Here is a 57,671-nt window from a genome sequence, read left to right as displayed (position 1 = left end):
TCACCGGCGACCGGATCGCCGCGATCGGCCCCGCGCTGGACGCCCCGCCGGGAGCCGTCGAGATCGACGCGACGGACGGGATCGTCATGCCGGGCATGATCGACACCCACCGCCACATGTGGCAGACGGCCATGCGCGGCTACGGCGCCGACTGGACGCTCACCCAGTACTTCGTCTGGTACTACCTGGAGTGGGGCAAGGTCTTCCGCCCCGAAGACATCCACGCGGGCAACCTGCTCGGCGCGTGGGAAGCGCTCGAAGCGGGCGTCACGACCACCGTCGACTGGTCCCACGGCCTGCAGACCACCCAGCACGCCGACGCCGCGGCCGACGCGCTCGAATCCGTGCCCGGCCGGTTCGTGCTGGCCTACGGCAACATCCAGGACGCCCCGGCCACCTGGACGGGCACACCGGAGTTCCGCGACTTCGTCACCCGCCGCACCGGCGGCGACCTGGGCTTCCAGCTCGCCTTCGACGTCACCGGCGACCCGGCGTTCCCCGAGAAGGCCGCCTTCGAGGTGGCGCGCGAGCTGGGCGTGCCGGTGACGACCCACGCCGGCGTCTGGGGCGCGACCGGCGACGACGGCATCCGGCTGATGTACGACAACGGCTTCATGACGCCGGAGACGGTCTACGTCCACGGCGCGTCCCTCTCGGCCGACTCCTACCACCGCATCGCGGCCACCGGCGGCTCGGTGTCGGTGTCGACCGAAAGCGAGCAGAGCGCCGGCCAGGGCTACCCGCCCACCTGGGCCTTGCGCGCGTACGGCATCCCGGTGTCGCTGTCGATGGACACGTCGGTCTGGTGGAGCGGCGACCTGTTCTCGGCGATGCGCTCGACCCTCGGCGCGGACCGCTCCCGCGAGCACCTGGAAGCCCACAAGCTGGGCGAAACCGTGACGCACGCGGCGTTGCGCGCCGAGCAGGTCGTGGAATGGGCCACCCGCGGCGGCGCGACGGCGCTGGGGCGCGCAGCCGACCTGGGCAGCCTCGAGGTCGGCAAGAAGGCGGACGTGGTGCTGCTGAAGAACGACGCGTCGCCGGTGTCGTTCCCGCTGCTCAACCCGTACGGCCACGTCGCGTTCCAGGCCCAGCGCGCCGACGTCCACACGGTCCTGGTCGACGGCCGCATCGTGAAACGCGACGGCGCCCTGGTGGGCGTCGACCTGCCGGCGGTCCGCCGCGAAGTGGAGTCCACAGTGGACTACCTGCGCGCGCAACTGGGCGAAGAAGCCTGGCGCCAGGGCATGAACCCGGACGTCCCGCAGACGAAGGTCCTGGACAACCCGTACACGTACACGACCTACCAGAGCGACTCCACCCACGGCGGCTGAGGACTACCTCGACCGCGACGCGTACTCCGTCAAGGCCGTGCGGTTCTGCAGGTTCGACTTCGCCATCAGGCTCGCCACGTGCTTCTCCACCGTGCGTGGCGAGATGTGCAGCCGGCGGGCGATGTCCTTGTTGCCCATGTTGTCCGCCAGCAGCTGCAGCACCTCGTACTCCCGGACCGTCACCCCGGCCGAACGCAGGTCGGCCGGGAGGCGGTCGGTGCCCTCGCGGCGCTGGCCCACCGGGGCGCCGATCTTGCGCAGCAGGCCCCGGCACGCGCTCGCCACCGCCGAGATGCCCGCCTGGTGGAAGTACTCCTCGGCCTCCTTCAGCCACGTCACCGGGTCGCCCCAGCCGTCGGCCGCGGCTGACTCCGCCACCATGCGCAACCCCAGGTGCCGGCTGACCGGGAACAGCGCCGCCGCGTCCACCGCCTTCGCCAGCGCCGCGTCGGCCAGCTCCGCCTCGCCCGCGCGGCCGTGCCGGACCGCCTCGCCCAGCAGGACGAACTGGCGGTTCCAGCGCATCCCGCTCACCGCCGCCCGCGGCTCACCCGGCTCCGTCTCGATCCCGTCGAGGGCTTCGACCAGCAGCCGCAGGCCGTGCTGACCCGCCAGGTGGAACCGGCTCGGCTGCCGCTCCTCCAGCGCCATCACCTGCGCCAGCTCCCGGCGCGCGCGGTCGGCGTCCTCCTCCAGCAGCGAGCAGAACACCTGGGCCAGCCCGACGCTGAGCACCATCTCCTGCGCCGTCCCGCCGCCTTCGGCGCGAAAGTCGTCCAGCGCCAGCTCCATCCGCGCCCGGTCGGCCTGGTGCGCGGCGACCATCGCGCGCGTCATGTGCGTGTACTGCAGCAGCGCGACCAGCCGCAGCCGCCCGAGGACGGCGAGGTTCTCGGCCAGGATCCGGTCCGCGTGCTCGAACTCGCCGCGCATCACCGCGTGCACCGCGCGGCTCGCGTCGACCGCGCAGGTCAGCGTGATCGCGCCGGTCCGCTGGGCCTCCGCGCGGGCCAGGTCGAACGTCCGGACGTCGCCCTCGGCCAGCATCCGGTGCCCGCCGAGGCGGACCAGCACCTGGGTCCGCAGGTGCGTCAGCTGGTGGCGCTCCGCGAGCCGCCGCGCCAGCTGCAGGTAGCGCTCGGCCTCCGCGAGATCGGTCTCCAGCGCCACCATGCCGAGCACCTGCAGCGCCTGGCACGACACGAACGGCACCCCGGCGCGCTCGGCGACCTGCCACGCCTGGTCGGCGAGCTTCCGGGCGCGTTCGGTGTGGGCCGGGCCGGGGACGTCGAGCCACAGCGTCGCCTCGACGGCGTCGACGGCCGCCCGCTGCTCCTCGGCCATCTCGTCGCCCAGCGGGGCGCGAGCCTGCTCGATCTGGTTGAGGCACTCGTCGTGCCGCCCGGCGATGTAGGCCGCCCAGGCCAGCTGGATGTGCAGGTCGACCGCCCGTTCTAGCCGGCCCAGCTCGGCGAAGCGCGCGGAGAACTCGACGGCCCGGTCGAACTGCCCGGTCTGCCCGAGCGCGTGCAGCAACGCCTCCAGCGCGTCGGCCCGGTCCTCGGTCCCCGCCGCGGCCAGCAGCTCGACGGCGCGGGTCAGCATGGTCACCGCCGTGTCGGCGGCCCCGCCGTCACGCGCGCGGCGGCCGGCTTCGGCGAACAGCCGGCCGGCGCCGGGGTGGTCCATCGCGGTCAGCCGCAGCGACGCGGCCAGCGCGCACAGCTCCCCGGGCAGGCCCGGGTGCAGCAGCTCGACGGCGTCGGCGGCCTTGCGCGCCAGGTTCGCCTTCGTCGAGGGCACCAGCCGCGACAGCAGCGCCTCGGCGGTGAGCGGGTGCCGGAAGGCGTACCAGCCGGGGGTGGTCTCGTCGGTGGTGACGAGGTGCGCGGCGACGCTCGCGCTGATGTGGTTGTGCAGCATCCGGTCGTCCATGTCGGTGACCGCCTGCACCACCGACAGCGGGAACCGCCGCCCGAGCACCGCGGCCACCGACAGCAGCGTCTCGCCGTCCGAACCGAGCGCGTCGACCCGGGCGGCGATGCTGCTGATCAGCGCCTCGGGCACCCGGGCCTGCAGCTCGCCGACCACCTGCCAGCCGCCCGATCCGCCGACGAGCAGGCCGTCGCCGAGCATCCCGTGCAGCAGCTCCTCGACGACGAACGGCACGCCTTCACTGTTCTGCCACAGCAGGTTCGCGACGGCGGCCGGGACCGCGTCCGGCTCGGTCTCCAGGCACGCCGCCGCGAACTCGCGCGTGCGGGCGGCGTCCAGCCGGGTCAGCTCGAAGGTGCGGCTCGACGACCGTTGCGACGCCGCCGTCGCCAGCCGCAGCGCCTCGCCGGGCTCGTTGCGCAGGGTGCCGATCAGCATCACCTTGCCCGACGCGAGGTTGTCCACCAGGTACTCGACGATGAACAACGTCTCGGCGTCGGCGTTGTGCAGGTCCTCCAGCACGATCAGGCAGCCCTCGGCGCGCCCGGCGACCGACAGCAGCCGGAAGACGGCCTCGGCCAGCACCATCAGCGAGCCGTTGTCGTGCGGGCGGTCACCGCGGTACCAGTCGGGCACGAGCCGGGCCAGCACCGGCACCAGCGGGTCGAGCTCCGGCGCGGCCGGCGGGTGCCCGCCGCGGAAGTGCGACAGCAGGGCTTCGGCGAGCGGCCGGAACGGCACCATCGGCCCGATCGAGCTGGCCCGCCCGCGCAGCACCGGCATCCCGGTCGCCAGCGCCCGCGCGGCGACGTCCGCGGCGAGGCGGGACTTCCCGATCCCGCCTTCGCCGACAAGGAAGAAGGCCCCACCGTGCTCGGTGCGGGCCTTCTCCAGAGCCTGGGACAGTGCGCCGAGCTCCCTGTCCCGCCCGATGAGGCGCGTCGAACGGATGCCCATGAGCGGGGACTATAGCCGGACGGATCACTTCCGGATGCCCGTCGAAATACCGGCGGGCCGGTGTCTCACTATTCGGTGAAACCCCCGGTGACGACCGTGACGTCGAACGTGGTGAGCGAATTCATCGAAGCCCTCGGGGCCCGCCCCGACAGTGCGTGGTTGCGGGCGCCGGTCCGGGCCGACGACGGGAGGGTCAAGTCGCCGATCGGGTTGTCCATGGCGGCGGTGTCGTGCTCGGTCATGCGGGTGTCTCCACTCTCGGTAGTACTGGCGGTGCGAAAAGGACGGACGGTCAGAGGGCGAAAGTGCCGTTGGTGACGACGGTGGGTTCACCGAGCGTCTCCAATGTGATCCCGGACAACCGGGGCCGCGCCCCGGCCAGCGCCTGGTTGCGCGCACCGGCGCGGTTCGCGCGCGGGAGCACCAGGGCGCCGACGGTGGCTTCGACGGTCTCGGCGGTGATTTCGGGCATCGTGCGTTTCTCCTCGTGCAGGTGGGGCGGGACGGTCAGCGAGTCGGGGGTTGCAGGAGCAGCGCGGACGGGACGCGCGGGCCGAAGCCCAGGCGCAGCAGGCCGTAGCCGATGCCGGCCAGGCCGGTCAGCAGGCCCGGCGACGGCACGGCGTCCGGGGTGCCGCAGCGCGCGCCGTCCTGCTCGACGGCGGTCAGCAGCTGCCCGGTCCGGCGCTCCACGGCGGCCGCGGCGCCGGCGTGGCCGGTTTCGGCCAGGACGCCGAGCACGTCGGTGATGCCGGTTTCGCCGTGGCACAGGCTCAGGTCGCGCAGCGGGTCCTGGGCGGCCAGGCGCCGGACCTGCTCGTCGAGACCACCGAGAACGCCCGGGTCGCCGGCGTAGGCGAGGACCTGCCCGGCCAGGCCGGAGCACCAGCCGTGCCCGGTCGCCGCGGTCGCGGGCGGCAGGGTCGCCGTCTCACGCGGGTGCCCGAGCAGGGCCCAGTCGACGCCGGCCGCGCCGTGCGCGAACCCGGGGTCGGCCAGGTCGGGGTCGATGGACCGGCCGGCGAGCTCGGTGGCGTAGGCGTCGGCCAGCAGGGCCGCGCTCGCGAGCCCGGTCTGGGCGGCGACCGACCGCAGCGCGACCAGGCCACCGGCGAGACCGGTGGTGAACCGCGGTGACGTCGCCGGCGTCGCGCCCGGCATCACGGCGACGGTCCGGGCGGCCAGGTCCAGCAGGTCGGGCCGGGCGAGCAGCCGCGCCAGCCGGGCCAGCGCGTAGGCGACACCGCCGAGCCCGAGCAGGCCGCCGCAGCCGGCCGCCTCCGCGAGCTCCGAGTCGGCTTCCAGCTCCGAGACCAGCCACGGCAGCCCGGCCAGGGCTTTCCCGGCGAGGTCGTGGTAGCGGTCGATGCCGGTCAGCTCCGCGAGCTGGGCCAGGAACAACGCGACGCCGGTGTAGCCCTCGCCGAGCCCGGCGCCCATCGGCAGCACGGCCCAGTACTTCTCGTCGACCAGCTCCAGCCCGACCCAGTTGACCCGGCCGCCCACCGAAGACGCGCGGGCGATGATGGCGTCGGCGATGCCGCACGCGGCCGAAAGCAGGTGCGCGGGCTCGGGGCTCTTGCTCGGCAGGACGCCGTCGGTGACGCCGGTGCCGGCGTGGGTCTCCTCGGCCGGGCGGGTGGCCAGCGCGGCGGAGATCAGCCACTCCTGGTCACGGCGGTCGATCGTGGTCATCCCGGCGATCTTCGCCAGCACCGACGCCAGCGGCGTCGCGCTCAGCATGTCGGGCAGCCGCTTGCCCTCGGCGTCCCACAGGTCGGCCGAACCGGGCTCGCCGGAGAACATCGGGACGTCGCCGGCCCACAGGTCGGTGAGCTCCGCGGCGATCAGGCCGCGGCGGACGTCGTCGGTGCTGTCGTCGTGCAGCAGCGCGAACGCCTCGTCGCGCTCGGCCGCGTCGGCCAGCAGCGACGGGTGCGTCGTCTCGTCGAGCATCCGGGCGTAGAAGCTGGTCGGGCGGACCAGCACGCGGATCTTGTGTGCCGCGCAGCCCTCCAGCAGGGGAGCCAGCTCGGCCGCGCCGTCGGCGATGGTGTCGTAGCCGGCGCGGAACCCGGCCAGCAACGCGGCACCGTGCTCGGCCGGTTCGACGTCGACCCCGCCGAGGGTGGGCCGGTTGACGCCGGCGCCGGGGCCGCCGGGGACGCGGGCCAGCCGCATCCGGTCGGTGCCCGGCTCCAGCCAGTCGACGCGCTCGAGCGCCGGGGTGGTGACGCGGCCGCCGCCGAGGCCGGAGATGTCGACCGCGCCGTGCTCGCCGACGATCATCTGCGGCAGCAGCATCGTGCGGTGCACCGAGCGGGCCAGCAGCGTCGACGCCGGATCGGCGGTGGCGTCGTCCGCGGCCAGCAGGGGCTGGAACAGCGTCTCGATGTCGATCAGCACCGGCTGGTCACCGGCCGCGATGATGTTCTCGAAGTGCACGTCGGTGCCGTCGAGCGCGTGCAGCAGAGCCAGCAGCACGCCCTGGCGGCGGTAGAAGCGGTCGACCTCGGTCAGGTCCGCGCACGGCCGGTGCTCGACGAACCGCAGCCAGCCGTACCCGGGCCGGACCAGGACGTCGACGGTCTCCAGCTCCAGGCCGGGGACACGCGGGTTGAGCCACGCGACGACGTCGGTGAACGCCGCGTGCAGGCCCAGCGGCCGCGGCTTGTAGACGACCCGGTCGCCACCGTCGAAGCGCAGTTCGCGCACCGAGCGGCCGCGCTGGTGCGCGTCACCGGTGCCGCCGGTGATCTCGGCCAGCCGGCCGAGGCCGGCGGTGCCGATGAGCCCGGCCAGCGCGTCGCGGTCGGTGGCGTACCGGCCGAGCAGCTCCGTGGCCGACTCGATCGCGTACAGCCCGGCCTGCGCGGCGAGCCGCGCCAGCACCGGGTAGCGGTGCAGCAGATCCGTGAGCCCGGCGGTGGTGCCGGCCTGGCGGACGAAGTCGGCGAAGCGTTCTTCCCCGGTCTCCCCGGCGAGCCGGCCGGCCCGGCGGGCCCGGCCGAGCTCCAGCACCAGCGTGCGGGCGGCGAGCCCGGCGAGCTGGTGGCCCAGCTGCGCGGCGCAGCCGTCCGCGACCGAGACGACGTCGACGGCGGGCGCAGCCGCTGCGGCGTCGGCGATCGCGGCGCGGACCGCGCCGACGAACGGGTGGAACACGGACGCGAACGCCGTGCGCCAGGTCGGGCCGGACGCCGGCGCGGCCGGTGCCGCCGCCGCGAGCGCGGTCTCGGCGAAGTCCACCCACGCGGGGCGGAGGCCGTCGGACCGCCGCTCACGCGGGGTCAGGCCCGCCGCCCACCAGGTGGGCGGGAGCGTCGTCGTCGCCGGGTTCGGCTGCGGGGGAATCACGAGATCGAGCATGCCAGCGGGTGACCGGGGTTACATGGGGGTGCTGCGCCCGCATTCCGGCGCCAGATGGGGGCGTACTGGGGGCTCATAGGGGCACCGCCGGGAAAACGCCTGGTCGCGGAACCCCCGGTTGGGCCGGACGGACGTGGCGGTTGCGCCGTTCGGCGGGCGGGCCGCACGGGGGCGTGAAGCGGCAACAAGCCCCGAACGGACGCGGTACACCACCCACGTGGGTCACCCCGGCGCACCGGGTTCCGCACTCGCGCGCGCGGCCGCGACGCCCACGCGCGAGGCGGTCATGGGGGCTCGCGGCGCCGCCGGAATGCGGGGACGCGGCACCCATGTGCGCCGGGCCGCCGGCGATGACTATTCGTCTCGAGAAGTTCGTGGCCGCACCCCGCCGCGCCGCGGACGTTCCCCGAACTCAAGGGAGCGAGCGCACGATGACCACCTTCCAGATCGAGCAGCACCCCGACCGGCCCGGCGTGGCCGGGCGGCGACCGCTCAAGTTCGTCCTCTCCAGCGTCCAGTCCGACTCGCACATGTGGAACCTCGTCGCCCTCCAGCTGATCATGGAGGAGATGGGGCACGAGGTGCTCAACCTCGGCGCCTGCGTCCCGGTCGAGCGGCTGCTGGCCGCCTGCCGCGACGAGCGGCCGGACTGCCTGGTGATCAGCACCATCAACGGCCACGGCCACGTCGACGGCGCCCGGGTGATCTCCGCCCTGCGCGCCGACCCCGAGCTGACCGGGCTGCCCGCCGTCATCGGCGGCAAGCTCGGCGTCCGCGGCGACGCCAACAGCGAGCTGCGGGCCGAACTGCTGGCCCTGGGCTACGACGCGGTCTTCCACGTCGGCGCCGGCGACTCCGGCCAGGCGATCGAGTCCTTCCGCGAGTTCGTCGCCGCGAACGTCCGGACGTTGCGGTGAGCGCTGCCCGGTCGGTGTTCAGCAGCTTCGTGGCCGAGCACCGCCGCAGCCGGACGCTGCTCGTCCAGCCGCGGATGGGGTTCTCGGACCCGGCCATGATGCGCCGCGGGCTGCACGCGGTCGCCGGGGCCGGGGTGCCGGCCGTCGGCACCGTGACGCTCGACAGCTACACCCGCACCGGGCAGCACGACCTCGCCGCCATGTCGCTCGAATCCGGCGTCCAGCTCAACGGCTACCCGCTCGTCGCGCTCGGCACCGGCGTCACCGCCGAGCTGCTCGACGGGCTCTTCGGCCCGCGGTTCCCGGTCCAGGTGCGCCACGGTTCGCCGCAGCCGGAGGACATCTTCGCCGCGATGCTCGAAGCCGGCCTGGACGCCTCCGAAGGCGGCCCGGTGTCCTACTGCCTGCCCTACAGCAGCGTGCCGCTGCGCACCGCGACGGCGTCCTGGTCCCGGTCGGCGACGCTGCTCGCGGCCCAGGCCGACCGCGGCGTGCTCTGCCACCTGGAGAGCTTCGGCGGCTGCATGCTCGGGCAGCTGTGCCCGCCCGGGCTGCTCGTGGCGCTCTCGGTGCTGGAGTGCCTGTTCTTCGCCGAACACGGCGTCCGCAGCGTGTCCGCCAGCTACGCCCAGCAGACCAGCCCCGACCAGGACGCCGAAGCGCTGTGGGCGATGCGGCGGCTGTGCGCCGAAGAACTGGCAGGCGTGGACTTCCATATCGTCCTCTACACCTACATGGGCCTGTTCCCGGAAACCCCGGCCGGGGCGCGGGAGCTGCTGGCCGAGAGCGTGCGGCTGGCCGTGCGCACCGGCACCGAGCGGCTGATCGTCAAGACCACCGCCGAAGCCCACCGGATCCCGACCGTCGAGGAGAACGTCGACGCGCTGCGGCTGGCCCACGCCACCGCTCTCGACCAGCCCGCGCCCGGCCGGCCGCCGTCCGGGGACACCGAGGTCTACCTGCAGGCCCGCCTGCTCGTCGACGAGGTGCGCTCGCTGGCCCCGACGATCGCCGAGGCGCTGCCGGCGGCGTTCGAACGCGGCCTGCTCGACGTCCCGTACTGCCTGCACCCCGACAACGGCAACGAAACCCGGTGCGTGCTCGACGACGAAGGCCGCCTGCAGTGGTGGCACACCGGGCGGATGCCGCTGCCCGCCGCGCTCGGCGGCCGCCGCAGCCGCGACCGGGTCAGCGCGACCCGGATGCTCGCCGATCTGTCCTACCACCGGCGGCGGCTCGATCCCGTCCTGCCGGGCCCGAGCACCGAACCCGCCCGCGCCTGACCCACCTCTGCCGACCAGCTGGGAGTGAAATCGCCATGGAGTACACCGATTCCGCCGTGCCGCCGGACCCGCGGACGCACCTGACCTCGGACACGACCAAGCACGTGCTGCGGCTGCAGCACCGGATGCTCACCGAGGCCCGCGCGTTCCTCGGCGGCCGCGGCTTCGTCGAGCTGCTGCCCCCGGTCATCGGGCCGGTCACCGACCCGGGCGGCCGCGGCGCGAAGCAGGTGGACATCGACTACTACGGCCACCGCTACAAGCTGATGACCAGCGCGATCCTCTACAAGCAGGCCTCGCTGCTGGGCTTCGACAAGATCTTCTACGTCGCCCCGAACGTCCGGCTCGAACCGCTGGAGACGGCCAGCACCAGCCGCCACCTCGCCGAATTCCACCAGCTCGACGTCGAGGTCTCCGGCGCGTCCCGCGACGACGTCCTCGACCTGCTGCAGGACCTCGTCGCCCACGTGGTGCGCCGGGTCGTCGACGACGCCGGCGACGTGCTGGAAGCCCTCGGCCGCGACTCGGGCGCGTTCGCCGACCTGCTCGGCGGCGCGTTCGGCCGGCTGTCGCACACGACCGCCGTCGAGACCCTGCGCGAGCTCGGGCACCCGCAGAGCGCGGACGCCGAGATCGACTGGGCGGGCGAGGCGATCCTGTCGGAGAAGCACGCCCGGCCGTTCTTCCTCGTCGACTACCCCAAGGGCTCGCGCGGGTTCTACGACCGCGAATCCACGTCGCAGCCGGGGATCCTGCGCAACTTCGACCTGATCGCGCCGGAGGGCTACGGCGAGCTGTGCAGCGGCAGCGAGCGCGAGCACGAGTACGGCCGGATCGTCACGCGGATGCGCGAGACGGGGGAGAACCCGGCCAAGTACGCCTGGTACCTCGACCTCGTCCGCGAGGGCATCCCGGGCAGTGCCGGGTTCGGCCTCGGGCTGCAGCGGTTCACCCGCTACGTCGCCGGCCTCGACGCGGTGTGGCAGGCCACGGCGTTCCCGAAGCTGCCGGGCGTGGTGTCCCCGTGACCGCGCTGCACGCCGGGGGCTTCCCCGAGGACGACGTCCGGGCGCGCGCCCGGCTGGGTGCCGAGGCGGTGTTCCCGCCCGCGGCCGAGTACGGCACGACGTTGTTCGGCTTCTCCGCGGGTGTTTCGGGTGATTCCTTGGAGTCGGCTCGGCTGGTACCGCCGGTGTTCATGCCGCGGCGGCTGGAGAAGCTGATCGAGCTGGGCCGCGAGCCGCTCTACGGCGACGTCGAGCTGGACACCGTCATCGGCGGGTTCGCCTCGGCACTGCCGCTGTACCTCTCGGCGTTCGGATCGACGCAGGTGGCGGGCGCCGGGCTCGGCGCGGCCGCGAGTGCCCAGGCCGCGCGGCTCGGCATCCCGATGGTGGTCGGCGAGAACGTCGTCCCGGTCCACGGCCACGGCCGCACGGGCGGCGCCGCGGCGGGCACGCTGCTGGAGCGCCTCCGGGCCTACGGCGACGCGGTCCCGGACGGCCTCGGCGGCGTCGTCGTGCAGCAGAGCACCGAAGACGCCGACGCCGAAGTCTGGAACCTCGTGTATTCGGACCCGTCGGCGGCACCGCTGCTGGACTCGGGGCGGCTGGCGTTCGAGCTGAAGGTGGGCCAGGGCGCGAAGCCCGGCCTCGGCGGGATGACCCTGGTCGACCCGGCGGCGGCGGACCGGCTCGCCGAGCAGTACACAGTGGACCTCACACTGGGCGACGGTGTGCTGCGCAGCAGCAGCCCCGGGACGTTCACCCCGGAGATCCTGCGTCAGCAGATCCGCTTGATGCGCAACAACTTCCCGCGCGCCGGCGTGTGGGTGAAGCTGCTCCCGGGCCGCGACGTCGCCTCGGCGGCCACGGTCGCCTGGGCGGCCGGCGCCGACGCGGTCACGGTCGACGGCGCGGAGGGTGGCACGGGCTGGGCGCCGACGGCGTTCCTCGGCGTCGGACTTCCCCTGGCGGAGTGCCTGGCCCGGATCGGCGCGCCGGCCGGTTGCTTGCTGACATCCGGCCGGATGTGGGAAGGCACCCGGGTGGCGAAGGTCCTGGCCCTGGGCGCCCGCGCGGCGGGTCTCGGCCGCGCGGCACTGCTGGCGGTGGACACCGACCCGCGCGAGGGCCTGGTCCGGTTCGTCGAGGCTTTGGCGCTGGAACTGCGGCTCTTGGTGAGTGCGCTGGGCCAGTACCGCGCGGACGCGCTGACCTCCGAGGACGTCTGGATCCCGGGAAGTGCGGGCCAGGTCCGTGAGCAGGTGCTGTCGTGAGCGCCCGGTTTGCGGGTCTGCCACGACCGCGGGCCGGCGCATCCAGGCAGGGGGCGGCGGGGCAGGCCTGCGCGCCGGGCGGGTTCGGTTTCTTCTCGGCCGCGTTGTCCACCTCGGACTCCGCCGGGGGTGTGGCATGACCGCCGAACCTGTGAGCCCGCCGGACCTCGCCGCGGCCGAGCTGGGTGCTGCGGTGAGTGTGCCGCGCGCCGCGGCCGAACCCGGTGGCGGTGCGGGCGTTTCGCGCAGTGCGGCCGAGCTGGGTGTTGCGCAGACCGAGCCGACGGCTGCGGCTGAGCTGAGTGGTGCCGCCGCGTCCGGTTCGCGGTCCGCGCTGCCTGCTCCTTTCCTCGGGCTGGTGCTCGCCATGGGGTTGTCCTCCTTCGGGGACGCCGTCTGGTTGATCGCTCTCTCCGTCACCCTCGTCGGGGCCGCCGGGCCTGCGGTCGCGGGGCTTGTGCTCGCGCTCGGGTCGCTGCCCAAGGTGCTCACCCTGCTCGTCGGGGGCGCCGTCGCGGATCGGACCGGGCCTCGGCGGGTGCTCGTCGCCACCGATCTGATCCGGGCCGCCGCCATGGTCACCGGGGCCGTCTGTGTGCTGTTCGCCGGGCCTTCGCTGCCGCTGCTGACCGGGCTGATCGTCGTCATGGCCGTCGCGAGTGCCTTCTTCATCCCGGCGTCCGACGCGCTGCGGCCCAACCTGCTGCCGCCCGAGCACCTCGTGCGGGGCAACGCCGTCTACCTCGCCGCCGTCCGCGGGGGGCAAGCTGCCGGCGGGGCGCTCGGGTCGTGGCTGGCCGGGCTCGGTGGGCTCGTCACCGTCGCCGTCGTCAACGGGGTCAGCTTCCTCGTCTCCGCCGTCGCCGCCGGCAACACCAAGACTCTCGCCCCGGCGCAGCCCCGCGAACGCGTCCGGGTCAAGCAGCTCCTCAAGGACGTCGGTGAAGGCTGCCGGTACGTCGCCGTCCGGCCCGCGCTGCGCACCGCCATGATCGTCACCGGGCTGCTCGAACTCAGCGGTGCCGGGCCGATCAACCTCGGGCTCGTCCTGCTCGGCGGCAAGAAGGGCGCCGGCTGGCTGCTCACCGCGATGACGCTCGGCGCGTCACTGGCCTTCATCGTCTCCGTCAAGTGGCCGCCCCGCGAACGCGCCGGGCTGCTGGCGACGTGCGGGCTCGGCGCCCAGGTCGGCTGCCTGGCCCTGCTCGCCACCGGCTCCCTGGCCGTCAGCATCGCCGCGTTCTTCGCGCTCGGCCTGGTCGCCGGGCTCACCGCGCTGGTCCTGGTGTCGCTGGCCCAGCGGTGGTCCGCGCCCGAGATGCGCGGCCGGGTCATGTCGATCCTCGCGCTGTTCACCCTGGCCGCCACCCCGATCGGCAACCTCCTGATCGGCCTGCTGGTCGAGACGCTCGGCGTCCCGCTCACCATGTTCGCCCACGCCGCGGTCGCGCTCGTCGCGTTCGCCCTGCTCGTCGCCACCCCGGCACTCGGCCGGGCCGCACTCACAGAGGAGAAGAAGTCATGAGCAACCCCTTCGAAGACGAGAACGGCACCTTCCTGGTCCTGGTCAACGCCGAGAACCAGCACTCGCTGTGGCCGTCCACTGTGGACGTCCCGGCCGGCTGGCGGACCGTGCACGGCGAAGACACCCGCGCCGCCTGCCTCGAGTACGTCGAGACGCACTGGACCGACCTGCGCCCGGCGAGCCTCGTCGCCTCGATGCGCTGACCCCCTCCCCGCCGGCAGATTCGAACTGGAGCTGATCTACGTGAAGCACGACACCCGGCAGCTGCTGGCGGCCTGGAACGACACCACCACCGACGTCCCGGAGGCGGGCCGCACGCTCACCCGGCTGCTCACCGAGCAGGCGGCCCGCACCCCGGACGCGACGGCGCTGGTCTTCGAAGGAGAAACCCTCACCTACCGCGCCCTCCACGAGCGGGCCAACCGCCTCGCCCACCTCCTGATCGGCCGCGGCGTCGGCCCCGGCGTCCTCACCGGCGTCTGCGTCGACCGCTCCTTCAACCTGGTCATCGCCCTGCTCGGGGTGCTCAAGGCCGGCGGCGCCTACGTCCCGCTCGACCCCGACTACCCGGCCGACCGGCTGGCCTTCATGGTCGCCGACAGCGCCGCCCCCGTCGTCCTGACCCAGAGCTTCCTCGACGACGCCGACCTCGCCGCGTTCCCGGCCACCGAGCCGGAAACCACGACGTCCACGCAGGATCTCGCCTACGCCATCTACACCTCCGGCTCGACCGGGCGCCCCAAGGGCGTGCTGGTGCCGCACGAGGGAATCGTCAACCGGCTCGCCTGGACGCAGGCCGAGTACGGCCTCACCGCCGAAGACCGTGTCCTGCAGAAGACGCCGTCCAGCTTCGACGTCTCCGTGTGGGAGTTCTTCTGGCCGCTGCTGACCGGCGCCACGCTCGTCGTCGCGCGCCCCGGCGGCCACCGCGACCCCGCCTACCTGGCCCAGCTGATCCGCGCCGAACGCATCACGACCCTGCACTTCGTCCCGTCGATGCTGCAGGCGTTCCTGCTCGACCCGGCCGCCGCAACGTGCACCGGTCTGCGCCGCGTGCTCTGCAGCGGCGAAGCCCTGCCCGCCGAACTGCAGGCCCGGTTCTTCGACACCCTCCCCGGCGTCGAACTCCACAACCTCTACGGCCCCACCGAAGCCTCGGTCGACGTCACGTCCTGGGCGTGCCGCGCCGACGGCGGCCCGGTCCCGATCGGCCGTCCCGTGTGGAACACGCGGACTTATATCTTGGACGCGCAGCTGCGGCCCGTAGCGCCCGGTGACGCGGGGGAGCTGTACCTCGCGGGGATCCAGCTCGCCCGCGGTTACCACCGCCGGCCCGGCCTGACCGCCGAACGCTTCATCGCGAACCCGTTCGTGCCGGGGGAGCGGATGTACCGCACCGGCGACCTCGCCCGCTGGACCGACGACGGCGCCCTGCTCTACCTCGGCCGCACCGACCACCAGGTCAAGATCCGCGGCCTGCGCGTCGAGCTGGGCGAGATCGAGACCGTGCTCGACCGCCAGCCCGGCGTCGGCGGCTCCTGCGTCCTGGCCCGCGAAGACCGCGAAGGCGACCAGCGCCTCGTCGGGTACGTCGTCCCCGACGGCGTCACCCCGGACGTCGAGGCGCTGCGGACGGCCCTGGCCGCGGACCTGCCCGACTACATGGTGCCCGCCGCGTTCGTCGTGCTGGCCGAACTGCCGCTGACCCCCAGCGGCAAGCTCGACCGCAAAGCGCTGCCCGCGCCCGAGTGGACCGCGGCCGGTCGCGCCCCGCGCACCCCGCGGGAAGCCGCGCTGTGCACCCTGTTCTCCGAAGTCCTCGGCGTCGACGGCGTCGGCATCGACGACGGCTTCCTCGCCCTCGGCGGCCACTCGCTGCTCGCCGCGAAGCTCGTCTCCCGGATCCGCGCGACGCTCGGCGTCGAGGCCGCGATCGGTGACGTCTTCCGTGCGCCGACCCCCGCCGAGCTGGCCGGACTCCTCGAAAACGCCGCGCCGGCCCGCCTGCCGCTGACCGCGCGACACCGGCCCGAGCCGATGCCGCTGTCGTCGGCCCAGCGCCGGTTGTGGTTCCTCGACCAGGCCGACACCTGGAACGCCGGCTACCACGTCCCGCAGGCCGTCCGCCTCGACGGCGCGGTCGACGCCGACGTGCTGCGCCTCGCCGTCGCCGACGTCGTCGCCCGCCACGACGCCCTTCGCACGGTGTTCGTCAGCCACGGTGACGAGCCCGTGCAGCAGATCCTGCCCGCCGGGGACGTGCCGTGGACGTTCGCGGAGTCGACAGAGGACACTCTCGCCGCCGACCTGCGCACCGCCGCCGAAGAAAGCTTCGACCTCGCCAGGGAACTCCCGATCCGCGCCGCGCTGTTCACCCTCCCGGGGAAGACGTCGGTGCTGCTGCTGGTCGTGCACCACATCGCCTGCGACGGCTGGTCGATGGCGCCGCTGCTGCGTCAGGTCGGCGAGGCCTACACCGCCCGCGCCCGTCGCGAAGCCCCGACGTGGGCGCCGCTGCCCGTCCAGTACGCGGACTACACGCTGTGGCAACAGGAACTGCCCGTCGACAGCGACCTCGCGTACTGGCGCGACGCCCTCACCGGCCTGCCCGAGGAACTGCCGCTGCCCGCCGACCGGCCCCGCCCGCCGGTGGCGAGCCACCGCGGCGGCGTCGTCCCGATGGACGTCCCCGCCGAGGTGCGCGCCAAGCTCACCGAGCTGGCCGCCGCGTCCGGCGCGACGCTGTTCATGGTGCTGCAGGCCGCCTTCGCCGCCCTGCTGACCCGCCTCGGCGCCGGCGACGACGTCCCCGTCGGCTCGCCGGTCGCGGGCCGTGGGGACGCCGCCCTCGACGACCTCGTCGGGTTCTTCGTCAACACCGTCGTGCTGCGCACCGAGACCGGCGGCGACCCGACGTTCCGCGAGCTGCTCGGCCGCGCCCGCGAGACCTGCCTGGCCGCGTTCGAACACGCCGAAGTGCCCTTCGAGCGCGTTGTCGAAGAGCTGAACCCGACCCGCTCGCTCGGCCGTCACCCGCTGTTCCAGGTCCTGCTGGTGCTGCAGAACAACCTCGCCGCCGAACTGGACCTGCCCGGCGTGCGGGCGACCGGCGAGCGCGTCGACATCGGTTACGCGAAGTTCGACCTGGCCGCGATCTTCGAGGAACGCGACGGCGAGCTGACCGGCCTCCTCGAATACGCGAGCGACCTGTTCGACCGCGCCACCGCCGCCACCCTGGCCACCCGGCTGCTGCGCGTCCTGGCCGCCGTCGCCGCGACGCCGGACGTCCGGATCGGCGACCTCGACCTGCTCGACGCCACCGAGACCGCCCAGGCCGTCGCGGGCGGCATGACCCAGCCCGCCGCCGCGAGCGTCACCCTGCACGAGGTCGTCGAAGGCCACGCCCGCCGCACCCCGGACCACACCGCGCTGCTGTTCGAGGACCGGATCGTCACCTACGCCGAGCTGGACGCCCGCGCCAACGGCGTCGCCGCGCTCCTGACGGACGTCCCGGCCGGCCGGATCGTCGCGATCTGCCTCGACCGCGGCCCGGACCTGGTCGCCGCGATCCTCGGCGTGCTCAAGGCCGGCTGCGGCTACACGCTGCTGGACCCGTCGTTCCCCGCCGAACGCCGTCAGCTGCTGGCCGAGCAGGTCGACGCACCACTGGTGCTCGACGACCTGTCCACTGTGGACTCCACGGTGACCGCCCCCGGCCTTTCCGTGCCCGTTACCGGACCGGCTTGCGTCATGTTCACCTCGGGCTCCACCGGCACGCCGAAGGGTGTTGTCGCCTCCCATGAGGCCGTCGCCACGACGATCCTCGGGCAGGGCTACGACGGCGCCGTCTGGCTGCAAACCGCGCCCGTCTCTTGGGACGCCTTCGCGTTCGAGCTGTTCGGCGCGCTGCTCACCGGCGCCGCTTGCGTGCTGCAGCCCGGCACGAAGCCCGAGCCCGCGCTCATCGCCGAGCTCGTCGAGCGCCACGGCGTCACCACGATGTTCGCCTCGGCCAGCCTGCTCAACTTCCTGCTCGACGAGTACCCGGCAGTGTTCACGCAGGTCAGCGACGTCTACACCGGCGGCGAGGTCGCCTCGGTCGCGCACATCACCAAGGCGCTGACGACGTTCCCGGACCTCACGGTCACCAACGCCTACGGCCCGGTCGAGAACATGATCTTCGTCAGCTGTCACCGGATCACGGCGGCCGACCTCACCGGGGCGCCGATCCCGATCGGCGTGCCGCTGCACGGCAAGCGCGCCCACGTCCTGGACGAGCGGCTCCGGCCGGTCGCCCCCGGCGTCGTCGGCGAGCTGTACGCCGCGGGCGCCGGTATCGCGGACGGCTACGTCGGCCGTCCGGACCTCAGCGCCGTCCGGTTCATCGCGAGCCCGTTCGCGGCGGGGGAGCGGATGTACCGCACCGGCGACCTCGTGCGCCGCCGCGCCGACGGCGTCCTGGAGTACGTCGGCCGCGCCGACGAGCAGGTCAAGATCCGCGGGTTCCGCGTCGAGCCGGGGGAGATCCGGACCGCGCTCGGCACCCACCCGGCCGTCACCGGATCCGCCGTCGTCGTCCGCGAGGACCGGCCCGGCCAGAAGCTGCTGGTCGCCTACGTCGTCGGCGAGCCGGCCGACTTCCGTGGATACCTCGCCGAGCAGCTGCCTGAGCACCTCGTGCCGTCGGCGTTCGTGCTGCTGTCCGCCCTTCCCTTGACGCCCAACGGAAAGCTCGACCACCGCGCCCTGCCCGCCCCCGAGCACACGAGCACGAGCCGCGCCCCGCGCACCCCGCGTGAAGAAGTCCTCTGCGGCCTCTTCGCCGACGTCCTCGACGTCGAAACCGTCGGCGTCGACGACGGGTTCTTCACCCTCGGCGGCCACTCGCTGCTCGCCGCCCGGCTCGTCGCCCGGATCGGGTCGGTGCTGGGCGCCCGGATCGGCGTCGCGGACGTCTTCCGCGCCCCGACCGTCGCCGCGCTGGCCACCGTGCTCGACACCGCCCGCGCCGCCCGCCCGGCCGTCACCGCCCGGCCGCGGCCGGAGGTGCTGCCGCTGTCCGCGGCGCAGCGCAGCCTGTGGTTCGTCGAGCAGCTCGACGCCGCCGGCGCGGCCTACAACGTGCCGCGCGCCCTGCGCCTGACCGGCCCGCTCGACGTCCCCGCGCTGCGGGCCGCGTTCGCCGACGTCCTGCAGCGCCACGAGTCGCTGCGGACAGTGTTCCCGAACACCGACGGCGTGCCCCGCCAGGAGATCCGCCCACTCACCGAGCTGCCCTGGTTCGAAGACGTGGCGGACGTCGACGAGTTCGCCGCCCGCGAGTTCGACCTGGCCACCGACCTCCCGGTGCGCACCGCACTGCTGCGCCAGGCCGACGACGACCACGTCCTGGTCGTCGTCACCCACCACATCGCGAGCGACGGCTGGTCCCTCGCCCCGCTGCTGCGCGACCTCTCCACCGCCTATGCGGCCCGCATTGAAAACCAGGCGCCGACCTGGGCGCCGCTGCCGGTGCAGTACGCGGACTTCGCGCTGTGGCAGCAGGACCTGACCGACTCCGCCGACTACTGGGCCGAGGCCCTCGCCGGACTGCCCGACGAGATCAACCTGCCCTTCGACCACCCGCGGCCGCCGGTCGCGACCCACCGCGGCGCCACCCTCCCGGTGACCCTGGACGCCGACCTGCACGCCCGCCTCCTCGACGTCGCCCGCGGCGAGCACGCGACGCTGTTCATGGTGCTGCAGGCCGGGTTCGCGGCCCTGCTGTCCCGGCTCGGCGCCGGCGACGACGTCGCGGTCGGCACCCCGTCCGCGGGCCGGCCGGACGCCGCGCTCGACGACCTCGTCGGCTTCTTCGTCAACACCCTCGTGCTGCGCACCGACCTCACCGGCGACCCGACCTTCGCCGCCCTGGTCGGCCGGGTCCGCGAGGCCGCCCTCGAAGCGTTCGACCACGGCGACGTCCCCTTCGAGCGCGTCGTCGAACGCCTCAACCCGGCCCGCTCGACCGCCCGCCACCCGCTGTTCCAGGTGATGCTGGCGCTGCAGAACAACGTCGCGGCCAACCTCGCGCTGCCCGGCACGACCGCGGCCGACGTCCCGGTGGCCACCGCGACCGCGAAGTTCGACCTGACGCTGAACCTGGAGGAGAGCACCGGCCCCGACGGCGCCCCGGCCGGCATCGGCGGCTTCCTGGAGTACGCGACCGACCTGTTCGACGCGGGCACCGCCGCCGACCTCGCCGAGCGGTTCACCCGCCTGCTCGCCGCCGCCGTCGCCGCGCCCGCCGTCCCGGTGTCCGGGTTGGACCTGCTCTCCGACGCCGAGCGCGTGGACCTCCTGCAGGCGCCTGCCGAGACGCCGTTGCCGGACACGTCGGTGATCGAGCTGTTCGAGGCCCAGGCGGACCGCACGCCGGACGCGCCCGCGCTGGAGTTCGGCGCGGTGACGCTGACCTACGGCGAGCTGAACGACCGGGCCAACGGGCTCGCGCACCACCTCGCCGAGCGCGGTGCCGGACCCGAGCGGTACGTCGCCCTGGCCCTGCCGCGCGACGAGAAGCTGATCGTCGCGATGCTCGCCGTCCTCAAGACCGGCGCCGGTTACCTCGCGCTCGACCTCGACTACCCGGCCGACCGGCTCGCCGCGATGCTCGAAGACGCCGACCCGACCCTGGTGCTCGTGAGCGAAGTCGGCGCGGTGCCCGGCGACCCGGCCCGCCACGTCCTGCTGGCCGACGCGGAGATCGGGACGGCGTGCAACCCCGTGCACACCGCGTCCCCGGACAGCCCGGCGTACGTGATCTTCACATCCGGCTCGACCGGCCGCCCCAAGGGCGTCGTCGTGCCGCGACGTCCGCTGCTGAACTTCCTGCTGGACATGGTCGAGCGCTTCGGCATCACGCAAGGCGACCGCCTGCTGGCAGTCACGACCGTCGGGTTCGACATCGCCGGGCTGGAGATCTTCGCGCCGCTGCTGGCCGGGGCGACCGTCGTGCTCGCCGGCCGGGACACCGTCCGCGACACCCGCGCCCTGGCCGCGCTCGCCGAGGACGGCGTCACGCTCCTCCAGGCGACGCCGAGCCTCTTCCACGCACTGCTGGCCGAGCCCGTCGACCTGACCGCCGTGCACGTCCTCGTCGGTGGCGAAGCCCTGCCCGACGACCTCGCCGTCGCGCTGCGGGCGCGGGCCGCGTCGGTCACCAACATGTACGGCCCCACCGAGACCACCATCTGGTCCACCACCGCCCGCGTCGGCGACGGCTCGCCGACCATCGGCACCGCGATCGCCAACACCCAGGTCTACGTCCTGGACCGCGCGCTGCGGCCGGTGCCGCCGGGCGTGCCGGGCGAGCTGTACATCGCCGGCGACGGCGTCGTGCGCGGATACCTCGGCCGCCCCGACCTGACCGCCGACCGCTTCGTCGCCAACCCCTTCGCGACCGGCGAGCGGATGTACCGCACCGGCGACCTGGTCGCCCGCCGCCGCGACGGCGACATCCGGTTCCTCGGCCGCGTCGACCACCAGGTCAAGATCCGCGGCTTCCGCATCGAGCTGGGCGAGATCGAGGCCGTGCTGGCCACCCACCCCGCTGTCGCGCTGCGCGCCGTCGTCGTCCGCGAGGACCGGCCCGGGGACAAGCGGCTGGTCGCCTACGTCGTGGGCACCGCCGACGTCGAGGAGCTGCGACGGCACGTCGCGGCCGCCCTGCCCGGGTACATGGTGCCCTCGGCGTTCGTGCTGCTCGACGAGCTGCCGCGGACCCCGAACGGCAAGCTCGACCGCAAGGCCCTGCCCGCGCCGGCCGTGGAGAGCGTCACCGGCCGGGTGCCGCGCAACGCCCGTGAGCACGCGCTGTGCGAGCTGTTCGCCGAGGTCCTCGGCGTGCCCGAGGTCGGTATCGACGACGGCTTCTTCGACCTGGGCGGGCATTCGCTGCTCGCCACCCGCCTCGCCGGGCGGATCCGGGCGGCGCTCCGCCTCGACGTCACCGTGCGGGCCCTGTTCGCGAACCCGACCGTGGCCGGGCTGAGCGACAGCCTCGGTGACGCCGTCGTGGCGCGCCCGGCGGTGGTCGCCGGGCCCCGGCCGGCGCGGCTGCCGCTGGCCCCTGGCCAGGAACGGCTGTGGTTCCTCACCCGCCTCGACGCCGACGACACGGCGTACCACATGCCGATCGCCCTGCGCCTGCGCGGCGACGTCGACGCTTCCGCACTCGCGGCCGCACTGTCCGATGTGGCCGGTCGCCACGAAGCCCTGCGCACCCTGTACGCCGAGGACGAATCCGGGCCGTACCAGGTGATCCTCGACTCGTTCCGGGTCCCGTTCGAGGTCGGCACCGGCTCGGTCGCCGAGGCCGCGCGCACCCCGTTCGACCTGGCCGCCGCGCCGCCGGTGCGCTCGTGGCTGTTCAGCGAGGGCGACGAGCACGTCCTGCTCGTGCTGACCCACCACATCGCCGGGGACGGCTGGTCGATCCCAGTGCTGCTGCGCGACCTGGCCGAGGCCTACGCGGCTCGGCTCGACGGGCGCGCGCCGGAGTGGGTGCCGCTGCCCGTGCAGTACGCGGACTACACGCTGTGGCAACGAGAACTCGACAGCGACGTCACGTACTGGACGGACGCCCTGGCCGGTCTGCCCGAGGAACTGGCCCTGCCCTACGACCGCGTCCGGCCCGCCACCGCGGACCACGCCGGCGGCTCGGCGGCGATCGAGATCCCGGCCGAGCTGCACGCGCGGCTCCTGGAGCTGGCGGCCGGGCGGCGCGCGACCCTGTTCATGGTCCTGCAGGCCGCTCTCGCCACGCTGCTGGCGCGCTTCGGCGCCGGCGACGACGTCCCGATCGGCACCCCCGTCGCCGGCCGCACCGACCCGGCGCTCGACGACCTCGTCGGGTTCTTCGTCAACACCCTCGTCCTGCGCACCGACGTCAGTGGCGCCCCGGCGTTCACCGAGCTGCTGGACCGCGTCCGGGAAGCCGACCTGAGTGCCTTCGAGCACGACGACGTCCCGTTCGATCGCCTGGTCGAGGAGCTGAACCCGGCCCGGTCGGCGTCGCGGCACCCGCTGTTCCAGGTCATGCTGGTGCTGCAGCAGGACAGCGCCGTCCCGGCACTGTCCGGAGTGGACACCTCGTCGTACGAGGTGGAACGGGCGGTCGTCAAGTTCGACCTCACCGTCGCCCTGGAGGAACACGGCAACGGACTCACCGGCGCCTTCGAGTACGCGACCGCGTTGTTCGACGCCGCCACCGCCGAGCGGCTGGCCGGCGCGTTCGTCTCGCTGCTGGAGCAGATCGCCGACGCGCCCACGACCTCGGTCGCGGCGTTCGACGTGCTCACGGCCGCCGACCGCGACCTCGTGCTGACGTCCGGCCACGCGCTCGACCTGGCTCCGACGCCACAGGACTGCCTGCACACCATCGTCGAACGGCAGGATCCCGACGCCGTCGCGATCCTGTTCGAGAACGAAGCCATGACCTACGGCGAGCTGAACGCCCGCGCCAACCAGGTCGCCCACCACCTCATCGACGACGGCGTCCAGCGCGGCGAGGTCGTCGGTGTCCTGCTCGACCGTGGCTTCGACTTCGCCGTCACGGTGCTCGGCGTCCTCAAGTCCGGCGCCGCCTACACCTTGCTCGACCCGAGCTACCCGGCCGAGCGCCTGGCCGTGGTCACCGAACAGGCCCGCGTCAAGCGCGTCCTGACGACCGCGCCGAGCCACCCCGACAGCACGAACCCGGACGTCGAGCTGACCCCGGCCGACCTGGCCTGCGTCATGTTCACCTCCGGCTCGACCGGCGTGCCCAAGGGCGTCGCGACCTCGCACCGCGGGGTCGTCGCCACGATGGGCCAGGGCTACGCGACCTTCGACGCCGACCAGGTGTGGCTCCAGTGCGCCCCGGTCTCGTGGGACGGCTTCGCGCTGCAGCTGTTCGGCGCGCTGCTCTACGGCGGCAAGACCGTGCTGCAGCCCGGCCAGAATCCCGAGCCCGAGCGGATCGCCGCGCTCGTCGTCGAGCACGGCGTCACCGTGCTGCACGCCTCGGCGAGCCTGTTCAACTACCTCCTCGACCAGGAACCCCAGGTCTTCGGCGTGCTGCGCCGGGCGATGACCGGCGGCGAGCCCGCGTCCGTCGCCCACGTCACCAAGGCGCTGCACGAACACCCGGACGTCGCGCTGATCAACGGCTACGGCCCGGCCGAGAGCATGGGCTACACGACGTTCCACCCGATCACCGCCGCCGACCTCGGCGGCCACACCATCCCGATCGGCCGCCCGGTCGCCAGCAAGCGCGCCTACGTCCTCGACACGCACCTCACCCTGGCCGCCCCCGGCGTCACGGGTGAGCTGTACCTGTCGGGCCACGGTCTCGCCGACGGCTATCACGGCCTGCCCGGCGCGACCGCCGAGCGGTTCGTCGCGAACCCGTTCACGGCGGGGGAGCGGATGTACCGCACCGGTGACCTGGTGCGGTGGAACGCCGACGGCGTGCTGGAGTACGTCGGCCGCGCCGACGACCAGGTGAAGGTCCGCGGCTTCCGCGTCGAGCCCGGCGAGGTGCAGGCCGTGCTGGCCCGCCACGACGGCGTCGAGCAGGCCGCGGTCGTCGTCCGCGACGGCCGGCTCATCGGCTACGTCGTCGGCGCCGCCGAACCCGCCGCGCTGCGGGTCTACCTGGGCGAGCGGCTGCCGGACTACCTGGTCCCGTCGGCGATCGTGCCCCTGACCGAGCTGCCCCGGACGGCCAACGGCAAGCTCGACCGCCGCGCCCTGCCCGCACCGGACTTCACGTCGTCGTCCCGGCGCCCGCGGACCGTCACCGAAAACGTCCTCTGTGGACTGTTCGCCGAGGTGCTCGGGCTGCCCGAGGTCGGCGTCGACGACGGGTTCTTCGACCTCGGCGGCCACTCGCTGCTGGCCGCCCGGCTGATCGGCCGCGTCCGCGCGGTCCTCGGCGTCGAGCTGGGCATCCGGGACCTGTTCCGGACGCCCGCCGTCGCCGGTCTCGCCGAGGTGCTCGGTGACGCCGCCCCGGCGCGGCCGCCGGTGACCCGCCGCGACCGTCCCGCGCGGCTGCCGCTGTCGTTCGCACAGCAGCGGCTGTGGTTCGTCGACCAGGCCGAAGAGGCCAACGCCGGCTACGACGTCCCGCGCGCCCTGCGGCTGCGCGGCTCCCTCGACGTCGTCGCCCTGCAGACAGCTTTGGCTGATGTTGTCGAGCGGCACGAAGCCCTGCGCACGGTCTTCCCCTCGCACGAAGGTGAGCCGTGGCAGGAGATCCTGACCGCGCCCGAGGTGCCGTGGACGCTCACGCAGTCCACTGAGGACGACCTGCCGGATGTGCTCTCGGTGGCCGCGTCGCACGTCTTCGACCTGCGGACCGAGCTGCCGCTGCGGGCCCACCTCGTCGAGATCGCCACCGAAGACCACGTCCTGCTGCTGGTGCTGCACCACATCGCCAGCGACGGCTGGTCCGCCGCGCCGATGCTGCGTGACCTGTCGACGGCCTACGCAGCCCGCCTCACCGGCGAAGCCCCGGGCTGGGCGCCGCTGCCGGTCCAGTACGCGGACTACACGCTCTGGCAGCGCGACGTCCTCGACGAGGCCGAGCTGGCCGGGCAAATCGGGTTCTGGCGCGAGACGCTCGCCGGAGCGCCCGAAGAGGTCGCCCTGCCCGCCGACCGCGTCCGCCCGGCCGTCGCCAGCCACCGCGGCGGTGCCGTGGACTTCGCGCTCGGCGCCGACGTCCACGCGGCGCTGGCCGACCTGGCCCGGGGCAGCGGAGCGACGCTGTTCATGGCCCTGCAGGCCGGGTTCGCCGCGCTGCTGTCGCGGCTCGGTGCCGGGGACGACGTCCCGCTCGGCGCCGTCGTCGCCGGCCGCGGCGACACCGCGCTCGACGACCTGGCCGGGTTCTTCGTCAACACCCTGGTGCTGCGCACCGACGTCTCCGGGCAGCCGACGTTCCGGCAGCTCCTGGCCCGCGTCCGCGACACCGGGCTCGCCGCGCTGGCCCACGCCGACGTCCCGTTCGAGCGGGTCGTCGAAGAGCTGAACCCGGCGCGGTCGGCGTCGCGGCACCCGCTGTTCCAGGTGATGCTGGTGCTGCAGAACAACGTCGCCGGCGAGCTGCGGCTGCCCGGCCTGGCCGCCGAGGCCGTCACGGTCCAGCGGGACGTCGCGAAGTTCGACCTCACCGCGGGTATCGAGGAGAACCGCGCCGCCGACGGCACCCCGGCCGGCCTGACCGGCCAGCTGGAGTACGCGGCCGACCTGTTCGACGCCTCGACGGCTGAGTCGATCGCGGCCCGGTTCGCCCGGTTCCTGACCGCCGCGGTGTCCACTCCGGACGTCCCGGTGACCGCCCTCGACCTGCTCACCACCGACGAACGCGCGGCTCTCCTGACCCAGGGCACGACCGAGACGACGGCTCCCGCGATGCGGCTGCACGAACTGGTCGAGCGGCAGGCCGCGTGGGCGCCGGACGCGACCGCCCTCGTCTTCGAGGGTGCGCGCATGACCTACCGGGACCTCGACACCGAAGCCAACCGGCTGGCCCGGCACCTCATCGCCGAGGGTGTCCGCCGCGGTGACCTGGTCGGTGTCCACATCGGCCGCACCCCGCGGCTGGCCGTCGCGCTGCTCGCCGTCCTCAAGACCGGCGCCGCCTACACCGTGCTGGACACGGACTTCCCGGCCGACCGCCTGGTCGGGGCCCTGCGCCGGACGTCGGCCGCGCTCGTCCTCACCGACGGACGGGAGCTGCCCTGGCGCCGGATCGACGTCGTCGCCGACGCGGCCGCCATCGCCGTCCGTGACGGCAGCGTCCTCGGCCTGCCCGGCAGCCCGGACGACCTCGCCGTCGTGATGTTCACCTCCGGCTCCACCGGCGTCCCCAAGGCCGTCGCGGCCCCGCACCGCGCGGTCGCCGGCACGCTCACCGGCCAGGACTACGCCGGGTTCGGCCCGGACGACGTCTGGCTGCAGTGCGCGCCGGTCTCGTGGGACGCGTTCGGCACCCAGCTGCTCGGCCCGCTCATGGCGGGCGGCCAGGTCGTGCTGCAGCCCGGCCAGCGCCCCGACCCCGCCCTGATCGAGGACCTGGTGCTGGCGCACGACGTCACGGTCCTGGACGTCTCGGCCAGCCTGTTCAACTTCCTGGTCGACGAGCACCCGGCGGTGTTCACGACGGTCCGCCGCGCGATGACCGGCGGCGAAGCGGCGTCACCCGCGCACCTGGCGAAGGTGCTGCGCGACTACCCGCATGTCGCGATCGTCAACGGCTACGGCCCGGCCGAGACCATGGGCTTCAGCACCTTCCACGCCGTCACGGCGGTCGACGGCCCGGTCCCGATCGGGCGGCCGCTCACCGGCAAACACGCCTACGTCCTCGACACGCTTTTGCAGCCAGTGCCCGCCGGCGTGGTCGGCGAGCTGTACCTGGCCGGTGTCGGCACCGCCCACGGCTACCTCGGGCAGCCCGGCGCGACCGCCGAGCGGTTCGTCGCGTCGCCGTTCAGCGCGGGGGAGCGGCTGTACCGCACCGGCGACCTCGCCCGGTGGAACGGCGACGGCGTGCTGGAGTACGCCGGCCGCGCCGACGACCAGGTCAAGATCCGCGGCTTCCGCGTCGAACCCGGCGAGGTCCAGGCCGTGCTGGCCCGGCACGACGGCGTCACGCAGGCCGCCGTGGTGGCCCGCGACGGGCTGCTGGTCGCCTACGTCGTCGGCACCGCCGACCCGGCCGCGGTCGCCGAGTACGCCGCGGCGCAGCTGCCGGACCACCTGGTCCCGTCGGCGATCGTGCCCCTGGAAGCACTGCCCCGGACGGCCAACGGCAAGCTCGACAAGGCCGCCCTGCCCGCGCCGCGGCGGATCAGCGCCGGGCACGTCGCGCCCCGGACGGCCACCGAGAGCACGCTGGCCGCGATCTGGGCCGACGTGCTGGGCATCCCGGTGCCGAGTGTGGAGGACAACTTCTTCGCCCTGGGCGGTCACTCGCTGCTGGCGGCCAAGGTGACCGGCCGGATGCGCACCGAGTTCGGCGTCCGGCTGGGCGTCCGCGCTCTGTTCGAAGCGCCGACGATCGCGTCGCTGGCCCGGCTGGTGCCGGAAGCGTCCACAGTGGACTTCGAGCCGATCCCGGCCCGGGACCGGTCGGCACGCACGCCGCTGTCGCCGGTGCAGCGCGGCCTCTGGTTCGCCGAACGGCTTGCCCCCGGTTCCGCGGAGTACCTGGTGCCGCTCGCGCTGCGGATCGAGGGTGACCTCGACGTCGAGGCCCTCACCGACGCGCTGTCGGCGCAGGTGGCACGGCACGAGGTGCTGCGCAGCCGGTTCGTCGAGCAGGACGGCGAGCCCGCCCAGATCGTCGACCCGGTGCGGCCGATTCCGCTCCCCGTCTCCGACGTGACCGACATCGAGGCGTACGTCCGGTCCCAGGTGGACACGCCGCTCGACATCGAAAACGGTGCAGTTTTCCGGGCCGCGCTCGGCCGGGTTTCGGTTACCGAGCACGTGCTGGTGCTGTGCCTGCACCACATCGTCGCCGACGGGTGGTCCATGGGCGTGCTGGCCGCCGAGCTGCGCGACCACTACGCCGGGAGCCGCCCGGCCGCGCTGCCGGTGCAGTTCGGCGACGTCGCAGCGTGGCAGGCCGCCGCGTCCGACGAAGCCGGGCTCGCCTTCTGGCGGGCGGCCCTCGACGGGATGCCGCACGTCGCGGAACTGCCCGCCGACCGGCCCCGACCGCTCGTGCGGGAGATCGCCGGTGCCAAGACTCCCGTCCACGTGCCCGCGGCGACAGTCAGCAAGCTGGCGACGCTGGGCGCCGGGCACGGCGCGAGCCTGTTCATGACCGTGCTGGCCGCGTTCGAGGTCCTCATCGGCCGCTACACCGCCATGCGGGACTTCGCGATCGGCACCCCGGTATCCGGCCGCAGCCACCCGCAGACCGAAGCCCTGGTCGGGCACTTCGTCAACACCGTGCCGCTGCGCGCGGACCTGACCGGCGACCCGGCGTTCACCGAGCTGCTGACCCGCGTCCGCGCCGGCACCCTGGCCGCGTTCGACCACGACGACGTCCCGTTCGACCGGATCGTCGAACTCCTGCGCCCGCAACGCGACCTCACCCGCACCCCGCTGGTCCAGATCGTGTTCGCGCTGCAGAACAACGACGAAGCCGGGTGGGCGCTGCCGGGCCTGGCCGTCGAGCGGCTGGCCGTCGACACCCGGGTCAGCAAGTTCGACCTCGAACTCGCCCTCGCCCAGGACGCCGACGGCGCCCTGACCGGCATCTTCGAGTACCCGACCGCGCTGTTCGACACCACCACGATCGAACGGCTGGCCGGCCACTTCACGACGCTCCTGGCCCGCATCGCCGACGCGCCGGAAACCCCGGTCGGCGAGCTGGACCTCCTCAGCACGACCGAACGCGAGCACCTGATCAACGGCGTCAACGACACGGTCGTGGCCTACGACGAGGACGTCTGCCTCCACCACCTCATCTCGCAGCAGGCCGCGCGGACGCCGGACGCGGTCGCCGTCGAGTACCTGGACGAGCACATCGGCTACGCCGAGCTGGAACGCCGGGCCGGAGTCCTCGCGGCGCGGCTGAGCGAGCACGGCGTCGGCCCGGACGTCCCGGTCGGCCTGCGGATGGACCGCTCGATCGACCTGATCGTCGGCCTGGTGGCCATCCTGAAGGCGGGCGGCGCGTTCGTCCCGATCGAGACCGACGCGCCCGAACCGCGTGTCCTCGGCATCCTCGGCGACGCCCACTCGCCGGTCTGCCTGGTCAACGCGGGCGCGTCGACGCCCCAGGGCAGCGAAGTCGTCTTCCTCGAAGTGTCCGCTTTGGACGGAGAAGCACCCGAACTGACCGACACCACCCACCCGGACAACCTGGTCTCGATCTACTACACCTCCGGCTCCACCGGGAAGCCCAAGGGCGTCGCCAGCACCCACCGCGGCTGGGTCAACCGGCTGCGCTGGCACCAGGACACCTACCGCCTCCAGCCGGGCGAGGGTGTCCTGCAGAAGACGACCCTGGTGTTCGACGACGCGGCCGTGGAATGCCTGTGGCCGCTCATCGTCGGCGGCCGCGTCGCGCTGATCCCACCGGGCCTGCACCGCGACCCGGCCGCGATCCTCGAAGGCGCCGTCAAGCACCAGGTGTCGAACCTACAGTTCGTGCCCAGCATGCTGACCCTGTTCCTGGAGCAGCTCACCCCGGCCGACCGCGCGGCCCTCAAGCCGCTGCGCAACGTCATCACCAGCGGCGAGGCGCTGCAGCCGGAGCTGCTGAAGCTGTTCTTCGACCGCCTCGGCGAGAACGCGACCCTGCACAACCAGTGGGGCGCCACCGAGGTGTCGATCGACTCGACCATGCGCGAATGCCTCCGGTCCGACCTCGACGGCGCCGGCTCGGTCAGCGTCGGGTCGCCGATCGCGAACAACCAGATCCACGTACTCGACGAGCACTTCCGGCCGGTCCCCGTCGGCGTCCCCGGTGACCTCTTCATCGGCGGCGTCGGCCTGGCCCGCGGTTACCTCGGCAACCCGGGCAAGACGGCGGCGGCGTTCCTGGCCAGCCCGTTCGTCCCCGGCGAGCGGCTCTACCGCACCGGCGACCGCGGCCTGCGCACCCCCGACGGCGCGCTGACCTTCCTCGGCCGCCAGGACTCGCAGGTCAAGATCCGCGGCATCCGCGTCGAGCCCGGCGAGGTCGAGCAGGTGCTGCTCGAACTGCCCGGGGTGCGCGAAGCCGCGGTGACGGTCTGGCAGCCGTCGCCCGGCGACAAGCGCCTCGCCGGGTACGTCACCGCGCAGGCCGGCGTCACCCTCACCGAAGCCGAGATCCGCGAGCAGCTGCGCGAGCGGCTGCCCGTCTACCTCGTTCCGACGGCCCTGAGTGTGCTGCCGGAGTTCCCGACCACCACCAGCGGCAAGATCGACCGCAAGGCGCTCCCCGCGCCCGCCGCGGCCGGCGCCGAGTACCGCGCCCCGGAAGGTCCGGTCGCGGAACTGGTCGCCGAGGTGCTGCAGCACGTGCTCGGCGTCGAACGGGTCGGCGCGGACGACAACTTCTTCGACCTGGGCGGGCACTCCCTGCTGGGCGTGCGGGTGGTCGCCGAGCTGCGCAAGCGGCTCTCGGCGGACATCCCGATCCGGCTGATCTTCGACTCGCCCACGGTCGCGGAACTCGCCGACGCCGTCGCCCGCGCCACCCGCCGCGAGTTCCAGGCCATCCCCAAGCGACCCGACGGCCCCGCGCCCCTCGCGGGTGTCCAGGTCGGCATGTGGCTGGCCGACCGGATGGCCCCGTCGAGCGCGGAATACCTGGTGCCCAACGCGGTCCGCCTGCGCGGCGCCCTCGACGTCGACGCGCTCGCGGCGGCTCTGACCAAGCTGGTCGAGCGGCACGAGATCCTGCGGACCCGGTTCGTGGAGCTGGACGGGGAGCCCAAGCAGGTCGTCGACCCGGCCGGGCCGGTCCCGCTGCCGGTCACCGACATCGACGCGGTCGAGCCGTTCCTGGCGGCGCGGCCCATCGACCTCGCCACCGGACCGGTGTTCTCGGCGGCGCTCGGCCGGCTGGCCGAGCACGACCACGTGCTCGTGTTGTCGGCCCACCACATCGTGCTCGACGGCTGGTCCGAAGGCATCCTCGCCGAGGAACTGCGCGACCTCTACGCGGGCATCGAGCTGGCGCCGCTGCCGGTGCAGTACGCCGACGTCGCGACCTGGTCCCAGCCCACCGAAGCCGATGTCGAATTCTGGCGGACGCAGCTGTCCGGCGTCCCGCAGGTCGTGCAGCTGCCCGCCGACCGGCCTCGGCCGGCGGTGCGCGACCCGCGGGGCGCGCGGTACGAGTTCAGCGTCCCGGCGGAACTGGCCACCCGGCTCGGCGAGCTGGGTGCCGAAGCGCGGGCGAGCCTGTTCATGACGCTGCTGGCCGGGTTCCAGGTGCTCGTCTCCCGGCACACCGGGCTGCGCGAGTTCGCGATCGGCAGCCCGGTCGCCGGCCGCGACCACCCCGACACCGAGCGGCTGATCGGCCAGTTCGTCAACACGCTCGCCCTGCGTGCGGACCTGACGGGCTCACCCGGCTTCACCGAACTGGTGGAACGCGTCCGCGAGACGGCGCTGAACTCCTTCAGCCACCAGGAAGTCCCGTTCGACCGCGTCGTCGCCGAACTCCGGCCCGAACGCGACCCGAGCCGCAACCCTCTGGTGCAGCTGATGTTCGCACTGCAGACCGTCTCCGAAGGCGGCTGGGAACTCGGCGACCTCGACTGCGAGCCTCTCGGCATCGAGACGGGCGCGGCCAAGTTCGACCTCGCCATGGTGCTGCGCGAGCAGCCCACCGGCGCGGTCGACGGCGTTCTCGAATACCCGGTCGCGCTGTTCGAGGAGGAGACGGTCGCCGCGTTCGCCGAGCGGTACGTCCGGCTCCTGACCGGGTTCGCCGCCGAACCGCAACGCCCGGTGGACCGCGTCACGATGCTCGACGCGGCCGAGGTCACCCCGCTCGACGACCACGCCCCCGGCGGGACATTCGCGGGGCTGATCGAAGCCCAGGTGCGACGTTGTCCGGACGCCCCGGCCGTGCTGGCCGGACCGGATTCGCTCACCTACGCCGAACTGGACCGGGCGGCGAACCGCGTGGCTCGCGTGCTGCAGGCTCGCGGTGCCGCGCCGGAGAAGGTGGTCGCGCTGCTGCTGCCGCGTTCGGCCGACCTGGTCGTGGCGCAGCTCGCGGTCGTCAAGACCGGAGCGGCGTTCCTGCCGGTCGACCCGAGCTACCCGGAGGAGCGCATCCGGTACATGCTCGACGACGCCGACCCGGTGCTGACCCTCCGGGAGCTGCCGGAGTCCACAATGGACGACAGTCCGCTGGACGTCGAGGTCGAGCCGGAGAACGCGGCGTACGTGATCTACACGTCGGGCTCCACCGGACGGCCGAAGGGCGTCGTCGTCAGCCACGCCGGCCTCGGCACCCTGGTGGCCAACACCATCGACGCCTACCAGGTCGGGCCGGGGGACCGGGTGCTGCAGTACGTGTCGCCGAGCTTCGACGCCTCGGTGCTGGAACTGTGCGCCTCCCTGATGACCGGCGCCGCCCTCGTCGTCACCCCGCCGGGACCGCTGCTCGGTGACCAGCTGCGCGACGTCCTCGCCGAAGGACGCGTCACGCACGCGCTGATCCCGCCCGCCGCCCTGGCGACCGTCGAGGACCCGGACCTGCCGGACTTCCGTACGGTCGTCGTCGGCGGCGACGTCTGCCCGCCCGAACTGGTCGCGAAGTGGGCACCGGGCCGCCGGATGCTCAACATGTACGGCCCGACCGAAGCCACGGTCGTCTCCACGGTCAGCGAACCCCTGGTGCCGGGACAGCAGGTGACCATCGGCGGTGCGCTCAAGCACACCCAGGCGTACGTGCTGGACGACCGGCTCCAGCCGGTGCCACCAGGCGTCGCGGGTGAGCTGTACGTCGCGAGCCCGGGCCTGGCCCGCGGGTACCTCGGCCGTCCGGGGCTCACCGCGAGCAGGTTCGTCGCCAACCCGGCGGGCGGGCGGATGTACCGCACCGGCGACCTCGTCCGCCGCACCCGCGCCGGGAACCTCGAGTTCCTCGGCCGGACCGACGACCAGGTCAAGATCCGCGGCTTCCGCATCGAACTCGGCGAAGTCGAGTCCGCGCTGCGGGCCCACCCGGCGCTCACCGCTGCGGTCGTCCTCGCCAAGCCGGACCCGGCCGGGCAGAAACGCCTGGTCGCGTACGTGGTCGGCGACGTCACCGCAGCCGATCTGCGCACTGACCTGGCCCAGCGCCTGCCGGACCACCTGGTGCCGTCCGCGTTCGTGGTGCTGGACGCCATGCCGGTCAACGCCAGCGGCAAGCTCGACCGGGCCGCGCTGCCCGAACCGGCCGAGGAGACGGCGGACTACGTCGCCCCCAGCAGTCCCGAGGAGCAGCTGATCGCCGACATCTGGGCCGAGGTGCTCGGCGTGCCCCGCGTCGGGCTCGGCGACGACTTCTTCGCACTGGGCGGGCACTCCGTGCTCGCCGCCAAGGTCCGCATGCGGCTGCAGGCCGCGTTCGGCGTGGACCTCTCCTTGCCCGTGCTCTTCCAGACCACCACGGTCACCGCGCTCGCCGCGGTGGTCCACACCGAGATCGAGGCCGAGCTCGCCGGCATGTCCGAGCAGGAGCTCCTCGACTCCCTCACCGAGGAGGCCAGCGCATGACCACGTTCGACACCCGCCCCGCCGGCGACACTGCCGACGCCGATCGGGCGGCCCGGCTGCGGGCCGCGGTGCTCGCCCGGCGGCTGCGTGGACGCACCACCGCGCCGGTCCGCACCTTCGGCCGCGCCGACCGCGACGTCCCGCTGCCGCTCTCGGCCGGGCAGCAGCGCTTGTGGTTCCTCGACCGCCTCGACCCGGACAGCGCCGAGTACGCCGTGCCGCTCCTGCTCCGCCTGGACGGCGACCTCGACGTCGACGCCCTCCAGCGTGCCCTCGACGCCCTGGTGGCGCGGCACGAGATCCTGCGCACCACCTACATCGCGGAGGACAACAAGCCGCGTCAGGTCATCGGCGCCCCGGCCCCGGTCGAGCTGCCGGTGGTCGACGGCGACGTCGACGCGGTGCTCGCGGAGTACGTCGGCCGCCCGTTCGACCTGGCCAACGGCCCGGTGTTCCGGGCCATGCTGGTCCGCGAGACGCCGCAACGGCACGTGCTGGCGCTCAACGTCCACCACATCGCCTGCGACGGCTGGTCCCTGCCCGTCCTCCTCGACGACCTCCGCAAGCTCTACACCGGCGCCGAACTGCCGCCGATCGCACTGTCCTATGCGGACTTCGCCGTCTGGGAGCAGTCCCGGGTGGACGTCCACGAGGCCGACCTCGCCTACTGGAAGGACCGTCTCGCCGGGCTCGAGACGCTCGAGCTGCCCGCGGACCGGCCGCGCCCGGCCACCCGCGACCACCACGGCGCGTCGGTCCGGTTCACCATCCCCGCACCCGCGGCGGAAGCGGTGCTGAACCAGGGCAAAGCCGTCGGCGCGACGCCGTTCATGACGCTGCTCGCCGCCGCGTACGTCGTGCTGGGCCGCCACACCGGCCGTGAGGACATTGCCGTCGGCACCCCGGTCGCCGGCCGCTCGCGGGCCGAGCTGGAGCACATGGTCGGGTTCTTCGTGAACACCGTCGTCGCCCGCGGCGACCTCTCCGGCGACCCGGACTTCGCGACGCTGGCCGAGCGCGTCAAGGTGGCGCGGCTGGCCGACCAGTCCCACGAGGACCTGCCCTTCGAACGGCTCGTCCAGGAACTCGCCCCGGAACGCGACCTCGCGCACACCCCGGTCGTCCAGGTGATGTTCGCCGTCTACGACGCCTCCGAAGGCGAAGCCGCACTCGGTGACCTCACGGTGTCGTCGGTGGACCAGGAGTCGTCGACGGCGAAGTTCGACCTGATGATCTCCTTCGTCCGCCAGGCCGACGGCTCCGTGGCCGGCGTGCTGGAGTACGCGACGGCGCTGTTCGACCACGTCCGGATGGCGCGGATGGGCGAGCACTTCGTCCGCCTCTGCACCGAGCTGGCCGCCCGCCCCGCCGCCCGGCTGTCCGAAGTGGACGTTCTCGGCGCCGACGAGCGGACCCTGCTCCTGGACACCTGGAACGCCACGGCCGAGCCCTACCTGCGCGGCACCCTGCACGGCCGGATCGCCGAACAGGCCGTGTCCAACCCGGACGCCATCGCCGTCCGCTGCGGCGCGGTCGAGCTGACCTACGCCGAGGTGGAAGCCCGCGCGACCCGGCTGGCCCAGCGGCTGCGCGCCGAGGGCGTCGGCGTCGAAACCCCGGTCGGCGTCCTCTGCGAGCGCGGCCCGCTGCTGCTGCCGGTGCTGCTGGCCGTCCTCAAGACCGGCGGCCACTACATCCCGCTCGACCCGGCCTACCCGCAGGACCGCAAGGAGTACATGCTCCGCCAGGCCGGCGCCCGCGTGCTCGTCACCACCCGCCGGTACGCCGACGAGAACCTCGGCGAGGTCGTCGTCTTCGCGGACGAGGCCGTCGTGGACGACCCGGCGCCGTGGCAGGACCCGGTCGTCGATCCGGAGAACCTCGCCTACGTCATCTACACCTCCGGCTCCACCGGCCGCCCCAAGGGCGTGATGATCAGCCACCGCGGCGTGCTGCACTACCTCGACTGGTGCCGCCAGGCCTACCGTGCCGACGAGGGCGACGGTGCGCCCGTGCACTCCTCGCTCGCCTTCGACCTCACCGTCACCGGGCTGTTCCTGCCGCTGCTGTGCGGCACGACGGTGACGCTGGTGCCGGAGGACGAGCACCCGGTCGCCGGGCTCGCGGACGTGCTGTCCAGCGGCCGGAAGTTCAGCTTCGTCAAGCTCACCCCGGCCCACCTCGAACCGCTGCGCCGCTGTCTGGCGCCCGAGGCGGCGGCCGCGGCCGCGCACCTGGTCGTCGGCGGCGAGCAGCTCACCGCCGAGGCCCTGGAGTTCTGGCGCGAGAACGCCCCCGAAGTCGTGGTGGCCAACGAGTACGGCCACACCGAGACGTCGGTGGCCAACGTGATCAACCTGCTGCCCGCCGCCGAATGCGTCACCACCCCGATCTCGGTCGGCCGGCCGATCTGGAACACCGAGGTCTACCTGCTCGACGAGTACCTGCGCCCGGTCCCGGTCGGCGTCACCGGCGAGCTGTACGCGGGCGGCGCGGGTGTCGCCCGAGGCTTCGCCGGGAGCCCGGGGCTGACGGCGGCCAAGTACGTGCCCAACCCGTTCGGCCCGGGCCGGCTCTACCGCAGCGGTGACCTGGCCCGGTACCTGCCGGACGGGCGGCTGGAGTTCGTCGGCCGCACCGACCACCAGGTCAAGGTCCGCGGTTACCGCATCGAGCTGGGGGAGATCGAGGCCGCGCTGGTCGGCGGCCCCGGTGTCACCGAGGCGGTCGCCGTGGTCCGCGACGGAGCTCTCGCCGGCTACGTCGCGCCGTCCACAGTGGACGTCGACGCGTTGCGCGCCCACCTGTCCGAGCGGCTGCCGGAGTACATGGTGCCGTCGACGCTGACCACCCTGGACACGCTGCCGCTGACGTCGAACGGCAAGATCGACCGCGTCGCGCTGCCCGCACCGGACGCCACGCCGGTCTCGACGTCCGGCGTCCTGCCGCGCGACGAGCTGGAGATGGCGCTCGCGAAACTGTGGGAAGACCTGCTCGGCCGCCGCGTCGGCGTCACCGACGGCTTCTTCGAGGTCGGCGGGCACTCGCTGCTGGCCGTGGTGCTGGTCGACCGGATCAAGGCCGAACTGGGCGCCACCGTCGGGCTGGCCGAGGTGTTCCGCGCGCCGACCGTGCGGGCGCTGGCCGACCACATCCGCGCCGGCGACAGCGGCGGGGGACTGGTCGTGCCGCTCTCGCCCGGCCGCACCGGCGTCGCGCCGCTGTTCCTGCTGCCGCCCACCGCGGGCAGCCCGTTCCCCTACCTGCAGCTGGTCGCCGAGCTGGACCCGGCGCTGCCGGTGTTCGGCCTGCAGGCGCCCGGCTTCGCCCCCGGCGAGGACCCGGTCCACACCATCGAGGAGCTGGCCGCCCGGTTCGTCGCCGACCTCCTGCCGGTCGCCGGGGACCGCCCGATCCGGCTCGCCGGCTGGTCCCAAGGCGGGTCGGTCGCCTTCGAAATGGCCGCGCAGCTGGAAAAAGCGGGCCGCGCGGTCGAGCACCTGTGCGTCATCGACGCGACCGTCCTCGGCGTCGACGACTACGGCAACCCGCTGCCCGACATCGACACCAGCGACCCGCTGGCCTGGTTCGGCGAGGCCATCCTGAAGCTCGAGCCGGGCGCCGACACGCTGGACGAGATGCTCGCCGAGGCCCGAGACCGCGGCATGGTCTCCGAAGTCGCGGGCAACGCCGTCGTCGAGCAGATGGCCCGGGTCTACCTGGCCGGCAAGGACGCGGTCGAGGCCTACCGCTGCCGCGCGGTCGTCGACACCGGCATCCACCTGATCACCTCCACCGGCACCCACCCGGTGAAGGGCCGCCCGGAGGTGCGCCCGGAGAGCTGGCGCGCCCGCACGCGCGGCGAACTCACGGTGACGCCGGTTTCGGGCCACCACTGGGACATGGTCGAACCGCCGCACGTGGCGGAGCTGGCGCGGGCCGTGCTGGCCGGGCTGGCCGTGACCGCCGACGAGTGAAGGAGAACGCCATGACCGAGGACCTCGCGGTCGCCGCACCGGCCCCCGCCACCGTCACCGACCCGCGCGCGGGCAGCTTCCGCGTCGACGCCCACCACGGCGAGATCCTGCAAGGGGTCTTCGTCACCGGCGACCGGCTGCGCCGCGGCCTGGTCACCCTGCCGTGCCCGCTCTACAGCACCCGCGCGACGTTCCTGCCCACCGAGGACGCCGGCACGACCGTGCGGCCCGCGTGGCGCAGCAAGGCCCGCCGTGCCGCCGACCTGACCCTGGCCCGGCTCGGGCACCCGGTTCCGGGCGGGCTGCTCGACATCACCAGCGACATCCCGCTCTGCCGCGGTTTCGGGTCGTCGACGGCGGACGTGACGTCGGCGATCGGCGCGGTGCTCGCCGCGACCGGCCGCCGGCTCACCCCGGCCGAGGTCGGCGCGCTCGCCGTCGAAGCCGAAACCGCGTCCGACTCCCTGATGTACGGCGGCCGCGCGGTGGTCTTCGCACACCGCGAGGGCGAGCCGATCGAAGACCTCGGCGAGCTGATGCCGCTGTCCGTGCTGGGTTTCGGCACCAGTCCGGGCGGGCGCGGCGTCGACACCCTGGAACTCCCGCCCGCGCGCTACACGTCCTGGGAGATCGAGGCGTTCCGCCCGCTGCGCGGCCTGCTGCGCCGGGCCATCAACGACGGCGACGCACGGCTGCTCGGCCGGGTCGCCACCGCCAGCACCCTGCTCAACCAGCGCCACCTGCCCATCCCGGGGCTGGACGACATCCTCGCCGTCGCCCGCGCCGCCGGGGCCGCCGGCGTGCAGGTCGCGCACAGCGGCGACGTCGCCGGCCTGATCTTCGACGCGGCCGACGCCGAAACCCCGGCGCGGCTGGAGTTCGCCGCGACCCGGCTCGACGTGACCGAAACCTGGCAGTTCGAAACCGAAAGGTGAGTCCGATGACCCTTGCCGCTCCCCTCAGCCACGCTGTCAGCCGGTCCGTTGTGGAAGCCACCGAGCTGCCCCGGATCATCCGCATCCGGCCGAACTTCCACGTGGCCGCCTTCGGCCTGATGAAGCTGCTGCCCGCCCGGTTCATGCTCGACCGCGCCGAAGAACGCGGCGAAGTCGGCCCCGGCACCACCGTGCTCGAGACGTCGTCGGGCACCTTCGGCCTCGGCCTCGCGATGGTCTGCCGGCTGCGTGGCTACCCGCTCACGATCGTCGGCGACCCGGCGATCGACGCGCCGTTGAAGCGCCGGCTCGAGCACCTCGGCGCCCGCGTCGAGATCTGCCCGAAGCCCAGCCCGGTCGGCGGGTTCCAGCGCGCCCGGCTCGACCGGCTGGAGGAGCTGCGCGCGGAGTACCCGAACCACTGGGTGCCCGGCCAGTACAGCAATCCCGACAACCCGGCGTCCTACGCGCTGGTCGCCGAGCAGCTCGCCGAGACGATCGGCGTGCCGGACTGCCTGGTCGGCGCGGTCGGCTCCGGCGGGTCGACGTCCGGCACCAGCTCGTTCCTGCGGATGCTCGCCCCCGAGCTGAACCTGATCGGCGTCGACACGCAGCGCAGCGCGATCTTCGGCCAGCCCGACGGCCCGCGGGTGCTGCGCGGGCTCGGCAACAGCCTGGTGCCACCCAACGTCGCGCACGAAAGCTACGACCAGGTGCACTGGATCGGCGCCGCGGAGGCGTTCGCCGCGACCCGCGAGCTGTACGCGCGGCACTGCCTGTTCATGGGCCCGACCAGCGGAGCGTCCTTCAAGGTCGCCGACTGGTGGTCGCGGCAGCACCCGGACGCCACCGTCGTCGCGCTGCTGCCGGACGAGGGCTACCGCTACCAGGACACCGTCTACTCCGACGAGTGGCTGCGGGCCCAGGGGCTGGCCCACCCGGGCGCGGCCGAGCCGTACGAGGTCGTCGCCCCCACCGAGCCCGGCGGCTCGTGGAGCTGGCTGAACTGGGGCCGGCGCCGCCTGGTTCCCGACGTGGCGGCGTGATGCGCACCCTGCTGCTCGTCGAAAGCAACACCACCGGCACCGGACGGCTGTTCGCCCGCCGGGCCCGCGAGCTCGGCTACGAGCCGGTGCTGGCGGCGGCCGACCCGAACCGCTACCCGTACGCGGCCGAGGACGGCGTCCGCGTCGTCCAGTGCGACACGGCCGACGCCTGCGCGGTCCTCGCCGCCGACATCGGCGAACCGGCCGGGGTGACGACCAGCTCGGAGTACTTCATCCCGGTCGCGGCGCGGATCGCGGCGAAGCTGGACCTGCCCGGCCCGGACCCGGACGCCGTCACCGACTGCCGCAACAAGGCCCACCAGCGGGCCGCGCTGGCGGCGATGGCACCGAAGTGCACGGTCGTGACGTCGGTGGCCGCGGCCGTCGCGGCGGCCACCGAGTTCCCCGTGGTGCTCAAGCCGGCCGAGGGCTCGGGCAGCGTCGGGGTGCTGCGGTGCGAGACACCCGAGTCGGTGGCGTCCCAGGCGGCGGCGCTGCTTTCGGTGACCCACAACGAACGCGGCCTGCCGGTGCCGGCGCAGGTGCTGGTGGAGCCGTACGCGAGCGGGCCGGAGTACTCGGTCGAGCTGTTCGGCGACGTCGTCGTGGCGATCGTCCGCAAGCACCTCGGGCCGGCGCCGTTCTTCGTCGAGGTCGGCCACGACGCCCCGGCCGCGCTGCCACCCGCGGACGAGACGGCGCTCGCGGACACGGCCCGGGCCGCGGTGAGCGCGCTCGGCCTCGGGTTCGGGGCCGCGCACGTCGAAATCCGGCTCACCCCGGACGGCCCGCGCCTGATGGAGGTCAACCCCCGCCTGGCGGGCGGGATGATCCCGGAGCTGGTCCGCGCGGCCACCGGCGTCGACCTGGTGGCGGCGCAGGTGGCGGCGGTGCTGGGGGACGACCAGCACCTGCGGCCGGACCGGCGGGTGTGCGCCTCGCTGCGGTTCCTGACGGCGTCGTCGGCGTCGGTGGTCGCGGCGGGGGACGCGGTCGCCGAAGCCGGCGCCGTGCCCGGGGTGGTGGAAGCCCGGCTGTCCCGGCCGGACGGCACCGTCGTCCGGCCGGCGCGGGACTACCGCGACCGGGCCGGGTACGTGCTGGCCGTCGCGGACCGACCTCGTGCCGGTCGCGCGGCCGCGGTGGCGGGGCTGAACCGGTTGCGCGCCGCCCTGATCCCCCGAGGAGAAACCCGATGACGCTGAGGTTCCTGATCGCCACCGTCGCGCAGACCGCCGAAGCCCACGCCGACCGCGCGGGCGACGAACGGGACCCGGACGGTCCCGCACCCCACCCGGAAACCCCGGAAGGAGCACCCCGATGACCATCGCCAAGGGCGATACCGGACGGCTGAGCAGCCCGGTCGCCGCCGCCGCACGGGAGATCCTCTTCGACCGCGACACCGCCCCCGCAGCGGACCCAGTCGCCGCCGAGCTCGGCCTGATCAGCCAGGTCGACCGCGCCCACGTCGTGATGCTCGCCGAACGCGGCATCGTCGACGCCGCCCGCGCCGCCGAGCTCCTCGCCGGCATCGAAAACCTGCGGGCGCACCGGTTCGCGCCGCTGCACGAGGTCCCCGCGCCCCGCGGCCGGTACCTCGCCTACGAGTCCTACCTGATCGACACCCTCGGCCCCGAGATCGGCGGAATCCTCCACAGTGGACGGTCGCGCAACGACCTCAACGCCACCGTCGTGCGGCTGCGGCTGCGGGAGCCGCACGAGCGGCTGCTCGCCGAGTCCGACGCCCTCGGCCGCGCCCTGCTGGACCGCGCGCGGCGCTGGGCCGACGTCACCATGCCCGCCTACACCCACCACCAGCCCGCGGTGCCGATCACCTACGGCCACTACCTGGCCGGGGTGGCGAGCGCACTGGTGCGCGACGTCGAAGGGCTGTGGCAGGCCGGGGCGGAGCTCGACCAGAACCCGCTCGGCGCGGGCGCGGTCGGCGGGACGTCGCTGCCGGTCGACCAGCACCGCACGACGGCGTTGCTCGGCTTCGCCGCGCCGCTGGCGAACTCGCTGCACGCCGTCGCGTCGCGGGACCTGGTGCTGCGGCAGCTGTCCGCGGCCACCGTGCTCGGGGTGCTGCTCTGCCGCGTCTCGCACGACCTGCAGGCCTGGACCAGCGCCGAGGCCGGGCTGCTGCGGCTGGCCGACGACGTCGTCGGGTCCAGCTCGATGATGCCGCAGAAGCGCAACCCGTTCCTGCTGGAGCACGTCCAAGGCCGGGCGCTGGCGCCGCTCGGCGCGTTCACCGCGTCGGCGAGCGCGATGGCCACCGCGCGGTTCACCAACGCCATCGCCGTCGGCACCGAAGCCGTCGCCCCGGCCTGGTCGGCGCTCGAAGCGGCCACCGACGCGGTCGTCCTGCTGCGGCTGGTCGTCGAAGGGGCCGAGCCGGTGCCCGAGCGGATGTACGAACGCGCCGTCGACGGCCAGACCGCCGCCACCCACCTCGCCGAACGGCTCGTCGACGCCGGGATGCCGTTCCGGCAGGCGCACCACGAGGTCGGCGCCATCGCCAAGGAGGCCCTCGACGCCGGGCTGCCGCTGCACGAAGTCGCCCGGACCCGGCTGGCCGGCCAGCCCGAGCACGTCCTCGCGGCGCTCGACCCCGCCGAAGTCGCCCAGCACGCCGCCCACGGTGGCGGCCCGGCGCGGGACTCCGTGCTCGCCGCCGTCACCGAGGCCGAGACGGCGTTCGCCCGCATCCGCGCCGACGTCGAGGAACGCCGCTGGCGCTGGAGCCAGGCCGAGATCGGCCTCGACGACGCCGTCCGCTCGCTCATCGACACCCGGAGCACGTCATGACGTTCACCGTCGTCCGCAACGACGAGGAGCAGTACTCGATCTGGCCCGCCGGCCGCGACCTGCCGCCGGGCTGGCTGAGCGCCGGCGTCACCGGCCCGCGTGACCGGTGCCTCGCCCACATCGACGCCGTCTGGACCGACATGCGCCCGCGGAGCCTCCGCGACCGCATGGCCACCCGCTGACCCCTTAGGAGCCTGTTGTGACGACCTTCGCCGACGACCTCGCGACCCTGCGCCCGGAAACCGTGCCCGCCCAGGGCACGCACGTCGAACTGCGCAGCGACACCTTCACCCTGCCCACCCCGGCGATGCTCGAGGCGGTCGCCCGCGCCCCGCTCGGCGACGACGTCTACGGCGAGGACCCGACCGTGGACCGCCTCGAACAGCTTTCGGCCGAGCTGCTCGGCAAGCAGGCCGGCTGCCTGATGCCGAGCGGCACGATGGCCAACCTGACCGCGCTGCTGGCCCACTGCCCGCGCGGCGGCAAGGCGATCGTCGGCCACGAGTCCGACGTCTACGTCTACGAAGCGGGCGGCGCGTCGCTGTGCGGCGGCATCGTCTACGACCCGCTGCCCAACCTCGCCGACGGCACCATCGACCCGGCGGCGATCGCCGAGGCGCTCGCGGTGGACCGCAGCGACCCGCAGATCGCGCCGCCGGCGGTGCTGAGCCTGGAGACGCCGCAGAACCGCTGCGGCGGGCTGCCGCTGCAGCTGGACTACCTGAGCGAGGTGTCGCGGCTGATCCGCTCCCACGGCGTCGCCCTGCACCTCGACGGCGCCCGGCTGTTCAACGCCGCGGTGGCGCTGGGCGTCAGCGCGGCGGAGATCGCCAAGCACGCCGACACCGTGCAGATCTGCCTGTCGAAGGGCCTGTGCGCGCCGATCGGCTCGGTGCTGGTCGGCGACCGCGTGACGATCGCGGCGGCCCGCCGGATGCGCAAGATGCTCGGCGGCGGCATGCGCCAGGCCGGGATGATCGCGGCCTGCGGCATCGTCGCGCTCACGGAGATGACCGAGCGCCTGGCCGACGACCACGCCCGCGCGGCCCGTCTGGCGCGTGGCCTCTCGCGCGTCCCGGGCGTCCGCCTGGACCCGGGCCCGCCGCTGACGAACATGGTGTTCTTCAAGGTCCGCGACGACCGCTACACCACCCGCACCCTGATCGAGGCGGCCCGCCGCCGCGGCATCAAGGTGGAGGAGCTGGGCACCGACCGCATCCGCGCGGTCACCCACGCCGGAGTCGACGACGACGCCATCGACCGCGCGATCACGGTGTTCACCGAGCTGCTGGGCCCGACCGCCGGCCTGCGGTGACCCGCCGGATCACTCGTGCCGCCATGAACGAGGCCCGCCTGAACCCCGCTGCGGACGGGGAAAGGCGGGCCTCGGGCCGATGCTCCTTTGTGGACGGACAGCCGTCACCGGGTGGGGGTGACGGTGCCGGTCGTGGCGGATTCCCGGCGCTTGCGCTGGATCGCTTCCTGCTGACGCTGCAACTGGTCGTGCCAAGCTCCTGAGTCGTTCATGATGGTCTCCGGGTGGGCGAGGCGTGCGGCAGTCCGGCGAAAGGCGCCGCGGCCGGTGGGTTTCGCTGTGTCGCAGAAGTACCCAGCGGGATGACGGGTCAATCAGCTTTTACGCCTGCCACCAGGCATTAGTCCGCTCGGACGCAGTCGCCCCGCGGAGTCGGCACGGTCTGTAGCGCGTCGACGGAGGCTCGGTCCCGCCGGCCGAACCGGACTTTTCGGTTCTTCCGCAACGGATACCGGATGTTGTTCCGGCCGGGCCGCAGGTGCTATACCGGCAGCTGCCCGGTGTCGCGATGACGCGATGCCACAAGCGAGCGGGGTGTCTGGTGGCCAACCGTACTTTGCGCTCATCCGTCGTGGTGGCGGCCTTGACCGCACCCGTCCTCCTGATGGGGACCGCGACCGCGGCGGCCGGCGCTCCGCCAGGGCGGCAGCTGACGATCGAGACGGTGTCGAACCCGCGGCCCGCGCTCGTCAGCGGGGGACAGGTGCTGGTCAAGGTCGTCCCGCCGGCGCGAGCGCGGGTCACCGTCAGCGGCAACGGCCACGACGTCACCTCGAGCTTCCACGCCCAGCCGGACGGCAGCCTGCTCGGCCTGGTCACCGGCCTGCGCGACGGAGCCAACGACCTGAGCGCCCGGACGAGCGGGCCCGGTCCGGACCAGCGGGCGAACCTGCGCGTCACCAACCACCCGATCACCGGGCCCGTTTTCTCCGGCTCGCAGCAGCGCCCGTTCTACTGCGAAACCCAGGCGTTCGGCCTGCCCGCGGCGTCCCAGCCGCTGTGCAGCGCGCCGACCCAGGTGAGCTACCAGTACAAGACCACCGCCGGGGCGTTCGCGCCGCTGGCGGACCCGGCGACCCGGCCCGCGGACCTCGCGACGGCCACGGTCGGCGGGCACGCGGTGCCCTACGTCGTCCGCGTCGAACGCGGCACGATCGACCGCGCCGTCTACGAGATGGCGGCGCTCTACGACGGCACGCCGTCACCCGTCGCGCCGGACAAGAGCTGGAACGGGAAGCTGGTCTACACCTTCGGCGGCGGCTGCAACGCGGGCTACCACCAGGGCAACTCGACCGGCGGGGTCGTCAACGACCTGTTCCTGGCCCAGGGTTACGCGGTCACGTCGTCGACCCTGAACGTGCTCGACAACAACTGCAGCCCGATCATCTCCGCCGAAGCGGCGATGATGGTCAAGGAACACTTCATCGAGACCTACGGCCCGGTCGCCCACACCATCGGCTGGGGCGGCTCGGGCGGGGCGATCCAGCAGTACGACATCGCCGAGAACTACCCCGGCATCGTCGACGGCATCATCCCGGGCGTCTCGTTCCCGGATCCGCTCAGCGTGGGCGGCCCGGTGTCGGACTGCCGCCTGCTGGACCGGTACTTCGCCGGGCCGGGCGCGTCGTTCACCGCGGCGCAGAAACAGGCCGTCGCGGGGTTCACCAGCTACGACACCTGCGTCTCCTGGGACCAGACCTTCGCCAGCCGCGCCACCGCGACCGACAGCTGCAACGCGGCCATCCCGGTCTCGGCACGCTGGGATCCGGTCACCAACCCGCGCGGGGTGAAGTGCAACTCGAACGAGCAGCTGGCCAACCAGATCGGCCGGGACCCGAAGACCGGGTTCGTGCGCAGCCCGCTGGACACCACCGGGGTGCAGTACGGCCTGGCCGCGCTGAAGGCCGGGACGATCACCGCGGCGCAGTTCGTGGACCTCAACGCCGCCATCGGCGGCCTCGACTACACCGGAAAGCCCGTGGCGCAGCGGATCGCGGCCGACCCGAAGGCGCTCAGCGCGGTGTACGCCGACGACATCCTGAACTCGGCGTCGCAGGGCTTGCGGGAGACGCCGATCATCGACCAGCGGACCGATCTCGACCTGGCCGGGTTCGGCAACGACATCCACACCACCGAGTGGTCCTACGTGATGCGGCAACGGCTTCTGCGGGCCAACGGCACCGCGGGCAACCAGGTCATCATCGAAAACCACGCCACCGGGCCCGAAGCGGCGGCCGCCAGTGTCTACGAGCTCGACGCGATGGACCGCTGGCTCACCGCGATCGACGCCGACGGTTCACACCGGAGCCACCAGCAGAAGGTGCTGGCGAACCGACCGCGCGATCTCGGCGACGGGTGTTACCTGTCCGCCGCGTCGCGGATCACCGAGAAGCTGACGTACCCGGCGAGCGGCCAGTGCGGCGCGCAGTACCCGGTGGCGGCCAACACCCGGATGGTGGCGGGGGAGAGCCTGGCCCTCGACGTGCTGAAGTGCCGCCTCCAGCCGCTGGACTTCCGCGACTACCCGGTCACCTTCACGACAGCGGAGCGGACCCGGCTGCGGGCGGCGTTCCCCGGTGGCGTGTGCGACTACAGCCGTCCAGGCGTCGGGCAGCGTGCCCCGATCGGCACCTGGCTGAGCTACGGCGACGAACGGACCGGCACCACGCCGCCGACCAAGCTGCGGTGACGGACGGGCTCGGTGGGCGTTCCGATCGGAACGCCCACCGAGTCGTCAGACCTCCTGGAGCGCCGTCTCGGCGGGGGCGCGGCCCCGCAGCGGGATCTGGCGGACGAAGAACGCGATGACGATGCCCGCCGCCGCGACCGAGGCGGCCACGACGAACATCGTGCCCAGGCTGTCGGTGACGGCGACCTTGAACATGTGCTGCGCGGCTTCGGGCAGCTTGTGCAGGATGGCGGGAGTCATCTGGTTGCCGCTCGCGGAGAAGCCGGCGCCCCCGGTCAGGGACGTGCTCAGCGAGCTGGTGTAGATCGCGCCCAGCAGCGCCACCCCGAGCGAGCTGCCCATGTTGCGCAGGAACGTCGCCGCGCCCGTGCCCGCGCCGATGTCACGCAGTTCGATGCTGTTCTGCGCGATCAGCGTGGACGTCTGCATCAGGCAGCCCATCCCGGCGCCGAGCACGACCATGTAGATCGCGGTCGTCGTCTTCGACGTGTCGATGTCCAGGGTCGCGAACAGGGCGAGCGCCGCGGTGAGCAGGATGCCGCCGATGATCGGGAAGATCTTGTAGCGCCCGGTCTTGCTGATGATCGCGCCACTGGCGAGGGAGACGACCATGGCCGCGATCATCATCGGCATCAGCAGCAGCCCGCTGTTGGTCGCCGACGAGCCCTGCACGAACTGCTGGAACTGCGGCAGGAACGTGACCGCCCCGAACATCGCGAAGCCGGAGATGAACGCCAGCCCGCCCGAAAGGGTGAAGTTGACGTTGCCGAACACCCGCAGCGGCATGATCGGCTCGGCCACCCGGCGCTGCACGATCACGAAGGCGATGAACGCGGCCACGGTCACCACGGCGAGGCCGAGGATCTGCGGTGACGCCCAGTCGTACTGCGTGCCGCCCCAGCTGGTGATCAGGACGAGCGTGGTGATCCACACGGTCAGCAGGCCGGCGCCGAGCCAGTCGATCCGCGCCTTGCCGGTGCCGCGGGGGAGCTTGGCGAGGGTCAGCCAGCAGACCACCAGCGCGACCGCGCCGAGCGGCAGGTTGACGTAGAAGGCCCAGCGCCAGGAGAAGTTGTCGGTGATGAAGCCGCCGGCCAGCGGGCCGCCGATCATCGCGACGGGCATGACGGCCATCATCAGGCCCATGTACTTGCTGCGTTCCCGCGGCGGGATCATCTCGCCGATGATCGACAGCACGCCGACCATCAGGCCGCCGGCGCCGAGGCCCTGCACGGCGCGGAAGGCGACCAGCTCGCCCATGTTCTGCGACATCCCGGCCAGCGCCGAGCCCGCGAGGAACACCACGACCGACGAGACGAAGACGATGCGCCGTCCGAAGAGGTCGCCGAGCTTGCCCCAGATCGGGGTGGACGCCGTCGAGGCGAGGATGTAGCCGGTCGTCACCCAGGCGAGGTGGCTCAGGCCGCCGAGGTCGCCGACGATCGTGGGCAGCGCCGGGGCGACGATCATGTTGTCCAGCATCGCCAGGAGCATCGCGATGACCAGGCCGCTCATGGTGACCATGATCTGCCGGTGGGTGAACTGGGCGGGCGCCGTGGCCGCAGTCGCGGCGCCGGGCGGGGCGGCCTCGCCGGTGGTCTCTGTCGTCATGGGGTGGGATCCTTCACGGAGTGGTCAACTTACTTTCCGGCCGGTCAGTAGTGAGAGTACTGACCGGCCGGAAGGTAAGCAACGGGTTATCATGGACCCGCGGATCGATCGAGCAACCAGGAGAGCCACGCCCATGGCGCAGCAACGCAAGGCAGCGGGCGACCGGCGCGCCGAAATCCGGCGGGTCGCGCTGGACCTGTTCACCGTGCACGGCTACGAGGCCACGTCGTTGCGGCAGATCGCCGAGCAGCTCGACATCACCAAGGCCGCGGTGTACTACCACTTCGAAAGCAAGGAAGCGATCGTCCGCAGCCTGTTCGAAGACCGGCTGACCACGCTCGACGCGCTCATCGAATGGGCCGAGGGGCAGCCGCACTCGCCGGAACGCTCGGCCAGGATAGCGGCCGGCTGGTTCGGCCTCATGCTCGACGACGGCCTCGGCTTCGCCCGGTTCGCCATCGCCAACCAGGCCGCGCTGCGCGACCTCAAGCCCGACCACGGCGGCGCGCTGGACCGCCTGCAGAAGATCTCGTCGCTGCTGGCCGAGCCGGGCGCCTCGGAGCTGGACCGGCTCAAGGTCCGGATGGCGATGATGAGCGTCAACCTCGCGGTCATGGGCTCCCACGGGCTCGACCTGACCGACGCCGAGATCCTCGCCGCGGCCACCGAAACGGCGTCCCGCATCTGTCCGGGCTTCCCGGTCGTCGTGCGCTCGTAGGCGTTCCGGACGTTCCCACGCGGGCAAGACTGCGGTTTTCCCGGCCCCGATCAGCCGATCCTTTACCTCGACCTCTGCGATGAGCAGGCGTGCAGGTGAGCAACGGGAGACGCATTGAGCCGGGCTGGTGGCACCGTGTCCGAAACCCTCTCCGGGGATCCCCAGCCGATCGCGGTGGTGGGCCTCGCCTGCCGGCTCCCCGGCGCCGGAAGTCCCGCCCGGTTCTGGGACCTGCTGCGCGACGGTGTCGACGCCGTCGGCGAGGTACCCGCCGGCCGGCACTACCCCGACGGGCCCGGGCTGCCACGCCGGGGCGGCTACCTGCCCGACGTCGACCGGTTCGACGCACGGCTGTTTTCGGTGTCCCCGCGGGAAGCGCGCGAGATGGACCCGCAGCAGCGGCTGATCCTCGAACTCGGCTGGGAGGCCCTCGAAGACGCGCGGGTCGCGCCCGACGCCTTGCGCGGGCACGAGATCGGCGTCTACATCGGCGTCACGTCGGACGACTACTCGATCCTGCACCACCGCGCCGGCGGGCCCGTCGGGCACTACGCGATGACCGGCGCGAACCGCGCCATCATCGCCAACCGCGTCTCGCACCGGTTCGGGTTCACCGGCCCGAGCATGGCCGTCGACACCGGACAGTCGTCGGCGCTCGTCGCCGTCCACCTCGCCTGCGCCGCGATCCGGGCCGGTGACTGCGAATCCGCGCTGGTCGGTGGCGTGCAGCTGAACCTGGCCGCCGAAAGCACCCAGGCCGTCGCCGCGCTCGGCGCGCTGTCGCCGGACGGGCGCTGCTTCGTCTTCGACGACCGCGCCAACGGCATCGTCCGCGGCGAAGGCGGCGGAGTCGTCGTGCTCAAGCCCCTGGCCGCCGCGCGGCGCGACGGCGACCACGTCTACTGCGTCGTCCGCGGCAGCGCCGTCAACAACGACGGCCCGACCGACGGACTCACCACACCCGGTCGCGAAACCCAGGAACGCGTGCTGGCCGCGGCCTGCCGCCGCGCCGGAGTGGCGCCCGCGGCCGTCCAGTACGTGGAGCTGCACGGCACCGGCACCCGCGTCGGCGACCCGATCGAAGCCGGCGCGCTCGCCGCGGTCCACGGCGCCGGCCGGACCGAGCCGCTGTGGATCGGTTCCGCGAAGACGAACGTCGGCCACCTCGAAGGCGCCGCCGGCATGGTCGGCTTGCTCAAGACCGCACTCGCGGTCGACCGGCACGTCCTGCCCGCCAGCCTCAACTTCGCCCGCCCCAACCCGGAAATCCCCTTTGCCGAGGCGAACCTGCGGGTCGTCCGGGAGACGATGCCGTGGCCCGCGGACCGCGACGCCGTCCTCGCCGGCGTCTCGTCGTTCGGCGTCGGCGGCACCAACGCCCACATCGTCCTCGCTGCCGGCGAAGCACCCGCCACCGAGCCTGCCGCCGATGTGGCCGGGCCCGTGCTGTGGCCCTTGTCCGGACATTCCGAGCCCGCGCTGCGCGACCAGGCGGCCCGGCTGGCCGACCACCTCGACGCCCACCCGGGCGCGTCCGTCGCCGACGTCGGGTTCTCGCTGGCCACGACGCGGGCTTCGCTGGGCGTCCGGGCCGCGGTCGTCGGCACCGGCACGGCCGAGCTGACCGACGCCCTGCGCGCGGTCGCCGAAGACCGCCCGACGACGGCGTGCGTGCGTGCCGTGGCCGAACCGGGCCGGGCGGCCCGCGGGCGGACCGTGTTCGTCTTCCCCGGCCAGGGCACGCAGTGGGCCGGGATGGCGGTGGAACTGCTCGGCACCGCGCCCGCGTTCGCCGAGTCGCTGGCCGACTGCGACCGTCTGCTGACGCCGCTGACGGGCTTCTCCGCGCTCGCCGTGCTGCGGGACGAGCCGGGCGCGCCGTCGATGGCCGACTCGGCCGTCAACCAGCCGGTGATGTGGGCCGTCATGGTCTCGCTCGCGGCGTTGTGGCGCGCGCACGGCGTCGAGCCGGACGCGGTCGTCGGGCACTCGCAGGGCGAGCTGGCGGCGGCCTGCGTGGCCGGCGCGATGTCCCTGGACGAGGCCGCCCGGATCGTGGCGGCCCGCGGCCGCGTCGCGTCGGAGGTGATGCGCGGCGTCGGCGGCATGGTGTCGGTGGCGCTGCCCGTCGACGTCGTGCGCGAACGGATCGAGCGCTGGGCGGGCCGGCTGTCGATCGGCGCGGTCAACGGGCCCGCATCGGTCATCGTGTCCGGCGAGACCGAGGCGCTCGACGAGCTGATGGCGGCCTGGGACGGCGAAGACATCCGGCTGCGGCGGCTGAAGGTCGACTACGCCTCGCATTCGCCGCTGGTCGAACGCATCGAGACCCCGCTGGTCGCCGCGCTCGGCGAGCTGCACCCGCGCAGTTCGCCGCTGCGCTTCTACTCCACCGTGACCGGCGGCCCGCTCGACACCGCCGGGCTGGACACGTCCTACTGGTACCGCAACTCGCGGGCGACGGTCGACTTCTTCGGCGCCGTCACGGCGTTGTGCCAGGACGGCTTCACGGAGTTCGTCGAGGTCAGCCCGCACCCGGCGCTGCTCGGGAACGTCCGCGACATCGCGCAGGCGGCCGGCGTCCCGCTGGTCTCGGTCGGCACGCTGCGTCGCGACCAAGGCGGCCTGACGCGCTTCGCGACGTCGATGGCGGAGCTGTACGCCGCGGGCGGGCACCTCGACTGGGCGGCCGTGTACCCGGGCGCCACCCGGATCGCGCTGCCGACGTACGCGTTCCAGCGCGAGCGCTACTGGATCGACGACACCCCGCGCGTCGCCGCGACGGCCGCCGAACCCGAAGAGTTCGACGCGTTCGACGAGCCTGCCGAGCCGCAGCAGGACCTCCGCGCGCTGGTGCGGCGGGAGTGCGCCGCCGTGCTCGGGATGTCCGATGTGGACAGTCTGGAACCGGCGGCCACCTTCAAGGAACTGGGGTTCGACTCCGCCACGCTCGTCGAGTTCGCCGGCCGGCTCAGCGCCGCGAGCGGCCGCGCCCTGACCAGCAGCGTCCTGTTCGACCACCCGACACCGGCCCGGCTCGGCGCGTTCCTCCAGCCCGACGTCGAAGCCGCCGCCGTCGAACCCGAGACCCAGCCCCGTGACGACGACGATCCGATCGTCATCGTGGGCATCGGCTGCCGCTACCCGGGCGGCATCGACTCGCCCGAATCCTTCTGGACCCTGCTGCGCGACGGCGTGGACGCGGTATCGGCCATGCCGGCCGATCGCGGCTGGAGCGCCGACGTCCTGGCCACCGGCCGCGGCGGCGGGTTCCTGCACGACGCCGGCGACTTCGACGCCGCGTTCTTCCGCATCTCGCCGCGCGAGGCCCTCGCCATGGACCCGCAGCAGCGGCTGCTGCTCGAGACGTCGTGGGAGGCCTTGGAGCGCGCCGGCATCGACCCGACGACGCTGCGGGACAGCCCGACCGGCGTCTTCCTCGGCGGCATGGCGCAGGACTACGGCACCCGGCTGCACGAAAGCTCCGGCGACACCGGCGGGTACGGCCTGACCGGGACGTCGCTGAGCGTGCTGTCCGGGCGTGTCTCCTACGTCCTGGGCACGCGCGGACCGGCGATCAGCGTCGACACCGCCTGCTCGTCTTCACTGGTCGCGCTGCACCTCGCCGTCCGCGCGCTGCGGGCGGGGGAGTGCTCGCTCGCCTTGGCCGGCGGCGCCACCGTGATGGCCTCACCCGGCGTCTTCGTCGAGTTCGCCAAGCAGGGCGGCCTGTCCGCGGACGGGCGCTGCCGCTCGTTCGCCGACGACGCCGCCGGCACCGGCTGGGCCGAAGGCGCCGGGGTGCTGGTGCTGCAGCGGCTGTCCGACGCGCGCCGCGACGGCCGTGACGTCCTGGCCGTGGTCCGCGGTTCGGCGGTCAACCAGGACGGCGCGTCCAACGGCCTCACCGCGCCCAGCGGCGCCTCCCAGCAGCAGGTGATCGGGCAGGCCCTGGCCGACGCCGGAGTGCCCGCGGACGAGGTCGACGCCGTCGAGGCGCACGGCACCGGCACCACGCTCGGCGACCCGATCGAGGCCCACGCGCTGCTGGCCACCTACGGCCGCGACCGGGAAACCCCGCTGTGGCTGGGTTCCCTCAAGTCCAACATCGGGCACACCCAGGCCGCGGCGGGCGTCGCCGGCGTGATCAAGATGGTGCTTGCCCTGCGGCACCGGCTGCTGCCCAAGACCCTCCACGCCGGGACGGCGTCGTCCAAAGTGGACTGGACGGCCGGCGCCGTCCGGCTGCTGAGCGAACCGGCCGGCTGGCCCGACGCCGGCCGGCCGAGCCGTGCCGGCGTCTCGTCGTTCGGCATCAGCGGCACGAACGCCCACGTCATCCTCGAACAGGCACCGGCCGTCGAGCCGCCCGCCGAGGACACCGAACCATCCGGCGTGCTGCCCCTGGTCGTGTCGGCACGCTCGGAAGCCGGTCTGGCCGCCCAGGCCGGTCGGCTGGCCACGCTCCTCGAGGACGCGCCCGCACTCGGCGCCGTCGCGGACGCCCTGCTCGGCACCCGGGCGCGGTGGGAGCACCGGGCCGTGGTCGTCGCCGACGGGCACGCGGACGCGATCGACGGCCTGCGCGGCGTCTCGGCCGGCGAGCCGACGTCGTTCGCCGTCACCGGCGCCGCCGATCCGGCGGGCCCGGGCAAACTCGCGTGGGTGTTCCCGGGCCAGGGCGCGCAGTGGGCCGGGATGGGCGCGCGGCTGTGGGACACCGAGCCGGTGTTCGCCGCGCGGATGGCCGAGTGCGAGGCGGCGCTGGCACCGCATGTGGACTGGTCGCTGACCGACGTCGTCTGCCAGGTGCCGGGCGCGCCGTCGCTGGCCCGGGTGGACGTGGTGCAGCCGGTGTCGTTCGCCGTGATGGTGTCGCTGGCCGCGCTGTGGCGGGCTTGCGGGATCCGGCCGGACGCCGTGGTGGGGCACTCCCAGGGCGAGATCGCCGCCGCCTGCGTCGCGGGCGCGCTGTCGCTGGCCGACGCCGCGCGCACGGTCGCGTTGCGCAGCCAGGTCATCGCCGCCCGCTTGGCCGGTCGCGGCGGCATGCTGTCGGTCGCGGTGAGCGCCGAGGACGCGGCCCGCGACCTGCCCGGCGGCGTCGAGATCGCCGTCGTCAACTCGCCGTCCGCGGTGGTGCTGGCCGGCGAACCGGCCGCGCTGGACCGGGCCGAGGCCGGGTACCGCGAGCGCGGGGTGCGCGTGCGCCGCATCGACGTCGACTACGCCTCGCACACGTCCCAGGTCGACGCCGTGGAAGCCGAACTCGCCACACTGCTGGCCGACGTCGGCGCGACCGCGCCGGAGATCGCCTGGTACTCCACAGTGGACGGTTTGTGGGCCGACGGCCCGGTCGAATCCGGCTACTGGTTCCGCAACCTGCGTGGCCGCGTCGGGTTCGCCGACGCCGTCGACGCGCTGGCGGGCAACGGTTTCCGGGTGTTCCTCGAAGTCTCGTCGCACCCGGTGCTGACGTCGAGCATCCAGGAGGGCTTGGAGCGGGCCGGGGTGACCGGCGCGCTGGTCGGCGGCACGCTGCGCCGTGACCAGGGCGACCGCGAGCGGTTCCTGCGCTCGGCCGCCGAACTGCACGTCCGCGGCGTGCCCGTCGACTGGCGCCCGTTCCTGCCCGGCACCGGCCGGGCCGCGCTGCCGACAACGGCGTTCCAGCGCACGCGTTTCTGGGCGCCCGCCTCGACCGGCACCGACCCGGAAAGCCTCGGCCAGACCGTCGTCGCGCACCCGCTGCTGGGCGCGGCGATCGACGCGCCGGACACTGGAGGCGTCGTGCTGACCGGCCGGCTGTCGCCGGCCGCCCAGCCGTGGCTCGCCGACCACGCGGTGGCGGGGACCGTGCTGGTGCCCGGCGCGGCCCTGGCCGAGCTGGCGATCCAGGCCGGCGAGTGGACCCGGTGCCCGGTGCTGGCCGAGCTGATCGTCGAGGCGCCGCTGCCGCTGACGTCCGTGGTGCGCGTCCAGGTCGTGGTCGGCGCCGCCGACGACACGGGCCGCCGCGAGGTGGCCATCCACTCCCGCCCGGACGAGCCGGGCCGTGAATGGACCCGCCACGCCACCGGCGTCCTGACCCCCGAACCGGCGACGGTTCCCGCACCGGTCGAATGGCCACCCGTCGGAGCCGAAAACCTTGCTGTGGAAGGTTTCTACGACGACCTGGCCGCCCGCGGCTACGACTACGGCCCGGCGTTCCGCGGCCTGACCGCCGCGTGGCGCCGTGGCGACGAGTACTTCGCCGAGGTGACGCTGCCGGAGCCGGCCGACCCGGCCGGGTTCGCGATCCACCCGGCGCTGCTCGACGCCGCGCTGCACACCACCCTGCTGGCCGCGGGCCCGGCGCCCGAGGGCGAGATCGCCCTGCCGTTCGCGTGGCATGACGTCGTCGCACACGCCACCGCCGCGGGTTCGGCACGAGTCCACGTCACACCGGCCGACGGCGGCCACGCCGTGGAGCTGACGGACACGACGGGCGAACCGCTGCTCTCGGTGGGTGCGCTGATCACCCGGCCGGTCCCGCTGGCCCAGATCGGCGCGGCCCCTGCTGGCGCCGACCCGGTCTTCGCCGTGGACTGGCCCACCCTCCCGGCGGGCACCGCCGAACCGCTGCCCGCCGACGCCGTGCAGATCATCACCAGCGGCGTCGCCGCCCCGTGGCTCGTCTTCCCGGTCGAGCCGGCCGACGCGCGTGTGGCGGTCAACGCCGTTCTCACGGTGCTGCAACGCTTCCTCGCCGAACCGGAGACGCCGGACACGCGCCTGGCCATCGTCACCCGTGGTGGAGTCACCACCGGGCTCGCCGACGCCGCGCCCGACCCGGCGGCCGCCGCCGTCTGGGGCCTGGTCCGCAGCGCCCAGCGCGAGAACCCCGGCCGGATCGTGCTCGCCGACCTCGAAACCGCCACCACGGACGTGCTCGCGGCCGTCCTGCCGGTCGTCACGGCGGCCGGGGAGCCGCAGTTCGCCCTACGCGACGGCGAAATCCGCGTCCCCCGGCTCGCTCGGCCCGGCCCCGCCGACCTGACGCCGCCCGCCGGTGACGTGCCTTGGGTGCTCGACACCACCGGTACCGGCACCTTCGACGGCCTGGCCCTGCTGCCCTGCCCGGAACTGGCGGAACCCCTGTCCGCCGGCCAAGTGCGGGTCGGGATGCGTGCGGCCGGCCTGAACTTCCGGGATGTCCTCGCCGGGCTCGGCATGCGCCGCGGCGCGGCGGAGATGGGTGGCGAAGGCGCCGGTGTCGTTCTCGAAACTGGCCCCGGGGTCACCGATCTCGCTGTTGGCGACCGGGTGCTCGGGCTGTTCACCCGCGGCTTCGGCCCGATCGCCGTCGCCGATGCCCGCCGGCTGGCGCGCGTGCCCGCCGGGTGGACGTTCGAGCAGGCCGCGTCGATGCCGGTCGTGTTCCTCACCGCCCTCTACGGTCTGCAGGACCTCGCCGGCCTGCGGGCGGGGGAGAAGGTCCTGGTGCACGCGGCCGCGGGCGGCGTCGGGATGGCCGCCGTGCAGGTGGCCCGCCTGCTGGGCGCCGAGGTGTTCGCCACCGCGAGCCCCGGCAAGCACGGCCTGCTGCGGGACATGGGCCTCGACGACGACCACCTCGCCAGCTCCCGCACCCTCGAGTTCGAAGAGCGCTTCCTCGCGGTCACCGGCGGCACCGGCGTGGACGTCGTGCTGGACTCCCTGGCCGGTGAGTTCGTCGACGCCTCGCTGCGGCTGCTGCCGCGCGGCGGCCGGTTCCTGGAGATGGGCAAGAACGACATCCGCGACGCCGGGCAGGTCGCGGGCGAGCACCCCGGGGTCGCCTACCAGGCCTACGACCTGATCCAGCTCGGCTCGCCGCGGGTCGCGGAACTGCTCGGCGACCTGCTGGAGCGGTTCGGCTCCGGGGCGCTGCGGCTGATCCCGCTGACCGCGTGGGACATCCGGCGCGCGCCCGAGGTCTTCCGGCACATGGCCCAGGGCCACCACACCGGCAAGAACGTCCTGACGATCCCGCGGCCAGTCGACGCCGGCGGGACCGTGCTCGTCACCGGCGGTACCGGCACCCTCGGCGGGCTGGTGGCCCGCCACTTCGTCCGCGAGCACGGCGTCCGCAGCGTGCTGCTGGCCTCCCGCCGCGGCCCGGCCGCCGACGGCGCCGCGCAGCTGTGCGCGGACCTGCGCGACCTCGGCGCCCGCGTCGAGGTCGTCGCGTGTGACACCGCCGAGCGCGACGACGTCCGGGCGCTGCTGGCCGCGGTCCCGGCCGACGCGCCGCTCACCGCCGTCGTGCACGCGGCCGGCGTCCTCGACGACGGTGTCGTCGCCACGCTCGACGCGGACCGGGTGGACGCGGTGTTCCGGCCCAAGGCCGACGCCGCCGCGCACCTCGACGAGCTGACCCGCGACCTGGACCTGAGCGCCTTCGTGCTGTTCTCGTCGGTCGCCGGCGTGCTCGGCACGGCCGGGCAGGCCAACTACGCCGCCGCCAACGGGTTCCTCGACGGCCTCGCCGCTCGCCGCCGAGCCGCCGGCCACGCGGCGGTGTCGGTCGCCTGGGGCCTGTGGGCCGACGCGAGCGGGATGACCGGCCACCTCGCCGACGCCGACCGGACCCGGCTGGCCCGCACCGGCATCGGCGCGCTCGGCACCGCCGACGGCCTGGCCGCCCTCGACGTCGCTCTCGGTTCGGCCCGTCCCGCGCTGGTCGCGGTGACG

General features: G+C 73.6%; 24 protein-coding genes (2 of these 24 running past the window's edge). 19 read left to right on the top strand and 5 right to left on the bottom strand.

Translation table 11 applies throughout. From position 1 onward, the window contains the following. On the top strand, positions 1-1,334 hold the 3' portion of the coding sequence (locus MUY22_RS37150; protein WP_247051852.1) for an amidohydrolase family protein. 100 nt of this gene lie to the left of the window's left edge; only the last 1,334 of its 1,434 coding nucleotides appear in the window; its start codon lies beyond the left edge, outside the window; it ends in the stop codon at positions 1,332-1,334. 3 nt (positions 1,335-1,337) lie between these two features. Here the strand turns inward: MUY22_RS37150 and MUY22_RS37145 are convergent, their stop codons facing one another. From MUY22_RS37145 to MUY22_RS37130, 4 genes are all read right to left on the bottom strand, one after another. Continuing rightward, entirely contained in the window at positions 1,338-4,226 is a 2,889-nt protein-coding gene (locus tag MUY22_RS37145; protein ID WP_247051851.1) for a helix-turn-helix transcriptional regulator, read from the bottom strand. Between the two features lie 68 nt (positions 4,227-4,294). Further along, positions 4,295-4,468 carry a hypothetical protein gene (locus MUY22_RS37140; protein ID WP_247051850.1) on the bottom strand — a complete coding sequence of 58 codons (174 nt, stop codon included), beginning with the start codon at positions 4,466-4,468 and terminating at the stop codon, positions 4,295-4,297. A gap of 50 nt (positions 4,469-4,518) precedes the next feature. Continuing rightward, complete coding sequence (locus MUY22_RS37135) at positions 4,519-4,698, bottom strand: hypothetical protein (protein ID WP_247051849.1); 180 nt, start codon at positions 4,696-4,698, stop codon at positions 4,519-4,521. A 35-nt stretch (positions 4,699-4,733) separates the two neighbouring features. Then, positions 4,734-7,583 carry a type 2 lanthipeptide synthetase LanM family protein gene (locus tag MUY22_RS37130; RefSeq protein WP_247051848.1) on the bottom strand — a complete coding sequence of 950 codons (2,850 nt, stop codon included), beginning with the start codon at positions 7,581-7,583 and terminating at the stop codon, positions 4,734-4,736. A 443-nt stretch (positions 7,584-8,026) separates the two neighbouring features. Here MUY22_RS37130 and MUY22_RS37125 point away from each other — a divergent pair, with 443 nt between their 5' ends. The 16 genes from MUY22_RS37125 (at position 8,027) to MUY22_RS37055 (ending at position 46,627) form a co-directional block, all read left to right on the top strand. Next, entirely contained in the window at positions 8,027-8,512 is a 486-nt protein-coding gene (locus MUY22_RS37125; protein ID WP_247051847.1) for a cobalamin B12-binding domain-containing protein, read from the top strand. Continuing rightward, entirely contained in the window at positions 8,509-9,795 is a 1,287-nt protein-coding gene (locus MUY22_RS37120) for a methylaspartate mutase (protein ID WP_247051846.1), read from the top strand. Before MUY22_RS37125 ends, MUY22_RS37120 begins: the two co-directional genes overlap by 4 nt. Positions 9,796-9,830: 35 nt before the next feature. Then, positions 9,831-10,823 carry an asparagine synthetase A gene (locus MUY22_RS37115; RefSeq protein WP_247051845.1) on the top strand — a complete coding sequence of 331 codons (993 nt, stop codon included), beginning with the start codon at positions 9,831-9,833 and terminating at the stop codon, positions 10,821-10,823. Continuing rightward, the gene (locus MUY22_RS37110) at positions 10,820-12,073 is read left to right on the top strand and encodes a glutamate synthase-related protein (protein WP_247051844.1); all 1,254 of its coding nucleotides are present in this window, start codon (positions 10,820-10,822) and stop codon (positions 12,071-12,073) included. The genes MUY22_RS37115 and MUY22_RS37110 overlap by 4 nt, the downstream gene beginning before the upstream one ends. A 136-nt stretch (positions 12,074-12,209) precedes the next feature. Beyond that, a complete protein-coding gene (locus MUY22_RS37105; RefSeq protein WP_247051843.1) occupies positions 12,210-13,598 on the top strand; it encodes an MFS transporter in 1,389 nt (462 codons plus the stop codon). Continuing rightward, positions 13,595-13,801 (top strand): MbtH family protein, encoded by a 207-nt coding sequence (locus MUY22_RS37100; RefSeq protein WP_247051842.1) that lies wholly within the window; start codon positions 13,595-13,597, stop codon positions 13,799-13,801. Before MUY22_RS37105 ends, MUY22_RS37100 begins: the two co-directional genes overlap by 4 nt. 40 nt (positions 13,802-13,841) lie before the next feature. Continuing rightward, positions 13,842-33,854 carry a non-ribosomal peptide synthase/polyketide synthase gene (locus MUY22_RS37095; RefSeq protein ID WP_247051841.1) on the top strand — a complete coding sequence of 6,671 codons (20,013 nt, stop codon included), beginning with the start codon at positions 13,842-13,844 and terminating at the stop codon, positions 33,852-33,854. Then, on the top strand, positions 33,851-37,831 hold the full coding sequence (locus tag MUY22_RS37090; RefSeq protein ID WP_247051840.1) for an amino acid adenylation domain-containing protein: 3,981 nt from the start codon (positions 33,851-33,853) through the stop codon (positions 37,829-37,831). The genes MUY22_RS37095 and MUY22_RS37090 overlap by 4 nt, the downstream gene beginning before the upstream one ends. A gap of 11 nt (positions 37,832-37,842) precedes the next feature. Then, entirely contained in the window at positions 37,843-38,766 is a 924-nt protein-coding gene (locus MUY22_RS37085) for a kinase (protein ID WP_247051839.1), read from the top strand. A gap of 5 nt (positions 38,767-38,771) precedes the next feature. Then, positions 38,772-39,812 carry a pyridoxal-phosphate dependent enzyme gene (locus MUY22_RS37080; RefSeq protein WP_247051838.1) on the top strand — a complete coding sequence of 347 codons (1,041 nt, stop codon included), beginning with the start codon at positions 38,772-38,774 and terminating at the stop codon, positions 39,810-39,812. Continuing rightward, positions 39,812-41,011: an ATP-grasp domain-containing protein gene (locus tag MUY22_RS37075; RefSeq protein ID WP_247064296.1), complete on the top strand. Its 1,200-nt coding sequence runs from the start codon at positions 39,812-39,814 to the stop codon at positions 41,009-41,011. Before MUY22_RS37080 ends, MUY22_RS37075 begins: the two co-directional genes overlap by 1 nt. After that, entirely contained in the window at positions 41,008-41,136 is a 129-nt protein-coding gene (locus tag MUY22_RS49560; protein WP_256474751.1) for a hypothetical protein, read from the top strand. The genes MUY22_RS37075 and MUY22_RS49560 overlap by 4 nt, the downstream gene beginning before the upstream one ends. Further along, the gene (gene argH, locus MUY22_RS37070) at positions 41,133-42,623 is read left to right on the top strand and encodes an argininosuccinate lyase (RefSeq protein ID WP_247051837.1); all 1,491 of its coding nucleotides are present in this window, start codon (positions 41,133-41,135) and stop codon (positions 42,621-42,623) included. The genes MUY22_RS49560 and argH overlap by 4 nt, the downstream gene beginning before the upstream one ends. Beyond that, positions 42,620-42,805, top strand: a complete 186-nt coding sequence (locus MUY22_RS37065; protein ID WP_247051836.1) for an MbtH family NRPS accessory protein — start codon at positions 42,620-42,622, stop codon at positions 42,803-42,805. The genes argH and MUY22_RS37065 overlap by 4 nt, the downstream gene beginning before the upstream one ends. Positions 42,806-42,822: 17 nt before the next feature. Then, positions 42,823-43,938, top strand: a complete 1,116-nt coding sequence (locus MUY22_RS37060) for a GntG family PLP-dependent aldolase (protein WP_247051835.1) — start codon at positions 42,823-42,825, stop codon at positions 43,936-43,938. Positions 43,939-44,512: 574 nt separating this feature from the next. Then, positions 44,513-46,627: a DUF6351 family protein gene (locus MUY22_RS37055; RefSeq protein ID WP_247064294.1), complete on the top strand. Its 2,115-nt coding sequence runs from the start codon at positions 44,513-44,515 to the stop codon at positions 46,625-46,627. Between the two features lie 45 nt (positions 46,628-46,672). Here the strand turns inward: MUY22_RS37055 and MUY22_RS37050 are convergent, their stop codons facing one another. After that, positions 46,673-48,238: an MDR family MFS transporter gene (locus MUY22_RS37050; RefSeq protein WP_247051834.1), complete on the bottom strand. Its 1,566-nt coding sequence runs from the start codon at positions 48,236-48,238 to the stop codon at positions 46,673-46,675. 133 nt (positions 48,239-48,371) lie between these two features. Between MUY22_RS37050 and MUY22_RS37045 the strand changes: the two genes are divergently transcribed. Together MUY22_RS37045 and MUY22_RS37040 are read left to right on the top strand one after the other, a co-directional pair. Next, positions 48,372-48,956 (top strand): TetR/AcrR family transcriptional regulator, encoded by a 585-nt coding sequence (locus MUY22_RS37045; protein ID WP_247051833.1) that lies wholly within the window; start codon positions 48,372-48,374, stop codon positions 48,954-48,956. Positions 48,957-49,091: 135 nt separating this feature from the next. Beyond that, positions 49,092-57,671, top strand: the 5' portion of a protein-coding gene (locus MUY22_RS37040; protein WP_247051832.1) for a type I polyketide synthase. 35,046 nt of this gene lie beyond the right edge of the window; only the first 8,580 of its 43,626 coding nucleotides appear in the window; it begins with the start codon at positions 49,092-49,094; its stop codon lies beyond the right edge, outside the window.

Source organism: Amycolatopsis sp. WQ 127309, from assembly GCF_023023025.1.
GTDB lineage: Bacteria > Actinomycetota > Actinomycetes > Mycobacteriales > Pseudonocardiaceae > Amycolatopsis.
The sequence above is the reverse complement of the archived record's forward strand: the minus strand, read 5'-3'. Positions and strand labels throughout refer to the sequence as shown.

What these genes read in the sequence shown, in the direction of transcription:
- MUY22_RS37140 (WP_247051850.1), bottom strand. Translation starts at nt 4,468, where the DNA reads ATGACCGAGCACGACACCGCCGCCATGGACAACCCGATCGGCGACTTG.
- MUY22_RS37065 (WP_247051836.1), top strand. Translation starts at nt 42,620, where the DNA reads ATGACGTTCACCGTCGTCCGCAACGACGAGGAGCAGTACTCGATCTGG.
- MUY22_RS37080 (WP_247051838.1), top strand. Translation starts at nt 38,772, where the DNA reads ATGACCCTTGCCGCTCCCCTCAGCCACGCTGTCAGCCGGTCCGTTGTG.
- MUY22_RS37050 (WP_247051834.1), bottom strand. Translation starts at nt 48,238, where the DNA reads ATGACGACAGAGACCACCGGCGAGGCCGCCCCGCCCGGCGCCGCGACT.
- MUY22_RS37090 (WP_247051840.1), top strand. Translation starts at nt 33,851, where the DNA reads ATGACCACGTTCGACACCCGCCCCGCCGGCGACACTGCCGACGCCGAT.
- argH (WP_247051837.1), top strand. Translation starts at nt 41,133, where the DNA reads ATGACCATCGCCAAGGGCGATACCGGACGGCTGAGCAGCCCGGTCGCC.
- MUY22_RS37115 (WP_247051845.1), top strand. Translation starts at nt 9,831, where the DNA reads ATGGAGTACACCGATTCCGCCGTGCCGCCGGACCCGCGGACGCACCTG.
- MUY22_RS37145 (WP_247051851.1), bottom strand. Translation starts at nt 4,226, where the DNA reads ATGGGCATCCGTTCGACGCGCCTCATCGGGCGGGACAGGGAGCTCGGC.
- MUY22_RS37135 (WP_247051849.1), bottom strand. Translation starts at nt 4,698, where the DNA reads ATGCCCGAAATCACCGCCGAGACCGTCGAAGCCACCGTCGGCGCCCTG.
- MUY22_RS37125 (WP_247051847.1), top strand. Translation starts at nt 8,027, where the DNA reads ATGACCACCTTCCAGATCGAGCAGCACCCCGACCGGCCCGGCGTGGCC.
- MUY22_RS37045 (WP_247051833.1), top strand. Translation starts at nt 48,372, where the DNA reads ATGGCGCAGCAACGCAAGGCAGCGGGCGACCGGCGCGCCGAAATCCGG.
- MUY22_RS37085 (WP_247051839.1), top strand. Translation starts at nt 37,843, where the DNA reads ATGACCGAGGACCTCGCGGTCGCCGCACCGGCCCCCGCCACCGTCACC.
- MUY22_RS49560 (WP_256474751.1), top strand. Translation starts at nt 41,008, where the DNA reads ATGACGCTGAGGTTCCTGATCGCCACCGTCGCGCAGACCGCCGAAGCC.
- MUY22_RS37105 (WP_247051843.1), top strand. Translation starts at nt 12,210, where the DNA reads ATGACCGCCGAACCTGTGAGCCCGCCGGACCTCGCCGCGGCCGAGCTG.
- MUY22_RS37100 (WP_247051842.1), top strand. Translation starts at nt 13,595, where the DNA reads ATGAGCAACCCCTTCGAAGACGAGAACGGCACCTTCCTGGTCCTGGTC.
- MUY22_RS37075 (WP_247064296.1), top strand. Translation starts at nt 39,812, where the DNA reads ATGCGCACCCTGCTGCTCGTCGAAAGCAACACCACCGGCACCGGACGG.